Here is a 55,122-nt window from a genome sequence, read left to right as displayed (position 1 = left end):
CGTCATCGAGCATGCGCCGGATCTTGCCAAGGTGCCGAGCGAGCTCTTCTCGCACCACATCAACGCCATCCAGGCCATCGTGCACGGGAACACCAAGCTCGACAGCATCTCCGTCGGCAGCGAGCTTAGCCGCCGCCTGCGCAGGGTCGCCGACGACTATCTCGCCCACGTCAACCGTGATCGTCCCGAGCATCTCGAAGCGATTCTGGCGCCGAGCATCGTGCCAGGGGATTAACGTTGCCGCGTTGAAGGGTGCCGTAGGGTGGGCAAGGGCGCCCTTGCGCCGTGCCCACCATCTTGCCGCGTCCTCAACAGAAGCGGTGGGCAGGCTCCGCTTTGCCTACCCTACCGCATCTTCGCTACGCCGCGATCAGATCATCATAGACCGGCGCGATCGCCTCCTCCGCGACCAGCTCGTCGCAGAACAGGCGCGCTTCCTCGCGCGCAGATTCCGTCGCGAAGCGGCGCAGCAGGATGAGCAGCGGCTCGGCCGCGCCGCGATCGGTCTCGCAATGGGTGAGCACGCGCTCGACCATGCGCCTGCGCAGTCGCGCAGCGCCATCCTGGGTGTCGACAAAGCCGTTCTCGTGGCAGGCCTCGAGCGCGACCTGGAACGCCGCGAAGGTCGATTCCGGAAAGCCCGCGCGGCGCAGCAGCGCATGCAGGCTGGCTCCGCCGCGATCGTGCAGCAGCGCCGCGACGCGCGCCGGCGGCATCTCCGACAATTCCGCGAGCGCCGCATTGAACAGTTCGAGATTGCCCGACAACAGCGCGCGCAGGATCAGACCTGCGGTGAGCTGGCCGGTCGCGCGCAGGTGACACACAAGGCCTTGCATGTCCTCGCCGCGCGAGCGCGCCGCGATGTTGACGGTGGAGCGGTCGCGGGCCTCGGTCGCGATGCGCTCGGCGCGATCGGCACTTAGCCAGTTGCGGGCAATCACGAACTGCGCCAGCGTCGCGGAGAGCTTTGCGACCAGCGCGGCGCGCGTGGCGGCCGGCAGATCTTCGAGCACCAGCAACGCCTCGCGGATCGCGGCAAGATGGCCGTGACGCTCGACGATACGGTCCCAGGAGAAGGACGCGAGCTCGGCGTAGGGATTTTCGATCAGCTCGAGCGCTGCCGCCGCACAGCCGACTTCGGCGATCGCGGCGCAGACCGATGCTGGCAGCGCGATGCGGCGAGCGACGGCGCATTGCACCTCGCAATTGCCGGTCGCGACGATGTCGACGAGATCGGCATCGATCAGGAGCGGTGAATGTTCGAGCACGGGAAGCGCGACCGACGGCTGGTCGGTCGACAACGCCTGGACGATTGCCGCCGGCGCCTCCGTCGAGCGCGCGAAGGCCTCCGCCATGGCCTGGCGTACCAGCGGCGACGGATCGTCGAGCAGCATCAACAGCGCGCCTTCGGCGGCGACGCGATCGTCGTGAGAAAGGTCTGAAATCAACCAGGCACGGGCCAACGCCCGTGTTGCCTCTGCCCGCTCACCGGCGGACGCGGTCCTGATCCAATTGATAAACTGCCGAACGATCATTGTGCTTCCGGCCTACGCAACCAAACCAAACGGTGACACCCGTCACCCGCAAGACAAAATAAACCACGACGCTTAACAAAGCGTTCACCATAACCGGCTGGTTTTATTGACGTTTTGTTAAGGGCTGCAGATTTTGCAGCGCACTCAGCTCGAGAAGGTACCGCTGCGATCGCTAAAGAGGTCGAGCGGCTGCGGCGCGCGAACGTCGGGCGTCGAGTTCGTAACCGAGCTCTGCGAGGCGTTATTGCCCCACAATTTCTGCACAGTGGCCGAAACTGGCTGCGTGCTGTCGCCGGGCTGATAGATCGAGCGAAACACCGGCGTGATCGGCGAATTGTCCGACACCGTCGTCGCCGAGGTCGCGCTGGCCGGCGTCGCCACGCGCGTGTCCGGGAAGGTCTGAAGATAGGCGGCGCTGTTGATCAGCGACGTGGGCTGCACGCCGTTGGCGCTCGCGACCTGGGTCGTCGACGGCGTGTCGCCGTACATGGCGATCGCACTCCGCGTCGATTTCGAATTCGCGGCGCTGGCGTAGCGCGCATCCAGCACCGAATATACTTCCGAGACGCTGCGCGCCCGACCGTCCTTGGCATAGAAGATCGAACGGTTGGTCGCGGCGGCATTAGGGAACAGCCGCGCGCCGACGGCTTGCGGATTGTCCGCGGCGTTGGCGATCAGCTTTGCCGCGCCGCCGACGCCCATGAAATGCGCCATATAGAGCTCGCTATCGCTCGGACGGCGACCGAGCAGGCCCGTCAGCTTGAAGCTGTTCGACTGCGTCAGCACTGCGGCCATGCTCGATGCAGCATCGGGGTCGTCGCGCAGCTTCATGATGGAGCTCCGCATCGTCGGGTCGGTGACCGTGTAGCTGCCGGAAGAGGTCTTGGTGATGGCATCGGCATAGCTGCCGTAGCCGAGCTGGGTGCCCGCCTCCTTCACCGTGCCGAGCCAGGTCTGGTCGATGAACTGATAGAGCCCGTGCGCAGACGAGGTCGTCGCACCCGCGGCCGGATTGAAATCCGATTCCATCTTGGCTGTGGTCAGCATGTATTCGAAGCTGACGCCGGTGAGATCGGAGGCCTGCTTGATCGCGCCGGTCACGCGCGCCCGCGACGGATCGATCCCCGCCGTCGTCGTGGCACTAGAATTGTCGACCGACATATTGGGCAGCCCCGCTCCGCGCGGCGTTGATGACGCCGGCAATTCGGCACCATGTCGTCTCACGGTGGGACAGGTATGGTTAATGCCGGGTTAATTTCGCATCCTCGGTCCTCCCGGGTTCGGCTCTTCGGGCCGTCCCGGAATGACGGAGGCTACTTCTTATAGACCGCGTCGGGATCGAACAGCCGCTCAGCCTCGACGAAGACGAGCTTCGCGCTTCCACCGTCGGGCTCCACCTTGCGATAGAAGCACGACCTGCGGCCGGTGTGGCAGGCTGCGCCGACCTGCTCGACCCGGATCCAGACCGCGTCCTGATCGCAATCGGTGCGCATCTCGACGACACGCTGGGTTTGACCTGACGTCTCACCCTTTCGCCATAACGCATTGCGGGAGCGACTGAAGTACCAGGCTTCACCCGTCGCGATGGTCTTGCGAAGCGCCTCGTCATTCATGTGGGCGACCATCAATACGTCGCCGGTCGCGACATCCGTGGCCACGCAGGTGACGAGGCCGGCCGCGTCGAACTTGGGCTGGAAGCTCAGCCCTTCCTCGATGTCATGGGAATGAGTGGACACGAAAACCCTCGGCTCAATCGTCGGCGAGGGTCAGCGCGGTGAGCCTCGCACCAGAGACAGGAAGCGGGCCTGCTCCGCCGGATTGTCGCGGAACATGCCGGTGAAACGGCTGGTGAACGTCATCGCCCCATGCTTGGCGACACCGCGCACCGACATGCAGGTATGCTCGGCCTCGACCAGCACCGCAACGCCGCGAGGCTTCAGTATCTCGTCGATCGCGGCCGCGATCTGCGCCGTCAGATGCTCCTGGGTCTGTAGCCTGCGGGCGAAAATGTCGGTCAGCCGCGCGAGCTTGGAGAGGCCAACGACGCGCTCGACGGGCGTATAGGCGATGTGTGCCTTGCCGTAGAACGGCATCATGTGGTGCTCGCACTGCGAGGTGAACTCGATGTCACGCACCAGCACGAAGTCATCATACCCGGCGGTCTCGCCAAAGGTGCGGTCCAGCACCTCGGCCGGGCACTGGTGGTAGCCCTGATAGAGTTCGTCGAAGGCCTCGACCACGCGACGCGGCGTGTCGAGCAGGCCCTCGCGATCGGTATTCTCCCCGATATAGGCGAGCAGCGTCTTCACCGCCTGCTCGGCCTCGGCGCGTGCCGGGCGCGGTTGGTCCGCACGGACGGCGGCCGCAAGAAATTCAGCAGGATCAAGCTCAGCGGGGCGATCGACCTGCTTGTCGGAAGGCTTGTTGGGGCGGATGGGTTTGATCAAAGCGTCCATGTCAACTCCGTTCGACGGCCTTGCGGCCGGAGTGTCACCGGCAGACGGGGCGGTCGAGCCGCCGGACGCCTGAGAGAGAACAACCAATTTGGGCGATCAACCGCCCCCGCCTCTACGTCGGATGCGATGTGTTCGACCACCGCCGACAAGGCTACCGGGCTGTTTTTTCGCCAGTTCCAACCCTATATAAGACCGAGGACGGCGGCCGCCAAGGCCGATCCCGCCGGAAGCCGCCCGGAAGGTCTCGGACCCCATCACATGCTGAACGACATCTATAACAAGCGGATCATCGAACTGGCCGGGAATATCCCCCGTCTGGGCCGACTCTCCGATCCCGACGCCAGCGCCACCGCCCATTCCAAGCTGTGTGGCTCGACCGTGAAGGTCGATCTCAAGATGAGTGGCGACACCGTCACCGACTTCGCCCACGACGTGAAGGCTTGCGCGCTCGGACAGGCTTCTGCATGCATCATGGCAAGTCACGTGATCGGCTCGACTGCGAGCGAACTCCGTGAGTTACGCGAAACCGTTCGCAAGATGCTGAAAGAGAACGGCGCCCCGCCGGACGGAAAATGGGACGAAATCAAGTTCCTTGAGCCGGTCCGCGACTACAAGGCGCGTCACGCGTCGACACTGCTGACCTTCGACGCCGTGGTCGACGCCATCGGCCAGATCGAAGCGAAGACGAAACAGCCGGTTACGGCGCAGGACTAGGTCCCTGCGCACGTCATTTCGCGGGCGGCCCGAGCGCGGGACCCGGAATAGCCAGACCGATTGTCGGACTTTACTTCTGCACCGCCGGGCCAGGCGCCGACGCACCACCGCCGGTCGCTACCAGCGCTTCCGCCGTCTTGGTCGACTTGACCGACTGCTCCGGTTCCGTTGCAAAGCGGTCCTGCACCTTCGGCGCAGCGTCGGCCATCGCAGGGGCCGAGACATCGACGTGCGGCAGCACGTCGGAAGCGGCGTCCGTCGTCACCACATTGGTGAGCTTGAGCTCGGCCGGGTCCAATTCGTGCAGGTCTTCCCAGGGCGGCACACTCAGTGCGAGCGACAGCAAGTCACCGGCGCCGCCCATATCGAAGGTGTACTTTGCGAGCCGACCGATGTCGCGCTCGACGATCATCAGGTCCTGCGCGCTGTAGCTTGCAGCCCGCGCGTCGTCGGCGCGATCGCCCATCCAGATCTGATGCACCCGGACATGGGCTGCTTCCGGCACGTAGCGCGTCTTGCCAGCCAGCAGTAGGAACACGCACATGGACTCACAATAGGCCTCAGGTGCGACGGCCGGACGCGCGCCGCCCTGCCCGCTGCGATTCTGCACGCTGATGCCGACGGTGGTCAGAAGGCCGAGGTTACGGAAGCGTCGCCCGAGCGTGATCGCGTCGTTAACGGAACCACCGCTGGAGTCGAGCACCACGGTCGCCCCGCCAAGCTGGCGCCCGCGGGCAAAATCCTCAAAATCTTTCGGCGTATCGGCTGTGATGATGCCGACGGCGCTGACCCAGCCGCGGCAGTTCGGGTCGCATGCGACCCAATTGAATTTCATCGGCAACTTGCGCTCTTCAAGCGTACCGCCCGCATGTGCGGAAGAGCTGAAGGTCGCGATCGCGCCCGTTAGCGCAACGCAACATGCAGCGGTTCCCACAAGCAACCAGCCGCGAAGATCAAGCGACTTCAGAAGTCTCAACGTGGTTCCTTCCCCAAGCCTCAAAAGCGATCAGGCAAGCCCCAGGCAACGTTCGACTCTGTATGACACAGGCGTCACAAAAATGTATCCGGGGGAATACAGATCGTCCATAGCTACTTGCTGCACTGCCCCCTAAAAACATGCAAAATATGGCGGCGGGGCAACGACTTGCTGTTCCCTGCGCTGGAACCGCGCAACACCTCGCACAGCTTCGCAGCAAGGCGCACATGAAGCAATCAGCGTCAGAACCAGATCGCACCATCGTCGCATCGCTACTGCGGTTGCCGCGCATTGTCGGACGCGGACTCATCTGGGTGTACCGGCACACGCTTTCCCCGCTGGTCGGCTACAATTGCCGCCACTTGCCGACCTGCTCGGTCTATGGCGATGAGGCGATCGAGCGTTTCGGACTCTGGGCTGGTGGCTGGATGACGCTTGCACGGCTGTTGCGCTGCCACCCATTCGGGACGTCAGGCATCGACAACGTGCCGCTGACGGCCCCGCAAGGCGCGCGCTGGTATCTGCCCTGGCGCTATGGACGCTGGCGCGGCGTCAACGCACCCTGATTTCATTGCACCGCTTCCAAGCGTGCCGTGCAGCTCTGACTTGCAGGGAACGGCGGATACCAAGATCGCGTTGTTGTGATGCTCCCATCGGGAGGAAACAACAATGCGCTGGAAAATCAGCCCCCATGGTCACGACAGCAGGACCATCGACCTGCTCGCCATCGTCGCGCTGCTCACCCTCGTCCTCGGCTCCGGCTGGTACCTGGCAACAAGCATCACAACTCCGCCAAGCACGACGGCCTTCATCGTTCCAAGCCAGAGCGTGCACTGGTAGTCCGGGCTCAGAACTGATCAGTTTGATATACGATCTGACTGCTGAGGCATGTCGTTGAGTTTTTTGAGAATGGAATCGGTCGTCGCGCCACTCGCGCACATCCCAGTCGCGGTTTCTCCGAAGTCAACGAGGCTATGATATTTGGGCTTGGGAGCTTTCTGCAACGGCACCAACCAGACATCGAGGCCCCGTTTCTTCAACGCATTGAAATAGAGCTCCTGCGTCGAGAACGGAATATTGGTATCACGCGGGTCAGCAATCAGGAATATTCGCCGCCCAGGCTGATCCGGTATTTTGTCTATCGAGTCGTAGGGATCGAAAAATACTTCGGTCTTGAGCCGGTGAACAAACCCTCTCTTCTCAAGCCTGGCGCGATAGGCGGCCGCAGAAGAGGAAAGCACCGCACATTGGATATCGTTGCGCCGAGCGAGAAATTCGGCGGCCAGCGTTCCGCCGCCACTGTGTCCACCAAGCACCCATCGATCAATGTGGTAACGAGCCTTCAAGGCATCGATCTGAGCCTCGACGAGTTTCGCTTCCAGAGGCGTGTGCCTGATATCATAATGTTTGCCGGCACTGCCGTAGGTGCCGGGTCGCGCGAGAAAAATATAAGGCACGGCGTATCGATTGGACAATGTGGTGGACTGTTCAATCATCGAGGCTACCCCCAGCCCTTGCTGATGAGCGACTCCTTTCGGGCCTCCCATGACGTCGCCGGACATCCAGGCGGCGACAAGAAGGTTCGGCCCATGGGGAGTGAGGCCGGCGGCATAGTATCTCAAGCAGTAGCCTCGACCATCAACGCGAACCCAGACAGCAGTTTGGCGCCGCTCCATCTCTTCGCAGGCCGAAAGCGTGATTTGGATCCCGTTAACGACTCCGACCGGATCGAACATCTCGGCGTCAGATACAGATTGAGCCAAAACTGCGCCCGAAGCTATTGCCGAGATGGCGATGGCAAGCATGAAAGCTAGTGTTGCACCCGCAGCTGTTCTCAACATCCACTCCATTCACCGAGAAGGACTTGAGTGACAGATGGCGCGTGAAGATTCAACCGCGCCGTGAATCTTCAGGCTCTTGCTATATTTGAGTGAAACGTCGTAGGTAGAGACATGGTCGGCGACGGTCCGGGGAATGCAATGCGCGCAGCGGCGATCCGCTTAGTTGTCATCTCGACTATCTTGTCCCTATTTTTCTTCACGGTCGAATTCGCAATTGGAGCCGAACCAACCCCCGACTGTGGCAGGCCATCGGATACCCACGACGGATGGCGCATCGGTTCGCCGGAGCAACAGGGGTTTGACGCTGCCCTGCTTTGCGCGATGGAAAAAGGGGTGATTGATCGCAAGCTCTCCAACGTCGACTCGATTGTCGTCGTGCGCCATGGCGTGCTCGTTTACGAACGTTACTTTGACTACCCGAACCATCCCTCCTTCGACGCGACCATCAAGCATGTCGGCAATTCGATGACCAAGAGCGTGGTATCGCTTTTGGTTGGAATTGCAATGGATCGCGGCCTGATCAAGGACTTGGACGCTCCAATCTTTTCATATTTCCCCGAGTATGCGAATCTTCGTACGCCGGGAAAGGATCGCATCACGCTACGTAACCTTCTGACAATGTCGGCCGGACTAAGCTCGTCCGTCGCGCATCCGATATTGCGCCACGATCACGATCCCTACCGGCACGCGCTCGAACAGAACCTCGCGCGAGACCCCGGCATTTCCTTCGAATACAACGGTGCAGAAACAGAACTCATCGGCGCGGTCCTGCAAAAGGTTTCCGGGAAAACCGTCGATGTTCTGGCACGTGAGAATATCTTCGTGCCTCTCGGCATCAACGACGTCGACTGGCATGGGCGCCTCGGGAACGGCGTTCCGACGTCCAGCACAGGGCTCAGCCTGCGCCCGCGCGACTGGGCGAAAATCGGCCAACTCGTTCTGAACCGCGGAGCTTGGGAGGGGAAGCAGATCGTTCCCGCGTCTTGGGTTGCTCAATCGACGGCGGAGCAGATCAAGGCCCAAAAGCGTTTGTCATATGGTTTTCAGTGGTGGCTAGGTCGATCGCTGATCGAGGGCCGCGTCGTTGAGTGGACGGCGGCGATGGGGTTCAATGCGCAAAAGATTGTCATTATCCCTGAGCTCGACATGATTGTTGTATTCAATGCTTCCCTTGAGTCCGTCCGGATGATCGCGCCCGAAATTGAGCTACTCGACAAATACGTTTTGCCAGCGACTTTGAGGCATTGAGGAGACCGTGTCGCAGAGCACAGCCATGTCGCCTTCGAGTCACAACCCGCCGGTTAGGTTCGCGCCGAGGGGCTGCCGCTTCGCCATCGCAAAACCGACGTTTATGGTTGCGCCCTAGCGAAACCAGAAGAAGCGTCCGGGCGGCGGCGGGATCGGCTCGGGCGGACGCGGCCGCTTCGGACGGACCGGCTTTGGCGGTGGTTCGGCCGACGAGGTGGTTTCGACCGGCACTATCTCGCTTCCCGGCACCTTCACCGACAGCAGCAGGTTCGACTCATTCATGCGCCAGCGATAGCCGATGCCGAAATCGATCGGCTGGGCCCGCGAGAAGAGCTCGGCATAGCGTTCCTGATACCGGCCGGGAAATTCCGCAATCGGCCCGAGATAGCGCCCGAAAGGGAAGAACCGCCATTGCCGCGCATTGTAGTTCGCAAGCGGAATGCCGGAATCATCCTGGATGATGGTGGCGCTGTTGGCGAGCAGCCAGTCGCGCACGACCGTGAAGTTACCGGCATGCAGGAGATACGACGCGCTCTTGAGCAGGCTGTTGCCGGGTCCGAGCGTCTCGCAGAACTTCAGGAAGCCGGCCGCGCGCGCGCCGGAATTGGAAAGATCGGTCGAGAAGTAGTACAGCGTCCGCGCCTCGCCATCACTGCCGACAAAGGTGATGCGCACGCCGTGGGTAGCGTTCGGACCTGCGTTATCCCCTGCCGCATGCAGGCCGCCCTTGTCATCGATCGAGACCATCTCGACGTTGCGGATGGTCTTTCCCGAGCGCGCCAGGAAGACATAGAGGATCGGCAAGGTGCCGTTGACCTCGTTGGCGTGCAGGTCGACCTTCATGTGCTTGGTGATGAAGAAGCTGAAGCTGAGGATCGAGCCAAGCGAACGCTCGACATTGTAGAGCGCGGGCGCGATCGCGCCGCGCGGTACGCGCGTCAGGTCGGGAACGCTGCCGATCGGCTCGAGCGCACCAAGCACGTAGGTGCTTGCCTTGGAATAGAACGCGTCGGCGTAGAGGAAATCCGGCCCCGAGAACATGTAGAACATGGTCGGCCGGGGCGCGGCCAGATTGACCTCCGACCAGGCGCGGATCCTGGAAAGCTGCCGCTGCTCGAGTTGGGCGAAGGCGCCGTCGAAGAACTTGGCGTGGCGCTGCCAGGACGGATCCCTGGTCAGCGCCGCAAGCGGAGACTCCGCGGATGGCTGCATGCCCGCGAGGAAGCGCGCCGTGTCGTCGGCCGTGACAGTGCCGGCCGCACGTGCGGCGGCCACGACCGCGAACAACAAGGCGAAGGCGACGGCCGCAATTTTCATGGGTCGAAACATGTCTATTCGCGATGGTGTGAGGTTGCTGCGGCCTCCGGCCGCCTGCGGAAAATGGCGTAGATCAACAGGCCCGAGAACATGATCAGCATGCTCGACAGCGACTGAACTGGCCGCTCGGTCAACAGATAGTACATCATGAAGGCGGTCACGAGCAGGAAAACCACCGGCGTGACCGGGTACCCCCAGGCGCGATAGGGCCGCAGCAGGGCAGGATCCGTAAAGCGCAGCTTGATCACCCCTAGCACGGTGAAGAATGAGCAGAACAACAGCGCGAACTGGATGAAGTCGAGCACCGCCTCGAAGCTGCGCGTGAAGAGCAGAAGGTTGGCGACCGCGAGCTGAAACAGAATGGCATAGGCCGGTGCGCCGCTCGCCGATCTTCGGGAGAACACGCGGAGTGCCGGAATGTCCTCGCCCATCGTCATCATGACACGCGGACCGATCCACATCATCGCGCTGATGGAGGAGATCAGGCCGACGCAGATCATGGAGCCAACGATGCGGCCGCCGAGGTCGCCGAAGATAGCGGTGCCGGCAATGCTCGCGACCTCGAGTTGGCCGGCGAGCTTGTCGATCGGGGTTGCGTAGAGAAACACCGCGTTCAGCGCCACATAGAGCACCATCACGATCAGCGTGCCCGCCAGCAACGCGCGCGGCAGGCTTTGCTGCGGCATGTGCAGCTCGCCGATGATGTAGGTCGCCGCGTTCCAGCCGGAGAAGGAGTACATCACGAAGACGAGCCCGATCGCGAAAGGCGCGCTGGTGATGTGGCCGAAGTCGCCCGACGCAAGCATGAATGATACCGGCTGTCGCACCCCGATCGCAAAGCCCGCAACCAGGAAAGCCACGATCAGAATGACTTTCAGAATCGTCGAGACGAGCTGGAAGGTCGAGGAGTGCTTGACGCCTGTAAGCTGGACGATCGACACCAGCCACACCACGCCGATGGCAAGCGGGATCGGCGGCAACGTCGGAATGACCGATTTCGCATATTGGCCGAACGCCATCGCCGCGAGCGCAACCGGTGCGGCGAAGCCGACGGTCGCAGAAACCCAGCCGGCGAGAAAACCGAACGCGGGATGATAGGCGCGGCCGAGAAAATTGTACTCGCCGCTCGAGCGCGGGAACATCGCCCCGAGTTCGCTATACGAGAACACGCCACACAGCGCGACGATGCCACCGACCGTCCATAATAGCAGGATCGAGAAACCGGACGGGATGTCCTTGACCTGGAAGCCGAGGCTCGTGAACACCCCGACGCCAACCATATCGGCGACGACGATCGCGGTTGCCACGATGACGGAAACGCCGGACGCGCTTCCGAGACGCCGGCCCGTCCACGCCGCGCTTCCCGCATCTGATGCCGTCATCGCCGTCCTTAGCTGAGGGCTCGCGCCTCTCCCAAGCATCGCGCAGATTGGTCCAGTCAATTCAAGCAGGGTTAACAAGGGCTAAATGAGGCAAGCGAAAGCGGTATTTTGGCACCACACTCGCACCCTCTCGGGCAATAAACCTACTGCCGCGCCGCGGAAGGCCTACTCCCCCTCCCACAATCGCGACACGATTCCGTGGTCATTTTGAGCGTTCCGGATGTGGGGAGTTTTCTCCGGAAGCTTAACGTCACCTAAACGCCAATCGGCTCAATTAGCTAAGAGATTGCCGATTGCCTTGGGGTTAGTGGGTGGATGGTCGGGGTCGATCCGAGAGTCGAAACAGCAATGGGTGCTGACCGGGCGAGATCGCCCGGTCTGCATCGTCGTGCCTTTCGACTTGCCTGCCGGGTCGGCCTCGCCTCCGTCCTGGTGCCGCTCTCGCTGACACTGGTTCAATGCGGCCAAGCGCCCAACCCGGCGATGCTGGCGGCGAACTCCCAAACCAATACCCAGATCGTTGCCAAGACCAGCACGCAAGTCGCAAGCGGCGACACGTTCGAGGACCGCTTCCCGGCCCCGCAGTTCAAGGAGCGCTTCCCCTCGGCAAGCGAAAGCTTCCTGCAGCGGCAGATGTCGGACTTCTCGCCGAAGCGCGCGGTACAATCGGCCGAGCCCGCCCCCTACAAGGTCGCCTCGCTCGACCCGCAGGTGCCCTATCAACGTCCGCAGCGCGACGACCTGACCACGCTCGTCAGCATGAAATCGTCCGCGTTCCCCTATTTCGGCAACAATCCTGCCTCCGACGCGCCCTTCCTCAACATCTCCAAGGGCGATCGCCGCGGACACCGCAGCTATTCGGGACGCGTGTTCTGGCAGGACGAGACCTACAATGACAGCCGCGTGCTCGTGCACGTGCCCGAGCATTTCGACGTGCGCAAGCCCGGCGTGATCGTGGTGTTCTTCCACGGCAACGGCGCGACGCTGGAGCGCGACGTCCGCGACCGGCAATTGGTGCCGCAGCAGATCTCCGAATCCGGCGCCAACGCCGTGCTGCTTGCCCCGCAGATGGCGGTCGACGCCGCCGATTCCAGCGCCGGCAAGTTCTGGCAGCCCGGCGGGCTCAAGCGTTTCATGGAGGAATCGACCCAGCATCTCGCCCGCCTCTATGGCGATCCGAACAGCGCACGCGCCTTCGCCAACATGCCGATCGTGATCGTCGGCTATAGCGGCGGTTTCCTGCCGACAGCCTGGAGCCTCGAGGTCGGCGGCATCAGCGACCGCGTTCGCGGCGTCGTGCTGCTCGACGCGGTCTATGGCGAGCTCGACAAGTTCGCCTCCTGGATCGAGAGCCACCGCTCCGGCTTCTTCGTCAGCTCCTACACCCACTACACCGCGCGGCGCGACCACGAGCTGATGAGCATGCTCCGACAAAAGGGCATCAGCGTCTCGGAGGACATGGACGGCCCCTTGCGTCCCGGCAGCGTGGTGTTCGTCGAGACCGCCGACGGCATCAGGCATCGCGACTACGTGACGCGGGCCTGGACGCAAAATCCGCTCAAGGACGTGCTGGTCAAGATGTCGGCGACACCGTCGCTTGCTCTCACGCGCGTCGCTGCAAGCACTTCGTCGGCTTCAAGTCGCTAGCGTTTTCCGCGCGTAGCGCCATGCGGATGCGCTGCCGTCGACAATTCGCTTGCTGATCAAAATGTGATGTTGATGGCCCGAGCCTCCCGGAATGCCCGGGATTGTTTCCCCTGACGATGCCCATAACGTGGACTGGGGATTCTGTGAGGGACTGAAGTTGCGCGAGGGACTCTACAAGGCGAACTTTCACACCGTGCACGGCACCGGGTGCGGGGTCCTCTATGTGACCGACGGCAAGCTCCGCGGCGGCAATTCCGCTTTCGCCTTCGTGGGCACCTACACCGGCAAGGGCGAGAGCATCAAGGTCAAGATCTCGACCGAGCGCTACAACGACGATCCGACTTTCCGCCCGCTGTTCGGAACCGACAGGATCACGCTCAATGGCCGAGAAGACGGCGAGATGGCCGAGTTCGAGGGCAGCGCGCTGCAGCTTCCCGGTGTCGCCTTCCTGGCGGTGCTGACCCGGATCAGCGACTAGCTGCGGATCAGCACGCACTCCTAATCGGGCGGCAATTAGTCCGCAATTAATTCTTGGGCAGCTTCGGAATGCTTTCGGCAAAGCCGTTGAAACAAGCCAGGCGCTCGTCCTCTTCCTTGAGGAAGCGGCAGTCGGCAACGCCCTTGGCCTTTGCGGGCTTCGGCTTCGGCTGCGGCGGGATCACTCCGTCGTAGCAGTTGAGCCGGTCTTTGGTGCCGTCGTCGAGGTCGAGACAGGCCTGCAGCCTGACCGCGGTGGGCTGCGGCTTGCCCTTGGGCGCGGCCGCCTCGGATTTGCCCTTGGCCGCCGCCTCCTTGGTACCCTTGCTGGCCCCCTTGGGCTTGACCTGCACCAGCGGCTTGTCGCCAACCATCGGCGTGTCGGTTTGCGCAAAAGCGGCGGCCGAATACAGCACCGCGACAAGCGCCAGAATCATCCTCATGTCAGTCAGCTCTCGTTGGTCCCCAACCTTCGCCTTCTAGCGCCCTCCTGCGCGGTTTGCCAAGCGTCCGCTGGGGAGAAAAGCCGGATGTGACGGGCTTTGCACTATGCCGCGACCGTCGCCACGGCCCGCCGAGGCCGGGTCAGCCCGACAACGGCGAGCGCGAGGACGACGAAGCCGGCGGCCAAGAATCCGATGGTGTGCAGGAGATCGCGCGCGAACAACGCTCCGCCCGCTGCCGAGCCCACGGCCTGCCCGATATAGAGCACGGACGTATTGAGCGAGACGGTGGCCGGCGCCAACGACGGCGCCGCCGCGACCAGGCGCACCTGCTGCATCGAGTTGGTCGAGGCAAATCCCAGCCCCCAGACTGCGACCGAGAGGACCATCAACGCAAAATTGCCGGCGCCCAGTGCCCATCCGGCGACGCCCGCGAGCAACAGGCTCGTGAACAGAACCGAGGTCCTGTAGGGCCCCCAAGTATCGACGATGCGCGTGGCAATGAGGAGGCCGAGGAAGCCGCAGACACCGTAGACGCCGAAGGCCAGACCGATCGCATCGGGGCTGGCATCCGTCAGCTTCGTCAGCAGCGGCCCCATGAAGGTAAAGATCACGAACTGCCCGGACATCTGCAGCATGGTGATCGCAAGCAGCAGCACGATGGTGCGATTGCGCCCGACTTCGCCCCAGGTCTTCAGATCGACCGGCGTACCCTTCAAACCGGCCGGCAGGCGCCATAGCAACAGAACGAAGCTGAGGCAGCCGAGCCCGCCAATCGCGCCGTAGGCTCCCCGCCAACCGTAGCGGCTGGCGATGAAGGTGATCAGCGGCAAGCCGACGGCTGCGGCAATCGACCATCCGAGAAATACATAGGCGATCGTGCTACCGCGCTTTTCGACCGGCACGATGATCGCCGCAGTGCCTGCGGCCTGCGGCGTATAGAGCGCGCCGATCGCGAGCATCACCAGGCGAATGGCGAGCAGGCTCGTATAGTCGGGAGCGAGGGCCGAGCCGATATTGCCGGCGGCAAGCAGCGCGAGCGTTGCGGTGAGAAGCATGCGCCGCTCGATCCGGCTGGTCAGCCACGCCGTGAGCGGCGAGCCGATGCAAAGCGTGATGGCGCCAAAGGTGATCAGAAGGCCCGCGGTGCGGATGCTGATATCGAGGCCTGAGGACAATTCCGGGAGCATCCCAGCGGGCGCCAGCACCGAGCAGCCGGTGACGACGTTTCCAAGCATCAGGGCGGTCGGCGCGAAGCGGCGGTCGGCAGGATCAGATTTCATGCAGCTGCATGTAGGCAACATCGGGACGACATGGAAGGGCGGACCATGTCGATCGGACGTGCCTAGTGGCGACTCGCGCAGCAGCGGTCTCGGTGGCGCTGGCGAAATGCGACCCGGCTCCGGCGTGGCCCAGGCAGCACCGGAGGTCGGTCCGCCGACCATTGTCAGAAATGTGACGAGCACAATACCGGCGCCTTCCCTGAGGCAAGTCGATCCAACGAACGTCACGAAGCAACCAGCCCCAAAACCACAGTCCATCCCCAATACGCCCTATGAAACAACAACCTGTGGGCGCATGAAACGTCAATATCGCGTCTGGCGTCGGCCTTCAAAACGGGACGCTCACGGGCGATTTCCTCGTTTTGCCCGATTGCGCAGTCCGAATCGCCTGATATACCGCTCGTTCCCGCTTACCTGCGCTCGTTCGCAGGAGTGAGCTTCAGGAGAAACATTATGTCCGACGACCACAAGTCCGAATCAGGCTTCCAGTACAGCCTCAGCAATTTGAAGCCCGTGACCCCAGCCGCCAAGGTTACCCTCACCTTCCCCGACGGCGCCAAGCGCCAATTCGACAAGAGCACTACCGGCCTCGACATCGCCAAGGGCATCTCGCCGTCGCTCGCCAAGCGCACGGTTGCGATGGTGCTCGACGGCGCGCTCGCCGATCTCAATGATCCGATCGAGTCCGATGCCAAGATCGAGTTCGTCAACCGCGACGATCCCCGCGCGCTGGAGTTGATCCGGCATGACGCCGCACACGTGCTGGCGGAAGCAGTGCAAGCTCTGTGGCCGGGCACGCAAGTCACCATCGGCCCGGTGATCGAGAACGGCTTCTATTACGACTTCTTCCGCAACGAGCCGTTCACCCCGGAAGATTTTGCCGCGATCGAGAAGAAGATGCGCGAGATCATCGCGCGCGACAAACCGTTCACCAAGGAGGTCTGGGATCGCGAGAAGACCAAGCAGGTGTTCCGCGACAAGGGAGAGGCCTTCAAGGTCGAGCTGGTTGACGCCATTCCCGGCAATGAACCGATCAAGATCTATTTCCAGGGCGACTGGTTCGATCTGTGCCGCGGCCCGCACATGACCTCGACCGGCAAGATCGGGAACGCCTTCAAACTGATGAAGGTGGCGGGCGCCTATTGGCGCGGCGATTCCAACAACCCGATGCTGACCCGCATCTACGGCACCGCCTTCGCCAAGCAGGAGGACCTCGACGCTTATCTCAAGCAGATAGAGGAAGCCGAGAAGCGCGACCATCGCAAGCTCGGGCGCGAACTCGACCTCTTCCACTTCCAGGAAGAAGGTCCGGGCGTGGTGTTCTGGCACCCCAAGGGCTGGACGATCTTTCAGCAGCTCATTGCCTATATGAGGCGACGCCTGACCGGCGACTACAGCGAGGTCAACGCTCCGCAAATCCTCGACAAGGTCCTGTGGGAGACGTCCGGCCATTGGGGCTGGTACCGCGAGAACATGTTCGCGGCGCAATCCGCCGGCGACGAGGCCGAGGACAAGCGCTGGTTTGCGCTCAAGCCGATGAATTGCCCCGGTCACGTGCAGATCTTCAAGCACGGCCTGAAGAGCTATCGTGACCTGCCCATGCGGCTCGCCGAGTTCGGCGTGGTGCATCGCTACGAGCCGTCGGGCGCCATGCACGGTCTGATGCGCGTGCGCGGCTTCACCCAGGACGATGCGCATATCTTCTGCACCGAGGAGCAGCTCGCCGACGAGTGCCTCAAGATCAATGACCTGATCCTGTCGACCTATGCCGATTTCGGCTTCACCGGCGACCTCACCGTGAAGCTGTCGACCCGCCCCGACAAGCGCGTCGGCACCGATGCGATGTGGGATCATGCCGAGCGCGTGATGGCGACGGTGCTGCGCGAGATCCAGTCGCAGAACAATCACATCAAGACCGAGATCAATCCGGGCGAAGGCGCCTTCTATGGGCCGAAGTTCGAATACGTGCTGCGCGATGCGATCGGCCGCGACTGGCAGTGCGGTACCACGCAGGTCGACTTCAACCTGCCGGAACGGTTCGGCGCGTTCTATATCGACCATGACGGCGGCAAGAAGCCGCCGGTGATGGTGCACCGTGCGATCTGCGGTTCGATGGAGCGCTACATCGGCATCCTGATCGAGCACTATGCCGGCAACTTCCCGCTCTGGCTCTCGCCGGTGCAGGTGGTGGTCACGACCATCACCTCGGAGGCCGACGAATACGCCAAGCAGGTGGTGGAGCAGGCACGCCGCGCCGGCCTGCGGGTCGAGATCGACCTGCGCAACGAGAAGATCAACTACAAGGTCCGCGAGCACTCGCTGGCCAAGATCCCCGCGCTGCTCGTGGTCGGCAAGAAGGAGGCCGAGACGCATTCGGTTTCCGTCCGCCGGCTCGGCAGCGACGGGCAGAAGGTGATGCCGACGGCGGAGGCACTGGCCGCACTTCTCGATGAGGCAACCCCGCCGGACGTCCAGCGGGCGCGCAGCGCGGCCTGATCGTTGAAAACGGTCTAAACTCGCTTTCGGTTGCGGGCATGCATGCCTATCTCGGGTAGACATGCATGCCCGACGACCAGCCGAAGAGGAAACTTCCGTGCCCGACGCCATCGACCTCCTGAAGACCCGCCGCTCCGTCAAGCCGCGCGAGATGGCGGGGCCCGGCCCCTCGCCGTCCGAGCTCGACACGATCCTCACCATCGGCGCGCGGGTACCGGATCACGGCAAGCTCGCGCCCTGGCGCTTCATCGTCTTCGAGGGCGAGGCGCGCGAGCGTGCCGGCGAAGTGATCGCGCGCGTGTTCGCGCGCAAGAATCCGGGCGCACCGGCGGCCGAGATCGAGGTCGAAAGGAAGCGGCTCACTGACGCCCCGCTCGTCATCGGGATCGTCAGCTTTACCAAGCCGCATCCTAAGGTGCCGGCCTGGGAGCAGGAATTGTCGGCCGGCGCCAGCGCCATGAACATCGTCACGGCCGCGACTGCGCTTGGCTATGGCGCGTGCTGGCTGACCGGCTGGTTTGCCTTCGACCGCGACGTGCTGGAAGGGCTCGGGCTCAAGCCGGACGAGAAGCTCGCCGGCCTCGTGCACATCGGCAGGCCAACCAAGCCGAGCGAAGATCGCCCTCGCCCAGTACTCTCGGAGATCGTAACCCGGTTCTAGACGACGTCTCACAGTTGACGAACCGCTCATCTTCCGGCTTTGATCCCGTTGCGTCGGCTGGGCAGGATACCGAAGTGACGCTTGCTCACGCCCATGCTGCCGCCTGACGCAGCGCGGGCTCATGCGATGACCACCACGCGACGAACATTCCTTGCCGGGGCGGCGCTGCTCGCCGGCACCGCCATGCGCAGCCGCGCGAACGATATCCCCGCGCCCTCGCCCGACCAGCTCGAGCGCATCACAGCGTTCTTCGACAACGAGGTCACGGCCCGCCGGCTGCCGGGTGCGGTCATCCTGGTTCAGCAGCACGGCGAGCCGCTCTATCTGAAGACCTTTGGCGTATGCGACGTCCGGACCGGCCTGCCCACGACGCCGGACACGATCTTCGCCATCCACTCCATGACCAAGCCGATCACGAGCTTGGGGGCGATGATGCTGATCGACGCGGGTAAGCTCGCGCTCGCCGACCCGGTCTCGAAATACATTCCATCCTTCGCCGATACCAAGGTTGGATTGGAGGTCACCAATCGCGACGGCACGCTCGCCCTCGATTTGGTGCCGCCGATCCATCCGGTGACTATCCAGGACCTGATGCGTCACACCTCCGGCATCAGCTACGATTATATCGGCGGCAAATGGGTCGAGCAGGCCTATAACGATGCGATGATCTTCGCCGGCCAGTTCGACAACCGCGAATTCGCCGAGCGCATCGCGAGACTGCCGCTGGCGCGTCAACCCGGTACGCTCTGGCGCTACGGCCATTCCACCGACGTGCTCGGCCGCGTCATCGAGGTGATCTCGGGGCAGACGCTCTACGAATATCTCAAGCAGAACGTGCTCGATCCGCTCGGCATGACCAGCACCAAGTTCGTGCTGACGAAGCCCGGCGAGTTGAAGCGGATGGCGCGGCCGTTGCCGAACGACAGCATTCTGCTCGACGCCGAGCGCGAGCGTCTCGCCCATCCCGAATGGGAATCCGGCGGCGGCGGCCTGCTCTCGACCATCACCGACTACGGGCGGTTTGCGCAGATGCTGCTCAACGGCGGCGAGCTGGATGGCAAGCGTTATCTTAGCCCCACCGCCTTCAAGGACATGACGACGGACCACATCGGGCCGGGGTCGGGTGTCGATCGCGACTTTTTCTATTTCCCGGGCGACGGCTTCGGCTACGGCTACGGCCTTGCGGTGCGCACCGATCCGGGCGATGCGAGACCGCCACCGCCGGGCTCGATCGGCGAACTGAAGTGGGATTCGGGCAGCGGCACCTATTTCGGCGTCGATCCCAAGCTCGACATGATCTACGTCATGATGCAGCAGACCCAGAACGAGCGCGGCCGCATCACGCCAGCCTTCAAGGCGCTCGTCTACGATGCCTACCCTGCCGGGCTACGCCGCCCGTGAGGCGCGCTGTCCGAACGTCGTCAGCAACTGTTCGATCTCACCCGCGGGGCGCGCCGCGCTGAACAGGAATCCCTGAACCTCGTTGCAGCCTTCCGCGCGCAGCCAGTCGAGCTGGTCCTCGGTCTCGACGCCTTCCGCCGTCGTCGTGATGTTGAGGCTGCGGCCGAGCCCCGAGATCGCGCGCACGATCGCGACGCAGTCCGGGCGTTCCGCGAGATCCTTCACGAAGGAACGATCAATCTTGATCTTGTCGAAGGGAAAGCTGCGCAAATAGCTGAGGCTGGAATAGCCCGTGCCGAAATCGTCCATGGAGATGCCGACGCCGAGCCCGCGTAACTGATGCAGGGTGGCGAGGTTGGCGTCGGTCTCAGCCAGGAAGATCGACTCGGTGATCTCGAGCTCGAGCCGCTTCGGCGCCAGGCCCGACTGTGCCAGCGCCGAGATCACGATCTGGACCAGGTTGCGGCTGCGGAATTGCGCCGGCGATAGATTGACCGCGACTTTGATGTCGCGGGGCCATTTCACCGCCTCGCTGCACGCTTCGCGGAGCACCCACTCCCCGAGCTGGGTGATCAGGCCGATATCCTCGGCCACCGGGATAAACTCGGCTGGCGAGATCATGCCCTTGTCCGGATGACGCCAACGCAACAGGGATTCGAAGCCCGAGATGCTGTCGGAGGCGATCGAGACCAGCGGCTGATAGTGCAGTTCGAATTCGCCATTGGCAAACGCGCGCCTGAGGTCGAGCTCCATGTCGCGGCGCCGTTGCGCTTGCAGATCCATCTCCTTTTCGAAGAAGCGATGCACGCCGCCGCCGTCGGACTTGGCGCGATAGAGTGCCATGTCGCCATTGCGCATCAATTCTTCCGACGTCATGCCGTCGCCGGGTGACAGTGCGATGCCGATGCTGGCGCCGATCACCAGCTCCAGGCCGTCGATGTCATAGGGTGCGCTCAGCATCTCGATCAGGAGGCTCGCACAGGCGCTGGCCTCGTTCGGCGAAACGTCGGCGGCAAGGATCACGGCGAACTCGTCGCCGCCGAGGCGAGCGGCAAGATTGGCGCCGCGGATCGCGATCGCCAGGCGCTCCGCAACCTGTTTCAGCAGGCGGTCACCCACGGGATGGCCGAAGGAATCGTTGACAGTTTTGAACAGGTCGAGATCGATGCAGAGCACGCCGACCCTCTTGCCCCCGGCCTGGTCGAGCGCCTGTTTGAGCCGGTCCTGGAAATATTCCCGGTTCGCCAGATTGGTGAGCCCGTCGTGATGGGCCATGTAGGCGATGCGCGCCTCCGCCTTGCGCCGTTCGGTGATGTCGACCACCGCGACCAGATAGCCATCGCGGCCTTCGAACGTGACGCGGCGGCCGAAGGTCAGGACCTCGATCTCGCTGCCGTTGGCGCGCAGGTGCCGCCAGTTGCGCGACGAGTTATAGGTGTCGCCGACTCGCTCCAGCGCCTCGGAATGACTGTCCCATTCGTCCTGCGGCCAGATCTCCGGCAGGCTCATGCGCAGGAAGGCGTCCCGGTCGTAACCATAGTGCTGGACCGCTGCGTCGTTGACGCTCAGGAAGCGTTTCGTCTCGGCATCGAACACCCACATCGGCATCGGGTTGTTGTCGAACAGCAGACGGAACGACGCGTCGCGGCGCTTCAGCGCGGTGACATCGGAGATCGTGAGCGACACGACGTCGGCAAAGGCGGTGGCGCTGAGCCGGAGATAGCCGCCATCGCTCTCGATCTCACACTGCTCGCTGCGGCCGCCCGAGACTGCCGCGCGCAGAAGCTTCCCGACCTCCGGCGAGGCGAGCAGCGTGCCGCCCTCCCCGAGGCGGCGCCACAACAGGCTTCCACTCGCCACCTTCAGGAGCACCTCCGCGCTCTTGTTGTGATGGACGATCTGGAAGTCGAACGCCTTCGCATCGGCATCACGCAATGCGGCGAGCGACACCACCGCGTCGTCAGTCGCGGCGAAGATCGCATCGAGAAGGTTATATTGCGCGCCGCGCTCATTGACGTAGATACCAATCAGCGTGGCGCCCCAGCGGGAGGCAGTCGGCAGCGCCAACACGTCGTACGTCCTGACCATGCCGTCGCGCACGCAATGCGCGCGCGAATGATGCGGGCAGCCGTTGTGAAGCGCATTCGCCGCGACCTCCGCCAGCGCGGTGGCGCAATCGGGCGCCAGCGCTGCGACCGGAACGTCCCAGCGCTCGTCGCCGAGCCATTTCTGCACATAGCGTCCACTGCGCGACAGCTCTAGCGCACCATCATTCCGCAGCAGCGCGATGTGGTCGGCGAGCCGCCCGAGGCTGCCGAGCATCACGTCCTCGTAGCGCGGGAGCCGTTCACCCGGCCGCAACGCAGCGTGCCATTTGCGCTGAAGCACCGGGATGTCGTCGAACATTTCGGTGGCCGGTTTGCCCGGCGCCTTCTTCGCGGCACTCATCGTAGTCCCCAACGCGCTATCCCAGCGCATCCAAGGCAGGGGCACTTAATGGCGTGTAAAGAGCCCTTGTGCGCAGCGCCCGATCGGGGATTATGACAGTTTTAAGTCACATGATGGTTTAGCGCGCGTTAGGGACTGTGACAGCTTCTTCTCAACGCAAACGTGGAAATGACCGACAGCCGTCAGTCCTCGCTCGAGGCCGCCGACCGGTTGTTCAGATAGGCCTGGGACAAGAGGAAGAACAGCGCGCGTTCCCCCTGATACTTGGCCGCCGGACGGGTGCGCTCGAAGCCATCGGCAAACAGCTTGCCGGACTGGTCGCAAACCTGCCACCGCCAGCCAAACCGCTTGCGCCGCGTTAGGACCACTTCGAACATGCCGACGGGTGCGCCCCCTGCTGTTGCCGGCCACGCGCGACGAAGACAGATGGCCCGCGCATCCGGCCCCCTTGGACGGATGCCAGAGATATAACGCAGCAGGAGCGAAAAAGAACAAAATTGATTATCGGAATTACGTCGCAGGTGCGGTGTTTCCCCAAGCCTTGCGCCTGAAGACGGTTTGGTAGCGCTTTCGCACTCAAAGGGAACACAAGGCGGGATGATCAGCGAGCAGGGACTCACCGGTCATCCCGTGAGAGCCTCAGCGGTCGACTCGCGCCTGCAAATGTCGGATAGCGATCACCCTCGACGGTCACGCTGGCAAGAATGTCGGCGACGCCACGGCGATCGGCATCCGTCTGCGCGACGGCGCAGATCACGCCGCTTCCATTCGTGCGCTGGATGAGAAGCGCGGAACAATGTTACGAAAATCGCCGGATCGAGGGCCCGTGTATTCAGCGGGCGCAGGCGGGGCGAGACAGTATCGCGTTCTGGTTCAGGCTGGACGCGTCAGCGCGCGACGACTTCGACTTCGCCGTCGACACCGTTGACGACGTTGAAGCCGCGCTCGTAGACCTTGCCCTCGTTCTTGGCGATGGCGCGGTATTCGCCTTCGGAGAGCACGACGCGCGGGAACGCGCCGATCGATTCCTTGATCACGTCGCCGCCGGGGGTGAGAACCGACCAGGCGGTGTTGGCGAGCGCCTCGCCGCCCTTGTCGCTGACGAGCTTCAGCGTGATCACGGCGGCGCGGTGGGTAATGGTCACGTCGGTGAGCTTGCCGGCCTGCACGCGGATGTCGGAGCGCACCACCGAGTTGGCGTCGCCATAGTTGGAGATGATGTAGTAGGTGCCCTCCGGCAGCAGCACGACGTCGCCGGCGGCGACGTTCGGCACCAGCGAGGAGCGCTCGCCGCCTTCGAACTGGCTGCCTTTGTAGATCGCGAACGAGATCTGGTTCTGCGGAATGCGGCTGGTGCCGACGCGGCCCTCGATGCGCAGGCCGCCCGCAGGCAGCACGAAGGCCTCACGGTCGGTCTCCGCCTTCAGGCTGACCGTACGCACCGCGCTGACGAGGCCGAAGGCGACGTGCACGACGTAATTGCCGGGCGGCAACACGATGTTGGGCGTGGCGTTGCGGTCCTCGCGGATCAGCTTGAACGTGCCATTCTCGTCGGGGCGGTCGGCAAACACCCGCCACACCAGCCCGCTGGTGATCGGTGGCAGATCCTTGCCGTATTTCGCGGTCAGCGACAGCACGGCTTGGCCGGGCGCCGCCGCCCCCATGGGTGCGGCCGGCGGAACCGTCGAGACCGAGGGCGGGATGGTGGGAGAAGCAGGCTGCATCAGCGTCGGCGGCAGGCTCGGCGGCGCCGCGCCCGGGCCCGACGGGGGCGCGAGGCTGACGGCCGCACCGGGATCGGGCACGGCGGCCGGCGGTACCGGCGGCGGGCGATCAGAGAACAATTGCGCGTGAGCGGCGCCCTCGCCGAGGAAGCAGGCAAGCAAAACGGCCGGCAGCAGCCATCCGCCGCGCCGCCATCGTCTGATGCCGTCACCCCCGAAAATCATGCCTCCTGCTTTTCACCGAAAACGCGGCAAATTCAAGCCACTGGAACCCCGGGAAACACCTGTTTCTGGAACGGGCGGAACCTTAAAAGGTTAGTCTTGCGGCAACCGGCCATCGCCATACTCCTGCCCAGTGCCATCACCAAAGCGGCATAAACCATGCTTCGCTGTGCTTCTGGCAGGGCGCCAGCGCGGTGCCTAGTCTGGTCAGCGTCAGTCGGGTCGTAGGAGATCTTCGGTGCTGGATATGTTGAAGGGTCGCGGCGCGAACAGCTCCAACGGCGCGAACGGCGAAAAGGTGGGGCTCGGCAGCATTCGCCGACCGGTCATCGGCCTTGCGCTCGGCGGGGGTGCGGCGCGCGGCTTCGCCCACATCGGTATCCTGAGGACGTTGCTCGCCAACGGCATCGTGCCCAACGTCGTGGTCGGCACTTCAATAGGTGCGGTCATCGGCGGCGCCTACGCGGCCGGCCATCTCGACACGCTCGAAGACTGGGCGCGCAGCTTCCAGGGCGTACGCAACATCCTCTCCTATCTCGACATCCGCCTCAATGGCTCCGGCCTGATTGGCGGCGAGAAGCTCGCAACCCGCCTGGAGGCAGCGATCGGCCAGACCCTGATCGAGGATCTGCCGATCAAGTTCGCTACAGTCGCCACCGAAGTCCGCACCGGCCACGAGATCTGGCTGACGCGCGGCCGCATGGTCGAGGCGATGCGCGCTTCCTACGCGCTGCCGGGCATCTTCTCGCCCGTGCTGGTCGGCGATCGCTGGCTGGTTGATGGCGCGCTGGTCAACCCGGTGCCGGTCTCGGCGGCGCGGGCGCTGGGGGCGGAAATCGTCATCGCAGCAAATCTTTCCAGCGACATTTTTACCCATTCCACGACCATCTATTCGCATGGCGCGATGCCCGCTGCGGTCGAGCCGCTGGCAACCGAGGACACCACGGCAAAGGACGCCGCCAAGCGGCGCTTCCCGAGGTTTTTCTCGCCCGAGCGCACGGTGAAACGCGAGTTCTTCGGCGGCGGCGGACGGCCCGGCATCTCCTCGGTGATGGTCGATGCTTTCAACATCATGCAGGACCGCATCACCCGCGCGCGCCTCGCGGGCGATCCACCGGACATGCTGATCACGCCGCGGGTCGGCCAGATCGGATGGTTCGACTTTCACCGCGCAGACGATCTGATCGCGTTCGGCACGCGCGCCGCCGAGCGCGCGATCGACTCCATCCAGGAGGCGATCGACGTGCTGGTACCAGCAACGGAAGCCACCGCATCCAAGTCTGATCAAAACAAGACTGACCAGAACAAGACCAGCGAGAACGTCAGCGAATAAGGCTTAGGCCGTCTTGATGTAGTCGCGCAGGGCTTCCTGCTCGGTCTCGTATTCGCGCACGCGCCATTTGACGATGTCGCCGATCGAAATCAGGCCGACCACTTTGCCATTGTCGATGACCGGCAGATGTCGAAACTTGCCCGTGGTCATCATCTCCATGATCTCGGCGACCGTGTCGGTCTCCTTGCAGGTCACCACCTTGCGGGTCATGACGTTCGAGACCGGCTCCTCGAGCACGCCGGCGCCTCGCTCGCCCAGCACGCGCACGATGTCACGTTCCGAAAGGATGCCTTCCAGCCGGCTCTGATTCATCACGAGGACCGCGCCGATCTTCTTCTCGCCAAGTAGTTTGATTGCGGCCGACATCTTTGCGTCGGGCTCGACGCTCATGATCTGGTGGCCCTTGGTGTTGAGGATAGAACGTACCGTCATTGCCGCCTCCCTGAATCCCACCCAGCCCTCTAAGCGTGGGCCGGACTTGTTCGCGAGTCTTCAACTAACAGTCTCAATCCCGGTTTCGTTCTCAGGCGCTGCACGAAGCAGGGCCGCTACCGGCTTGTCGCATCACGACATTCTTCGCATGCGATGATGGATGAAATCGCCCCATCCCGCAAGCGCCGCTTCAAATGTGATCTGAAATGTCCTGTGATGACGCATCTGCAGCATCGGGGCGCACGCGCGGCACGGGGTCGAACAGCGAGAACAAGAGAAGCCCCGCGAAGAAGCCGCCGATATGCGCCTGCCAGGCCACGGTTGCGCCCTCGGTGCCGACCCCGATGGCCCCAATGCCGAAGATGATGTTGACGCCGAACCACACCGCGAGAAAGCCCATCACCCGCCCGTCCCGCAGCGCTCGCGACAGCGGCAGTGCCGGCACCTTTGCCGCCGTGTCAGCATCGCTGCGGCTGAAGGACAGGAAGCTGCCGCGCACGAAAGCAAAGCGGATCGCCGCGGCCATGGCGCCGGATACCGACGCCGATGCCCCGATCATCGGTACCACCGCATGTTCATGGGTGAGCAAGTGGGCAAGCGCGCCGGCCGCCGCCGTCATCGCCAGGAACAGGTAGAAGCGCACCGGCCCAAAGCGCCGCGCCAGCGCGCTGCCGAACGGCAACAGCCACAGCACATTGAAGCCGAGATGCGTGAGATTGGCGTGGAGCAGCGAATAGGTGACGAAGGTCCACACCTTCGCACCGGTGCCGCCGGGGATTGCGAGATTGAGCAGCGAGGAATCGTAGCGCTTCGGGATGAAGCCGAATACATCGATCGTCCAGTTCTCGAGTTCCGGCGGCAGCAGCACCCGCAGATGGATCACTGCCAGCAGCGCGATGTAGGCCGTCAGCGCGCCCGGCAACGTCAAAACCGGCTCGCGCCGCGCGGCCTGAAGTGCGGCCGGCTCATCCGGCGGAGAATTTGGCGGGGCGTCCAAGGGATTTTGGCTTTCAAAGCGCTAATAGGCGACAAGCGTGGAGATAGTCGCCTTTGCCCACCCCGTGCAAGTGCACAAAAGGAAAAGGGAGGGCCCTGGGAAAGCCCTCCCTGTCCGTGTCGGTCTTCCGGGACTTGGAGGAAAAAGGACTATCCCCACCCCTCCCCGCGGCCCGTGACCAAACTGTTTGACGCCTTGTGTACAGGCCCCGCCGAGAAACCTGGAAAAACGGCGAAGCTTGCGACCGCGGCGACCATAGCAGGCGCGCGAACAGGTTAAAGCCCATCGTTAATTTAACGTTAACGAAGCAAAGGCCCGCCCCTGGAGGCCAAAAACGCGCCTGCGGCATGGACGCTGCAAATCCGCTCCTGCACAACAAGGAGAGGACCCGAGGTGCACGGAAGCGGGACAAGTCTGTCCCATGACGTGCGGCCGAGGGGCGAGCGTAGAGCCATGAAACATCCGTCGAGCCGCGAATTCTTCGCCTACTGGGACGACAAGCGCGGCACCGCGCGGGCGCCTGATCGTGCCGATATCGATCCGGCCGCCGTCCGCGGCCTGCTCGGCGACATCTTTGTCCTGTCCTGCGAGCCGACGCTCGGCTTCCCCTTCCGCGTCGCCGGCACGCGCGTCTGCGCGCTCGCCGGACGCGACCTCAAGGACCAGAGCTTTGCCGCGCTGTTTACGCGCGAATGCCGCACCGAGATCGAGGAGATCACTTCCATCGTCGCCGAGGAGACGCTTGGCGCCATCGCCGGCCTCACCGCGACGCGGCAGGATGGCACGCGCGCGCATCTCGAGCTCTTGCTGCTGCCTTTCAACGCACGTCCACACACCCCGGTGAGCGTCACCGGCGTGCTCGCCCCGTTCGATGACGAATACGGCGCGCTCGGCGAATTCGCGCTCACCTCATGGCGCTATCTGCACCAGCCGGAGAAACTGCTGCCGCGCGCCATCCGCAAGCTGCAGATCGCGCGCGGATTGATGGTATATGAGGGGCTGAGATAGGCGCCCGCCCCGGGCGCGCGGGAAGCAACGTGCAATCACACTGGCGCCGCGCCGGCCCCTCCGATCTGCCGGCGATCATCGCGATCGCGGCGGCCCTCCATCCCAATCTGCCGGAACGCGCGGACGTGCTTGCGGAGAAGATGAGCTTGTTCCCCGAGGGCTGCCGGGTGCTCATCGCGGGCGACGACGTCTTTGGCTACGGTATCGCTCATCCTTGGACGCTCCACCAGATTCCGCCGCTCGACGACTTCCTGCAAGGACTGCCGCCCGCGCCGGACTGCCTCTACCTGCATGACGTCGCGGTGATGCCCGCCTCGCGCGGCAGTCGCATCGCGACATCGTACATCGAGACGCTCGCACGCCTGGCGCGCACGAACGGAATCGAACATCTCGCGCTCGTCTCCGTCTACGACACCTCTCCATTCTGGGGGCGCCACGATTTTCGCGTGATCGCGCCCGATGCGGCATTGCGCGTCAAGCTGGCATCCTATGGCGACAGCGCAAGATACATGGTCCGCGATCTCGATCAGCGTGGTTTGCGCAATGCCTAGTGCGGCCCAGCTTGCAGGTCTGGCCTCGCCACGGACGGTTCACGTTACCGTGTAGCCCCTCGAACCGGTCTTCATCCGACCCCGTCCAACGGCTGAGCGGGCCGTTCCGGGCCTCGCCGAACCGAGGACTGGAGGATTCCTATGTTTTCGAAATCCCGATTGACAGCAATTGCATTGATCAGTTTCGCTGCGACGACCGCGATGGCCACGACCAACGCCAACGCATTCCACGAGCGCGTCTCGACCTGCGACGTCTTCTTTCTTGCGGGGTGTGGCGCAATTCTTCCGACCGCCCCCCTGGAAAGCCGGCGAAGCGACCGTCTGCCGACACCTCCACGCGACACGTCCCCGACTTACATGAAGCAGACCGATCCCCGCTACAGCTCCGCGATGAATAATGCCGGTGGAGGTGGAGGTGGAGGTGGTGGTGGTGGCGGCGGCGGTGGTGGTGGCGGCGGCCGCTGAGCTCACCTGACGTGACCGACCACGACGCCGCCGGCGTGCCCCGGCGGCGTTGTCCTCGCTTCGCTCGTGATGAGATGGAAGCTGCGCGTCGCCCCTTCCTGTAAGCTGCAACCGGATATTTGCAGGAACGCGCGCGTGACCTCCTCCATCAAACGGCACTGCGGCGACTGCACGCTCTGCTGCAAGGTGATGGCGATCGAGGCGGCAGCGCGACGACGAAACAGGTAACGGGTGCTGTCGTGGACGCGATCCTTAGCTCGAACGTGTGAGTTGTCGCGCTGCCGGTCTTCCCCCGGGACTGCAACCAACGAGACTGTGAGCCGTTTACTTCGCGCAATTCCTCGACCCACGGAGGTTCTCATGGTCAAGAAGGCGCTTTTCGCGCTCGGTGTTGCTGCGATCCTTGCTCTCGCACCGGGCGCTGCTTCCGCACAGCGCGGCTTTCATGGCGGCGGATTTGCAGGCGGAGGATGGCGCGGTGGCGGCTGGGGCGGCGGATGGCGTGGAGGCGGCTGGGGTTGGCGCGGACCGGCTGTCGGCCTTGGCGTCGGCTTAGGGCTCGCCAGTGCGGCAGCTTGGGGACCTGGCTGGGGCTGGGGTGGTGCTCCGGGTCCGGGTTGGGGCTATGGCGGGTGGGATGGGTGTACGAGATTTCGTCGGGTCTGGACCGGCTGGGGATGGCGCGTCGTCCCGGTGAACGTCTGCTGGTGAGATGCCGTGTTGTCGGCGGTGGCGCCAGAGGGCTCACCGCCGATCCGCGGGTTTTCAACCACGCCGGTCTGCGTGGCGTTTAGACGCTGCCGCGCAGCGCGGCATTGTGGATTGCGGGAGCACGTTAATCTTTTCTTAACCATGCGCGTCCAGCCTCGTCCACGGTGGGGATCGGTCATCCTTTTGGGCGGGGGCTCGATGGAGGAGACGAGATGCGCGGGCAAGAGATACAGCCCGAGGCCAACCTGCTATCGGCTTTTGCGCTGATGATCGTCGGCGCCTTGGCTATGGGCCTGCCGATGGCTCTGGTCATCATTTGGCTCTGTTCCTGACAAGGAACCAACGACTGTGATGTCGGCCTTCGACAGGCTTCGCGCATTCACGGTTCGGCCGGACATTTCAGCTAAAGGAAGCCCCCGGAGCTGGAATTCTCCGGGGGCGTTTCGGATGTGTGAGGTTGGGTACGTCCGCCAGCCCTCACCACGATCCTAGACTTGACCATGACCGCACTTGATCTTGTGCAGGATACGGCAGCGATGCGTCATTGTTGTGAAGTCGGTTGCGATGAATCCGCGCCGACACAGCCGCCTGGCGACCGTCACGTCCTTTGTCTCCCCCGAAAGGCTTTCAATTTTCGCCCGTCAGATGTTTCAGCATCGCGTCGCAGGCCGCCATCGCCTGATCGAATGTCTTGAACGGCGAGCCGAAGACCCTGATCGCGCCACGGCTCGGGGCAACCGGCCGCCATGACGCGACATAGCCGGCGCTTCCGTGAAAACCGGTCCCGGTGGGACTTTCGAAACTGATCACGAACGAAAAGCCGTCGCTGCTCGCGCTCCATATCTCCATGTGCTCGACGGCACGGTGGAACTGCAGGGACATGGCAGTGCAGCCAATCAGTCCCCGGACGAACTGACCCAGCGCTCGACGTTCAATCGCAAGTCGTCACGCTCTTTGGCCAACGGCAGCTTCTCCGCAGCCGCAAACAACTTCGCGATCTCGGGAGGCAAATCCTGTGGTTTCTCCACCATCACTCAGCCTTGCCGGTGTTGAGTGCTCATTTCAAAGCACAACCCCCACGTGCGGCAAGTGTACTTTGTGCCATCGGCCCTTGGTACGGACGATAACAAAGGCGATGATCGCGTTGCTCAACGTGTGGCGGATGGCCGGGGATCAGGATCGCAGCCCCGATACATCCCATGCAGCTGTTTGCCTTCGAGGAAAACTGTACGTGGAGTCAGACCTCCGCGACTATCGAGCCACTGCTGAATTGGCGAGGGATACATCGAATACAGCATCCGGGTCGCTCCGCGATCCGTAAAGATGCGCCCATTCCTGCCGAAGTCCCATGCAGCATGAAAGGCAAGTCTCGCTCTGGAAGTCACGCAGATGTTGTCCGGAGCAATCGTTGCAAGGACGATTGTGCAGGCGGAGGCGCAAAGGCCGTCGATGACGACCGATTGACGCGAGGCGCGTAATTTCTCGTATCTTTCGATGTAGTGGCCAATCTGTCCGCCTCGATCATTCGTAATGCGAACCACGGCATGGCTCGGTCCCGTGCCAGTGAGTAAGAGCATTCCCGCGACGACCCCTGCCGGAACTCTCATGCTGCTCGCTCGACGAATGTGATGCCGATCCGCTGGCAAGATGATGGTGCGACAATTTGGGATGCTTTCGGTTCTGAGAATGTTGACCTAAGTCAACGAACCTGCACGGCGGCAACCCAGGGTTCCGACCCTGATTTGAGCAGCCATACGCGTAGGCTGGGTTGGCCCAAGGCATAACCCACCTCGTCTTCCGTGCGCTAACCAAAACGATGGGTTACGCTTCGCTAACCCCACCCTACGGCGCCTCGCTCGCAGCACGCCACGAATGGACCTTGTCGCGTCAGCAGTTCGATCCCAAGTCGTTACTGCACGAAATCAACGCGACACGGGTGACACATGGCCGACAAGATATCGCTCGCCGACAAGCTCGCGACCTTCGGGGATTTCTGGTCGCCGCGCACCGTCGCCACCTTCAACGACTGCGACGTGATGGTGGTGAAGGTGAAGGGAGAATTCACCTGGCACAAGCACGATGACACCGATGATTTCTTTCTCGTCCTGAAGGGCAGCCTCGACATCGAATTGCGTGATCGCACGGTCACGCTCAAGCCGGGTGAGCTCTACATCGTCCCCCAGGGGGTCGAACATCGGCCCATGGCGCGTGAAGAGGTTCATCTTCTGTTGATTGAGCCGACCGGCACGCCGAACACCGGTGACAAGGCGACTGCGGCTCCACGCAAGCTCGCCTGAACGGCAGATTGCTCCATCTGACGCTAATCCCGAAAGGTCGCCAGCTTGCTGAAGCCGCCAAGTAGCCTTGCTTTGGCCTGCGCAACATAGTCCCGCGCCGCACGGCTCAAGGCGCGGACGACCCGCCAAGCCTCGGTTGCTTGCAACCACGCCCTCACCTCGGCGAACTTCCCATAGGCCCAGGCAAAAGCCGGAATCCTCATCAGCTTGTCACGCGTGAGGTGGAACAGGCGCTCGACCAGAACGAGCTTGAGCAGTTCGCCGATGATGAACGCCACCGCGCCGCTGACAAACTGCCCCGTTGCGGCGAGGTAGGCTGCGATGGGCTTGATCGGCTCGAGGATGATCACAGGCACGGAAAACAGGGCGAGCGACGGATAAGGCGGCAGCGATCTGATCCAGGCCCGCAACCGCTTGAATTCCAGGTGCCGCCCAAGCCAGCGCGATATGGGCCTCGCCACGGCCATGAAAACCGCGTCCACCAGGAAGTAGACGGCAGCAAGGATGTAAGTGACGGGTTCCAGGATACGCTTCACAGTCATTCTCCCGCCAAGTGAAAGTCGGAACTTGGACCTAAGTTTCACCCCGGCGTGGACATCTCGCGGATTCCTGATGGAACTTTCAGGGCGGCGAAGCCTTTCTCCGCGTCTCCGCTCTTCTTATTCCACCAACTCCGGCCACGGCACGATGGTCGATTTCACCGTTTTCATCGCCATCGCGTCCGCCACCGCCTGCGCGACGCCCTGTTCCGTGAACGGATAGATCGTCTGCATCTTCAGCCATGGATATTTGCCCGCCGTGCGGTAGAGCATGTCGACGCCGAGCGGCAGATCGTTGCCGGTAAAGCCCCAGGAGCCCAGCACGTTGAGGTCCTTGGTGCAGATGCGATGCCAGGAGGTCTCGATCGATCCGGCATCCGTGAACTGGCCCATCTCGACATAGGTTCCGCCATCGCGCAGCATTTCGACGCCTTCGGGGCCGGCCGAGGGGTGGCCAGAACAGTCCATCACGAGATCGGCACCGAAACCGCCGACGATGTCGCGCACGGCCTTGATGCGATCTTGCGGCATCTTCAGCTCCTCGATGTTCACCGTCGTCTCCGCGCCGAACTCGCGCGCCAGCTTGAGCCGCGGCTCTTCCGGCGCGCCGACGCAGACTACGCGTCCCGCTCCCATCTCCCGCGCAGCCGCGACCGCCAGAATGCCGATAGGACCCGCCCCCTGGATCACGACCGTGTCGCCCCAGGTGAAGCCACCGGCGCGACTCGCGCGGTTGAAGGCGCGGATGCAGGACGTCAGCGGCTCGGACAGCGCGCCGAGCCGCAGCGACATGTCGTCGGGCAGCTTGTAGATCTTGGTGCCCGGCAGCATGTCGAGATCGACATAGACATATTCGGCCCAGCCGCCCCACAGATGCGGCGCCTTGTCGAAGCCGAGATAGCGGCCGTAATAGACCGGCGTCAGGCACTTGTTGGCCGTCGCCGGATAATGGATGCAGTAGTAGCAATGGCCGCAGGGCATCAGCGGCGGGATCATCACTTTCGATCCGACGCGGAGCGGCTTGCTCATGAAATCTTCGGTGAACTCCTCGCCGCATTCGACGATGACGCCGCCGAGCTCATGTCCGAGCGTGAACGGCCAGGGCAATGGTTTGGGCCAATGCCCCTTGAGAATGTGCAGGTCGGTGCCGCAGACGCCGCAGGCGCCGACCTTGATCAGCGCCGCTTTCCTCCCGACCTTCGGCCACGGCACGGTGCGGATGACAGGTTCACTGCCCGGCCCGGCGTGTGTGCATACGCGGATTGACTCCATGGCTATTTCCTCACTGCCCGTCTTGTGTTGAATGTCGCAGGCTGCGATGGAGCCTATGTGAGGTTCAACGCGATGCCAACCGCGGCGCCAGCGGAGCTGGCGCATGGAGCGGAATGCGGGGCCGCCTGCTCCCGGATTTCGCTCCGCTCCATCCGGGCTGCAAGGCCGCTCGACGAAGGTGTCAGACTGTAATCCCCGCCAAATTCTTACCCAGGTCATCGATTGAATATTCACAACCCCACGAAACCGGCGGCTGCACCGAGTTCGTTCGCAGCAATGCAGTCGCGCCCCTATCGGGCGCAGTTCGTGGCTTACGTGCTGGCCATGATGGCCGACAACATCGAGCACGTGATCAGTTATTGGGTGGTGTTCCAGAAATTTCACTCCCCGGCGCTGGCTGGCTTTGCGGTGCTGTCGCACTGGTTGCCGTTCCTGCTGTTCTCCGTCGCGACCGGCAGCCTCGCCGACCGCTTCGATCCGCGCCGCATCATCCAGTGCGGGATGCTGCTGTTCATCGTTGCCTCCACCGGATGGGGCATCTTCTTCATCACCGATACGATCCAGATGTGGCACGCGATGCTGCTGCTGGTCATCCATGGCTGCGCGGGCGTCCTGTGGCAGACGCCGAACCAGCTCCTGCTCTACGACCTCGTTGGACCTGCCGATCTGCCGAGCGCGGTGCGGCTGAATGCGATGGCGCGCTATCTCGGCATCCTGGTCGGCCCTGCCGTGGGCGCCGTCATCATGCTGACGCTGGGCGCCTCGCACGGCATCATCTTCAATACGTTGTTCTACCTGCCCATGCTGCTCTGGCTGTTCTGGGCGCCCGCGCGGGACAAAAGCGTCGCAGCGGGGCGCTTCGCCGTCCGCGGCTTGGCCGACATCGTGCTGACGATCCGCTCCATCGGCACGCAGCCGGTGCTGACTGCGATGACATGGCTGGCCGGGCTCACATCCTTCATGATCGGCAACGCCTACCACGCGCAGATGCCGGGCTTTGCCGGCGATCTCGGCCATGGCGATCCCGGCGTGTCCTACAGCGTGCTTCTGGCGGCCGACGCCGCTGGCGCGCTGCTCGCCGGCATCGCGCTGGAATCGTGGGGACGGCTCAAGGGCACGCCGCGGACCGCGATCTCGTTGGCTATGCTGTGGAGCATCTCGCTGCTCGCCTTCGCGTCCGTGCGGATCTATCCGCTGGCGATCGTGCTGCTGTTTGCCGCGGGCTTCTTCGAGCTGTCGTTCAACACCATGGCGCAGGCGCTGGTGCAGCTCAACGCGCCGGCCGATATCCGCGGACGCGTCGTCGGCCTGTTCAATATGGCCGGGCTCGGAATGCGGGCCTTCAGCGGCATCACCGTCGGCCTGTTCGGCGCGGCGATCGGCATTCACTGGTCGCTCGCCCTGTCGGCCGCCGTCCTGCTGGCGCTGCTGCTCGTCCTTTATTGGCGCGCGACGCAGAAGGGTTAGACCGTCCCAGCTCGAGGGACCCCCTGTCCGTTGACACGCCTCTCTCGCCGGCCCACGCTGACTGCAAAAGTCTCAACGGGGTGAGACGTTGCGCAATCGCTGGGGCATTCTTGCAATCCTGTTCACGGTGCGCCTCACCATGGCGTTCCAGTTCCAGAGCGTGGCTGCGGTCGCACCGCTCCTGGAACAGACCTTTGGCATCGGAATTGCCGACATCGGCCTCCTGATCGGCCTCTACTTCACGCCAGGCATCGTGCTGGCGCTGCCCGGCGGCGCGGTCGGCGCGCGGTTCGGCGACAAGAGCACCGCGCTCGTGGCCCTTGCCCTGATGATGACCGGCAGCTTCGCGATGGCGCTCGCGGGCGACTGGAGTTCGCAGATCGCAGGCCGGCTGATCGCCGGTGTCGGCGGCGTGCTGCTGAGCGTGCAGCTCACCAAGATGACCACGGACTGGTTTGCGGGCAAAGAGATCGCAACCGCCATGGGCATTGTCATCAATTCCTGGCCAACGGGAATCGCGCTCTCGCTCCTGACATTGCCCGCGATTGGCACGGCGGGCGGCACCGGCGCGGTGTTCATGACCGTCTGCGCCGTGCTCGCCATAGGTATCGTCCTGATGCTGCTCTACCGGCCCCCGCCCGAGAGCGGGACGGCAGCGACGACATCGGCACATCTCGATCGGCGGACGGTGACCGCGGTGATGATCGCCGGCGCGATCTGGGGCCTGTTCAATGTCGGCTTTGCCATGATCCTGTCGTTTGGCCCGTCGCTGCTGGTCGAGCGAGGGTGGACCGTGGCGGCGGCAGGCTCTGTGATCAGCCTCGCTTTGTGGATCTCGGCCGTCTCCGTCCCGCTCGGAGGTGTTCTGGCCGACCGGACCGGGCGGCCGCTCATCCTGCTCGTCGGCGGCAGCCTCGCCCTTGCGCTGCTGCTGGTGCTTTTGACCCGATCCGGTGCCGTGATCGCGACCGTTATCGCGATTGGTCTCGCCTCTGGCCAGCCGGCCGGACCGATCATGAGCCTGCCGGCGCGCGTGCTCGCACCGCGGACGCGCGCGATCGGGATGGGACTGTTCCTCACCGTGTTCTATTCCGCAATGATGCTCGGACCAGTGGTCGCCGGACGGCTCGCCGGCTGGGCCGGAAGCGCGGCGGCGGCCCTCGATCTTGGCGCCGCCGCGTTGCTCGCCTGCCCACCTCTATTATGGCTTTTCGAGCGCGTCGCCGCCCAGCGCGCGCAGCCCACCTGACCTATTCTGAACGTCTCGCCCATCCCGCTAACGGCGCGTTAACCCTGTGCGCCTTAGGGTCGTTGGGACTCCGCCCGGGGGTCGGGTAGTGAAAATGGCGTTGGCGAACAAAAAATTTCTTCCTGCCGCCGAAGAGCGTCGGCGTTTCCAGCGGGTGAAAGTACATCTGCTCGGCCGCTATATGCTGCCGGACCGCCGTGAATTCCCCTGCCAGGTGATCAACATGTCACCGGGCGGCCTCGCTTTGCTCGCCCCAGGCATCGGCAATGTCGGCGACCGTGTGGTCGCCTATCTCGACCATATCGGCCGCGTCGAGGGCAAGATCACCCGGATCATCGACAACGGCTTCGCCATGACGATCGGGGCAACGCCCCGCAAGCGCGACAAGCTCGCGGCCCAGCTTACCTGGCTTGCCAACCGCGACATCCTCAATCTGCCGGAGGATCGCCGCCACGACCGTATCGTACCTCGCAACCCGATCGCGGTGCTCACGCTCGAGGACGGCACCAAGATGACCTGCCGTATCATCGACCTGTCGCTGTCCGGCGCCGCCATTGCCGCAGAGAACCGGCCTCCGCTGAAATCGCAGGTCATGCTCGGCCGCGTCCAGGGCCGCGTGGTCAGAAATCTCGAGGATGGCTTCGCGCTGGAGTTCGTTCACGAGCAGCCGGTCGAGACTCTCGAAGAGAGCGTTACCGCGCGGTAAAGCGCAATCGCCTGAAAAATCCAGCAATCGAACCGAAAAGGCGGCCTCCGCAACGCGGACGCCGCCTTTTTTACATCTCGCGCGCGAGCGCGTGCCGGTTAATGCGGGCGACAGCGCAGCGCAAAAACGCTGAGTTCTCCGGACCTAGCGCGTTAATGTCTACAATTTTATTCAATTCCAGTATTCTCAAATTTTAGTCGAATTCTGCTCAAGTCTAAATCGAATTCAGCGCTCGTTTTACTTGCATTCGTCTCGATTTGACTTGGCCCATTTAGCGGCAACGCAAAAGCTTCGTGCGAATTGTGGTCCCAACAAGAAACGGGGGCCACGATGTTCGACTTCAGGGGACAGGGGAAAGAGCTGGCGGTTGCCGCCATGCTCTTCGGGATCAGCGCAACGGCGCAGGCCGGCGAAGGCCGCCTGCTCTATGCGAGCCTCGGCGACAATACGCGTGCGCCGATCGGCTGGGTCGAGTTCTGTGCCGACAATGCTGCCCAATGCCAGGGCGGTCCGTCGCAGCCGCGCGACATCGTGATGTCGCAGACGGCATGGCGCGATCTGCTGAAGGTCAATCGCTGGGTCAACGAGACCGTGAAGCCTTTGACCGACATGGAGCACTGGGGCGTGATCGAGAAGTGGTCGTTGCCGACCGACGGCTACGGCGACTGCGAGGACTATGTGCTGTTGAAGCGCAAGATGCTGATCGATGCCGGATGGCCGCGCGAGGCCCTGCTGATCACCGTGGTGCGCGACAAGAAGGGTGAAGGACACGCGGTGCTGACGGTCAAGACCGACAAGGGCGAGTTCATTCTCGACAATCAGAACGAGAATGTCGTCGCCTGGACCGAGACCGGCTACCGCTTCGTCAAGCGCCAGTCGCAGAGCGATCCCAACGTCTGGGTTTCGCTCGGCGATACCAAGCCGGCGGTTTCTACCGCCAGCGCCAAGGATCAATAGTTAGCAAGGAACGAGTTACGCGACCCGGTCACATCCCCACCCCTCCCCGTCCCAGACCGGTTCGCGCGCGGCCAGCCATCCCCCAATGGCTGGCCGCAATCTTTTTGGGCCAGCGATAACTGCTTCCCGCAACTCCATCCCTCATAGAGACAGCTTGGCATTCGATTCGAATGGCCACAAACTGGCTTTGCCGATCAGCCGCATTTGTGAACTTTCGATGGTCCAGACAGAAGCGCCCGGTGCGCAGCGCACCCGAAAAATGGGAGCGCGCCAGATCTACGAAGCGCTCAGGGAGCAGATCCTGGCACGCGTGTACGGCGCCGATGGGCTGCTGCCCTCGTCCCGCGCGCTTGCCGGAGAGCTCGGCGTATCGCGCTCGACCGTGACGGTTGCCTACGAGCAACTCGCGGCGGAGGGCTTCATCGACGTCCGGCATGGCGCAAGGCCGCGCGTTGCGAGAGCTGTTGCCGAAACCCGGACCGTGGACGCCAGGTCGCCGTCGTCGCGAAAGGCGCGACTGTCGAGCTACGGCGAGCGATTGAGACAATTCACGCCGCGCCCCAGGGACCAAGCTCGCAAGCTCATCGCGAACTTTCGCTACGGTGATCTCTCACCGACGGACTTTCCGGTGCTGGCGTGGAAGAGAGCCATGGCCGCAGCGATCACGCAGCGGCCGGAAAAACTGACCTACGACGATCCTTGCTGCTCGCGGCGGCTGCGGACGGCACTGCAAGGCTATCTCTGGCGGTCGCGGGCGGTGCGATGCGAGGTTGATCAGATCATCGTCGTGAACGGCTCGCAGCAGGGGCTAGATCTGTGCGCGCGGCTTCTGCTCGATGGCGGCGACCGGTTCATCATGGAAGATCCCGGCTACCTGATGGCACGTCATGTCTTCTCGGTCACCGGGGCGCTCGCAGTCTCAATTCCGGTGGACGCGGACGGGCTGGATACCGAGCAGCTTGCGAAGATCGAAGCACGGCTGGCTTACGTGACGCCGTCGCATCAGTTTCCGCTTGGCGGCGTCATGCCAATCGGGCGCCGGCACCAATTGCTCGCCTGGGCAAGAAAGTTCGACGCCTACATGATCGAGGACGACTACGACAGCGAGTACCGTTACGACACCAAACCTGTCCCCCCGCTGCACGCTCTCGAAGGCAGCGAGAACGTCATCTATCTCGGGACGGTCTCCAAGACGCTCTCCCCCACGCTGCGGATCGGCTATCTCGTCGTACCGCAAGGACTCCAGTCCGTTTTCGTCGCAGCCAAGCAGCTCATGGACAGGCACACACCGCTGGCCGAGCAGGACGCACTCGCGACGATGCTCGATACCGGCGCATATGACCGCCATGTCAGGCGCGTCCGGCGACGCAATGGCGAGCGCCGGCACATTCTCCTCGATGCCCTGCGTCGCAGATTTGGCGAGCGAATCCAGATCGACGGCGCCGCGGCCGGCTTGCACGTCGTGGTCTGGTTTCGCGATCTCCCCCGCACGTCCGAAGCGGCGCTGATTGAAGCCGCTCTCGCCAAAGGGATCGGCATCTACCCCGTTTCGCCGCTATTCGATCAACGGCAGCAGGCGCGCCGGCCTGGACCGAATGTCGTCGGGCTCGTCATGGGCTACGCCGCGCTGGAGGCCCGCCAGATCGAGCGCGGCTGCCAGCTCCTGGCTGTCGTGGTGGATCAACTGCGCTCGACGCGTCGCTAAGCGCAGGTCGCGACAACTGGATTACCAAAATCTTCGATAACTGGTAGTTTCCAGCCTACCAGCTCGAGGGGTATCTCCGGGCCGAGACCGGAGAACCGCCATGTATGTGCCCCCTGCCTTCAGGATGACGATATCGAGAGCATCCGCGCAACCATCCGCTCCGCCCGCCTCGCCAATCTGGTCACGGCGACTGCTGAAGGGCCGGTCGCGACACCCCTACCGCTCTTCCTGGATGAGACCGAAGGCGAGCGCGGCGTGCTGTACGGACACCTGGCGAAGGCCAATCCGCAATGGCGTGCCGCGCCCACCGGTGAGGCTCTCGCGATCTTCATGGGTCCGGAAGCCTATGTGACGCCTTCCTGGTACGTCACCAAGCAGGAAACCGGAAAGGTGGTGCCGACATGGAATTATATCGCAGTCCACGCCTATGGCCCGGTTGAGTTCTTCGAGGAGAGCGAACGTCTGCTCGAGGTGGTCACGCGGCTGACCAACCTGCATGAGGCGTCGCGCGCCAAGCCCTGGGCTGTCGGCGAAGCACCTGCCGATTTCATCGCCGCGCAGCTGCGCGGGATCGTCGGTGTGCGCATCCCCGTGAGCCGGTTCGAAGGCAAACGCAAGATGAGCCAGAACCGTCCCGCCGCCGACCGCACCGGCGTTGCTGCCGGCCTCGCGACAAGCGAGAATCTGCGGGATCGGGAAGTGTCCTCCCTTATTCCGGTTGAGACCTAGGGCGCGCGTGGCGGCGAAAGCCGCCACGCTTTCGGGTATGTGACGCCGCCTGGGAACCGAAACCTTTTTAACATAGGTGAATTGAGAATGGGGGCTCGCGAGCGGTGTGAGGCGAGCCATGCAGTTCCTGTCGCCGGGTGACGTGTTTCTGATGTCGGTGATCACCGGCCTCGTTTTCCTCGTCGAGGTCGGATTTTTCATTCTATTCGGCATCATTTGACGTCAGCGCGAAAACTGTTCCGAAGAACGGAACAGCCGACCTCCGAGATCGTTCAATTGCGGCTGGAGGATCTCCACCATGCGCGTAATCGATCGCGTGTCGCTTCGCAGTCCGACTGAGCTTCGCAGCCGCATCGTAGACGAGCACATCGCCCAATCGTTTGCGCAGTTACGCATCTCGTTGGACCTCCTGAAGCACAAAGTGCCGAGGACATGGGGATGGATCGACTATCGTGCCTATGTAATGCAGCCTGGCGGACATATTGCCGGCCGCATTGATCTTACATGCGCCGACGACGCAACCGCGAAACTGAAAGCGGAGATGCTGGCAGGTCACGAGGTGATAGAGCTATGGCAGGGTTTTCGTCGCGTCGCTCGCTTTGAGCCGACGCATTTTGCGCCCGAGCTTGAAGAGACATGAAAAATCCCTCGCCCGGAATGCGCAGGGCCCTGCGTCAGGCTCAGCTCTACGGGCATCTCATTGTCCGAAACGACAGGCTGTATCACCCAGGAGGCAATCATCCGATTTGCTCCGTTCAGACCGCGCGGGAGATGGTCAGGTCCGGGTGGATGAGGAAGCGAAACGGCGAATACGAGATCACACAAGACGGACAGCTCGCCGTCGATAGTGAAAGCTTGCATTGACGCCGGTCCTCGGGCCTGGGCCCACCGACCGCTGGAGGCTCGCGATCCGCGCCTCAGGCGCCAAGCACGTCGGAAAGCCGCGGTTCGTCAGCGGCCGGCTCTTTCAGAAACAGCTCGGCCTCGATCTCCGTGAGATGTGACAGCATCAGCTCGCGCGCCTGCGACTTGTCCTGCCTGCGGATCGCGGAGACGATCTCGGCATGATGGCTGGTGCCGCAGGCGGGCGTGTCGTGGCGGCGATAGAGCAGGATGATCAGCGAGGAGCGCGCGATCAGCTCCTTGAGAAAACCGGCATAGATGCTGTGACCGGACATCTCGGCGACCAGCCGGTGAAACTCGCCGGACAGCCGGATCGAGGCCCTGGCGTCGCCGCGGGTTTCCGCCGCATGCTCTTCGGCGAGATGTTGTTGCAGGCGCTCAAGCCAATCCGGCGATACCGCGTCGATGGCGTGATCGACGATCGATGGCTCGATCAGCCGCCGCGCCTGGAACACCTCGCGCGCATCGGCCGGCGTCGGCCGCGCAACGAATGCGCCGCGATTCTTCTCGATGCTGACGATCCCCTCATGCGCGAGCCGGTGCAGCGCGGTGCGGACCAGGGTGCGACTCGCGCCGTAGATCTCACCGATTTCGTCTTCGCCGAGCTTGGTGCCCGGCAGCAGCCGATGCTCGAGGATCGCTGTCGTGACGCCCTCCCGGATACGGCTGACGCGGTCGCTGCCATTGTCTGCTGCGAGCGATGTGTCAGACTTCGGTTGAGCTTTGGCGGCCATAGACTTTGGCTTGTTGTATGTGGGCTCGTTGATTTGGGGCTCGATCGTCAAATCAGGCTGCAAAGGTTAGTCGACCAGCCGTATCCAATGACAGGCGAAACTTTATACAATCCCTGACCATTTTGTGTGCACGATGCACCGTAGCGGCCACCGCCGCACCGCTCGGATTTGCGGTCTCCGGGCTAACGATCTGACATTGCTAGGCAGTTCCAAAAAAATGCCGCGGACTTCCGCTTGGCACGGGCCTTGCCGAGGGAAGGAGTAAATCGCCCTATCCCTGGGAGCCCCATGGCCCTTCCCGCCGCCCTCGAACTGGTCTCGGTCACCAAGCGCTATGACACGACGCTGGCGGTCGACAGCGTCAACCTCAAGATTCCGGCCGGCACCTATTGCTGCCTGCTCGGTCCCTCCGGCTGCGGCAAGACCTCGACGCTGCGCATGATCGCCGGCCACGAGGCGGTCAGCGAGGGTGACATCATCCTCGGCCCCCACAACGTCACCGACCTGCCGCCGGCCAAGCGCGGCACGGCGATGATGTTCCAGTCCTATGCGCTGTTTCCGCATCTCACCGTGCTCGACAACGTTGCCTTCGCGCTGAAGATGCGCGGCATCGATCGCGCGACGCGTCACAAGCGCGCCGGCGAGCTGCTCGAACTGGTGGCAATGACGCCCTATGCCGCGCGCCTGCCGGCGCAGCTCTCGGGCGGCCAGCAGCAGCGCGTGGCGCTTGCCCGCGCCCTGATCACCGAGCCTCAGATCCTGCTGCTCGACGAGCCGCTCTCTGCGCTCGATCCGTTCCTGCGCGTCAGGATGCGCGGCGAGTTGAAGCGGCTTCAGCGCGAGCTGGGCATCAGCTTCATCCAGGTCACGCACGGCCAGGAAGAGGCGATGGCGCTCGCCGACCACATTGTGGTCATGAACCAGGGACGCATCGAGCAGCAGGGCAGCGCCCGCGACATCTTCCACCATCCGCGCACCGAGTTCGTCGCGCGCTTCATCGGCGGACACAACGTGCTCTCGGATGCCGGCCAGATGATCGCGGTTCGCGCCGATCAGCTCGGCATCAAGCCGATCGCGGACGGCGCTTTCGGCGCGCCAGCGCTTTTGACCGAGACCGAGTACCAGGGCTCCTATGTCGCCGTCTCGCTCACGCTCGACGACGGCACCGCCCTGTTCTCCCATGTTCCCGAGTCCACCTTCGACGCCCACCCCTTCCGTCCAGGCGATCGCGTGCTGGCCACCTGGGATCCCGCCAAGGCGCAGCGTCTGCAATAGCGCCATCCAGTCCAGAAAATGCGCAACACAGAGGAGTGACCGACATGACAGAGACGACGAGGAAGACCGGCGTCAGCCGCCGCACATTGTTGAAGGGGACCGCGGGCCTCGCAGGTTTCGCCGCCGGCTCCGGCGCCATCACTGGCTTCCCCTACGTGATGTCGGCCGAGCCGAAAGTGCTGCGCTATCTCGGCACCGCCGTGAACGAGGGCGATGACATCTCCAAGCAGTGCCTGAAGGACACCGGCATCAAGATCGAATACATCACCGCGACGACCGATGACGTCACCAAGCGCGTGATGACCCAGCCGAACTCCTTCGACGTGCTCGACACCGAATATTTCTCGCTGAAGAAGCTCGTGCCCTCCGGCAACATCCTTGCCCTCGACGCCAAGAAGATCAAGGAATTCGACAACATCACTCCCGTCTTCACCAAGGGCGAGACGCCCGGCGGCAAGAAGATCGGCAATCAGGGCACCGCGCCATGGAAGGTGCTCTATCTCGAAGGCAAGGACTCCAAGACCTTCGCCAAGTCGGCGACCGAATTCGTGACGCTGATCCCCACCGTCTACAACGCCGACACGCTCGGCATCCGTCCCGATCTCATCAAGCGCCCGATCAGCTCGTGGGCCGAGCTGCTCAATCCCGAGTTCAAGGGCAAGGCCTCGATCCTCAACATCCCCTCGATTGGCATCATGGATGCGGCGATGGTCGTGGAAGCCACCGGCAAGTACAAATATGCCGACAAGGGCAACATGACCAAGGAAGAGATCGATCTCACCATGAAGGTGATGACCGAAGCCAAGAAGGCCGGTCAGTTCCGCGCCTTCTGGAAGGACTTCAACGAGAGCGTCAACCTGATGGCGTCGGGTGAGACCGTCATCCAGTCGATGTGGTCGCCGGCCGTGACCAAGGTCCGCTCCATGGGCATCGCCTGCACCTTCCAGCCGCTGAAGGAAGGCTACCGCTCGTGGGCCTCGGGCTTCTGCGTCTCCAAGGGCGTGTCGGGCGCGAAGCTCGACTGGGCCTACGAGTTCGTCAACTGGTTCCTGTCCGGCTACGCCGGCGCGTACCTCAACCGCCAAGGCTACTACTCCGCGGTGCTCTCGACCGCGAAGGCGCACATGGAGCCCTACGAGTGGGCCTACTGGATGGAAGGCAAGCCCGCCGAGAAGGACATCAAGGCGCCCGACGGCTCGCTTCTCGAGAAGGCCGGTGCCGTGCGCGACGGCGGTTCGTACGAGGACCGTATGGGCGGCGTCGCCTGCTGGAACGCGGTCATGGACGAGAACGACTACATGGTCCGCAAGTGGAACGAGTTCATCGCAGCGTGATGGACACGTCCGACGAGCACTTGCAACAGGCATCCCCGGGCCTCGCCCGGGGATCGGGACAGGCGCGCCAGAAAGCGGCGCGTCTGTCGCCTTCCTTCATCTCCTGGCTGCAGGCCGGGCCGATGATGCTCGTCTTCCTCGCCTTCTTCCTGATCCCGCTGGTGTTCGTCGTCATCGTCTCCTTCTGGGACTACAACGAATACCAGTTGCTGCCCGCCTTCTCCGGCCGCGGCTACACCGACACGTTCGAAGGCTGCATCGGGCAGCTCCCCGATCTCTGCACGATCGGCAAGACCTATGTGAAGACTTTGAAGCTGTGCTTCATGGTCTGGGCGATCACGCTGTTCGTCGGCTTCTGGGTCGCCTACTTCCTCGCCTTCCATATCAAGTCCAAAACCTGGCAGATGGGCCTGTCGCTGCTCTGCACGATCCCGTTCTGGACCTCGAACGTGATCCGCATGATCGCCTGGATTCCACTGCTCGGCCGCAACGGCCTCGTCAATTCCGGGTTGCTCAAGATCGGCGTGATCGACCAGCCGGTCGAATGGCTGCTCTATTCCGAATTCTCCGTGGTGCTCGCGCTCGTGCACCTCTTCACCTTCTTCATGGTGGTGCCGATCTTCAACTCGATGGTGCGCATCGACAAGTCACTGATCGAGGCCGCCTATGACGCCGGCGCCACCGGCTTCCAGACCCTCGTCAACGTCATCATCCCCCTTGCAAAACCCGGCATCGTGATCGGCTCGATCTTCGTCATCACCATCGTGATGGGCGACTTCATCACCATCGGCGTGATGGGCGGCCAGCAGATCGCCGCCGCCGGCAAGATCATCGAGACCCGGCTCAACGCGCTGCAATTCCCCGCGGCTGCTGCAAACGCCGTGATCCTGCTCGCGATCACCTTCCTGATCATCACCATGATGTCGCGCATCGTCGACATCCGGAAGGAGCTGTGATGAAGGAAGGACGCCCGCGCTCCTTCTACGTGCTCGCGATCTTCTTCGCGGCCTATGTGTTGTTTCTCTATGGCCCGATGATCGCGATCTACGTACTATCGTTCCAGGGCCCGCAGGGCGGCCTCACCTTCCCGATGAACGGGGTATCCACCTTCTGGCTGGCAAAGCTGTTCGAGGGTACCGGCATCGTCGATCTCGGGGCCGCCTTCCGCCGCTCGCTCCTACTCGGGCTGGTCGTGATGGCGGTCACCGTCGTGCTGTCGGTCGCCGCGGGCATGGCGTTCCGCCGCAGGTTCAAGGCGCAGAGCATCCTGTTCTATTCGGCGATCGCGAGCCTCATCGTTCCCTCCATCATCACCTCGCTCGGCATCTCCCTGGAATTCCGCATCATCGACGATCTCATCAAGGCGCATTGGAACGAGAATTTCGAGACCTCGATGGGCCTGCTCACCTCGGGCCTAGGTGCGCATCTGACCTGGACGCTGCCGTTCGGCCTGCTCATCATGTTCGCGATCTTCAACCGTTTCGACCCCAGGCTCGAGGAAGCCGCGCGCGATCTCGGCGCGACGCCCTGGCAGACCTTCCGCCACGTCGTGCTGCCGATCATCCTGCCCTCGGTGATCGGCATCGGGCTGTTCGGCTTCACATTGTCCTGGGACGAGCTCGCCCGCTCCAGCCAGGCGATCGGATCGGTGAACACGCTGCCGCTGGATCTCCAGGGCCTCACCACCACGGTGACGAAGCCCGACATCTATGCGCTCGGCACCATCATCTCCGCGGTCTCCTTTGCGGTGATCACGCTCGCGCTCGGCACCATCCACATGCTGAACAAGCGGCAGGCCGCAAAGGGATCGGATGCCGGCAAGGGACTGGTCTGACCTGATGCGGCTCCACGTCGTCAATCCCAACACCACGGCCGCGATGACGGCAAAGATCGCCACAGCCGCCCGCGCTGTCGCCTTGCCGGACACATTGATCGATGCCCGTCAGCCCGCGATGGGCCCGGTCTCGATCGAGGGCTTCTACGACGAGGCCTTCGCCGTGCCCGGCATGCTCGGCTGCATCCGCGAGGCCGACCGCGATGGCGCGGACGCCCACATCATCGCGTGTTTCGACGACACCGGCCTCGATGCGGCGCGTGCGATCGCCAAGGCACCGGTGATCGGCATCGGTGAAGCCGCGTTCCACATGGCGAGCCTGATCGCGGCGCGCTTCTCGGTGGTGACGACGCTCGGTGTCTCCATCGTGCCGATCGAGCATAATTTGCGTAAATACGGCCTCGCCGAGCGCTGCGCCCGCGTCCGTGCCGCCGAGGTCCCCGTGCTCGCGCTTGAGGCGCGCAATGCCGATGCGCTCGGCAAGATCTCCGGCGAGATCACGGCCGCGATCCGCGAGGACCGCACGGAGGCCATCGTCCTCGGCTGCGCCGGCATGGCCGACCTCGCCGGCGAGCTAGCGACCAAGCATGGCCTCCCGGTCGTCGACGGCGTCGCCGCAGCCGTCCCCCTCGCCGAGGCGCTCGTCCGGCTGGGACTGCAAACGTCGCGGCTGGGGCCCTATGCGGCGCCGCGGGCGAAGACGTATTCGGGACCGCTGAGCGGCTTTCAGCCCTGAATCCCGCGGCCCTAGCGGCCATATTCGGCCGCAACGGCCCTTTTTTGCCCCCGCAGCCTCTTTTTGGTCCTATTTCTTGCCGAAATGTAATGTTTTCGGGACGCCCCGGCGGCCGTTGCCGCTGGTCTTCGCCACTTCAGTTCATTTTTTTGGGCTTTGTCAGCGATGATTGATCTCGCACCGCGCGACGCGCGAACCAGCGCCTTGACCCGTCTCGGCAGCCAGCCGATCGCGCTCACGGCTGCGACCTTGCTCCTGCTCGTCACCGGGGTCACCTCGATCGCGATCTGGCGCGTCTATAGCGGCACCGCCCCGGAGTCCGACCGGGTGGTCACCACCCGGCTGCTGCAGGCCCGCACCGCACAGGCCTCCGAGCAACTCGTGGAGAAGACCAAGGGGCTGGAGGCGACCCAGCAGGAATCGATCGACCAGCTCCAGGTGGTGCAGGACCAGCTTCTGACGGTCAAACGTCTGCTTGCCTCGCAACAGGCCGACACCAAGCGCCTGTCGGAGCAGGTCGCGACCCTGACCGAATCCGTCGACGGGCTCAAACAGTCCTTCGCCAGCGCGCAGGCCACGGAGACCGAAACGCCGGCAGTTGGCCGCCGGAAAGCGGCGCGGCGCCATGCCAGCCTGCGCAAGCGGGGCAGATCGCGAAGCTGATTTGGCCGGCGGCGATTTGTTCCGGCCTGGTGCGCCAAAATTTTGCGTCATGTGAACTAGATCACATTCCCCCGTATGATTCCGCGTCATGCTGCGGGCTACCGGATGGCGTGAGCCAATTTCAATATCCGGGGCTGGCAAGGTCGTTGGCGGTATATTGCGTCAACGGCCTTGTTTTTTACGGCTGCTTTTCAAGCACTTAAGGGATTGGCCCATCCCTGCCGGCTCAGCAGCCGCGGCAGATGCTTTTCACCGTCTTGTCGATCTTCTTGTTCTCGGCATTGACCACCGAGTCGACTGACTTGTCTCCACTACCGGATCCCATGCCGACGGTCCCGCCGGAGGACTGTGCGGTGCCGAGGCTGTTCGTGCCGGGCGGCGGAGCAACCCCACTCGTCGCCCCGGTACCGCCCGGACCGTTGGCGGACGTCGCGCTGCTGCTTCCGCCCGTACCTCCGCTGCTTTGTGCGAACGAGGTCGTCGGCATTGCAAGGACCGCGAGACCAAGCATCGATACGAACATCGCTGCCGAAACTGTTGCAGGCAATCTCATCATCGGAAACTCTCCCTTTCGGGCACCAACGAAGGGCGCTCGGGCGCGTTCCGGAACATTTCCGTCACGCACGATTTGAAAAAGGAGGCGGCGACGATCATGCGCAAGCTGATCGCATTCGACGAGGACACGTTCGGCAAGCTCAAGCAGCTTGCGCGCGACCGCATGGAGACGCTTCAGGATCTGGCGGACGAGGCCTTCGCAGACCTCCTGGAAAAGCACGGCATACCGGCCGACCTGAAGGACGCGCTGCGCAAGAGTGCCAAGCTCGATCAGGCAAATGCCAAGCGAACCGCGCGTCCAAGATCCGGAAAGGCAAAGTCATGACGGCTGATCGCGATCCCTTCGCCGAAGGCGAGCGCGCCGCGCGCGAGAACATCCCGCGCGAGGCCAATCCCTATCAGGATGGCAGCGACGAACATGCGCTGTGGGCCGCTGGCCATGAAAAGATCGCCGGATCCCGCGAGGCCCGGGAGTCCGAAGGGAGCTGACGCGTGACGTCAGCCGATCCGCTTCAAGCCTTTCTTAAAGCGCGGGCCGTTGGCGACGTAGAACTTCGCGGCGCTGCCCATCCTCGCGACTTGCGCGTCGTCGAGCGCGCGGATCACGCGCGCCGGCGAGCCGATGATCAGCGAGCGTTCGGGAAATTCCTTGCCTTCGGTGATGACGGAGCCGGCGCCGACGATGCTGTTGCGGCCGATCTTCGCGCCGTTCATCACGATCGCGCCCATGCCGACCAGCGCGCCGTCCTCGACGGTGCAGCCGTGCAGGATCACGTTGTGGCCGACGGTGCAGTTTTTGCCAATATGGAGCGGAAAACCGAGATCGGTGTGGCAGGTCGAGCCGTCCTGCACGTTGGAGCCCTCGCCGATCTCGATCCACTCATTGTCGCCGCGCAGCACCGCGCCGAACCAGACGCTGGCGCCTGGCTTGAGGCGCACCCGGCCGATCACGGTTGCGGTATCGGCGATGAAGTAGTTGCCATCGGCGGGAAGGTCGGGCGCCTGCCCGTCAAGCTCGTAGATCGCCATGAAGGTCTCCTGTCAGGAAACCTTGGCATAGCGGAGCTGCGACGTTCAAGCAAAGGGCCGCGAGGCGTGCGCTCAGGCCAGCACGCCGGCGGCGCGCAGCGTCATCAGGAAGAACGTGCCGCTCATCATGCTCCAGAAGCCCGCGATGACGGTTGCCATCATCACGAATTCCATGCGGCGGCTTTCCAGCCGCGCCCCGCGCAGCGTGTTGCGCATGATGATGAAGGGCGCCGCGAACACCAGGAACGGCACGGCCGCAAAGGTCTTCGGCGCCACACCCTCCTGCAACAGCCCGAAGCCGGCAGGCCGCTGCGAAAGGGCCTGGTATCCGTTCACGAGCGCGCCCGCGAGCGCGAACCCGATGCAGATGGCGAAGAAGGAATTCAAGGTCTCAGGAGTCATCGGAAGTTCCGCCCATACGCAACGCTGGCCCCTTCCTGTGACAAAAAGTGCCGCTTAACGCTACATTAGTCTTAAGGAAAGGTTAACGGAGTGCCCCGCCGGCGTCATCCCCCCAATGGGGTCGGCAGGCTGCGCGGAACCGTCGCCGCGTGGCATATTCGCCCTTGATTCGTCGGCCACCGGCCGACTTTTGCGGCGATCTCATTGATGAGCGTGTTCTCGGCAACTTCCTCTCGCGGCCGTCAGGGCCGGACGATGGCGCACCTCGCCCCGCTCGTGCTCGGCGGCATGTTCGCGGCAGGCGCGGTGGCCGTGGTGGCCTATCTCCTGTGGCCAACCTGGGGCCCGGTGATCGGCGCGAGTGCGCCGGACAGGCTGCCGGTCAGCGTCGGCGGCACGCTGTTCAACGTGCCGACGGCTGCGATCCGGATGAAGATCCAGCGGCATTCCGGGCCACAGGAGCGCATCGACATCGATTTCCTCTACCCCTCGCTTGAAGTGCCGGGCGCGCCAAGGCATGTCACCGCCGATGCTGCGGAGACGACAATGCAGCCGATCGACCGCATCTTCCTGTCGATCGCGGCGCATCACGATGCGCTCGCGCCGGAGTTGCTGGTCAGCACCATCTATCCGCGTTATCTCGATCAGGCTGCGACCTCGCCGGACGACGGGCTGACGATGCGGATGTTCCGCACTGACACCCCCTATGGCAGCGAGGATCTCTACTCCGCCGCAAGCCCCGCATTGACCGCGCGCTGCACACGCGATGCGGCGACCCCCGGCATGTGCCTTTCGGAGCGCCGCGTCGACGGCGCCGACCTCACCTTCCGATTTCCCCGAAGCTGGCTGTCGCAGTGGCGCGACGTGGCCGAGGCGATGGACAAGTTGACGGCGCAGTTGCGCGGACCGAAGGGCTGAGCGCGGCCGCCCTGCCCTGCCGTGAGGCCAGCTTGCAGGACGGGACGGAGCCCCCGTCAAAAATGTCGAAAACAACCCCATGCAAAGTAGCCACGCAGACATAACGAATTTCGTATTTTGCGAATAAAACTTGACGCGTCGGGCAAATCAGGGGCAAGATAGCATCCTGAGCGAACATCAAGCCGGCCGCGCCGATCGTGTCACGTCTGCCCCTGCTAGAGCAGATCGAATGCCGTCACGGTGCGTATCTTGCCGAGATATTCGAGTTCCTCGACCGGCTTCCGGCCGAGGGCAACCTAGTACGAACCCGTGGTCGTGAGCAGGCAGTCATCGGATGGCACTGACGCCATCTGCTTCAGTTATCGGGTAGCTCTCGCCATCAGACAAACCGGGACACCGCTGATCGCAGCATGCTCGAACGTCTCCCAGCCAAGACGAGCATAGAGAGCTTCGTTCTTAGGCGTGAAAAGATAGATCTTGTCGAACCCGAGCCGATCGGCCTCCGAGATCGCGGCCAATGCGAGCTTTGAGGCGATGCCTCTGCCGCGTTGCGCCGGCGGCACAAACACCGACGATAGCCAGGGCGTGAGATGCTTGTGGATTAACGTTGTCGCCACGATGTTGGCCGAGCCAACGAGATCGCCCGCGTTTGAGATCGCCACCAGGGAGATTGGCAGGCGCGCTTTGTCGCTGGCGCTTCTCAGCCGTTCGGCACGTTGCTCCTCGGTACCGTTGGGGCTCAGATAGCCAAACTCCGCCTGCTGCCATGCCGCAACGGTCGGAATGTGATGGTTGTGGTCGAGCAAATGACGGATCTCGATGCTCATCTCGTGACCACTCCCCCTCGGTTCGATCGTACCGGCGGCACTATTCGGCATGCTCGCTGAACGACGCGATCGCTTGCCGGCTTCGGTTGACCACCAAGCGCGTCACGTCCGGCCGGGAATAGTGGCCTGCCTGATCGAAGTTTTGCCGCTCGCGTCGCACCAACCGCTGATCCAGTGTTGCAACAATGACCTCCTCGACGTCTGTCACAGGCCTGACGATCCACTCACCGTCTGGTCCGGCGATGCAGGACCCACCGTTCGCCAGCACATCCGGGCACTTTTCAAGCATTGCTCTTGCAGGACTGTCCGTCGGCACGTCACTTTTCCGCATCAAGCCGGAGACCGCTAACACATAGCTCCTGCCTTCACGGGCAAGAAAGCGTGTGGTGCCTTCCGTGTTACGCAAGTTACCGGGCCAGAGAGCCACATGCAGATCTTCACCCTGAGCATAAAGTGCCGCGCGCGAGAGAGGCATCCAGTTTTCGTAACAGTTGAGGCTGCCGACATTGAAAGGGCCTACGCGATGGACTTGCAGCCCGTTGCCATCGCCGGGCGCCCAGCTCAAGCGCTCTTCGTATGTCGGCATCAACTTGCGATGTATTGATGCGATCTTCCCATCGCTCCCGATGTGAACGCGTGAGCAGTACACGCTGTGGCCGCCACGATCGGCCGGACGCTCGATAATCCCGAGTGTCACCGCGAGGCCAAGTTCTTCGGCAGCCTTGGTCACGGGCTCGAGGTGACCGGACTCAATCTGGACGGCTTGATCGAGGTAATGCGCGTGAATTTCCTTCTGAAGGTCCGATTCAAACCGTGCGCCGTCGGTGTGCTCAATCCAGAAGGGATAACCGGGCGCAAGCGCCTCACCAAACGCAACGAAGCTGCATCCTCGCTTCGCTGCTTTCACACAATACTCGACGACTTTTTCAAGGGTTGGCGCGCGTTCGAGCCAGATCGGTGCAATCTGGGCCAAGCCAACAGTCAAATGATCGCGGTCAACGGCGGACATCGTAGAACTCTGTTTTGCCTTTTTGCTTTCCCCGCCTAGTAGTCGACGCTATATCAATTAATCCAATTAATCCTACTTATTGGATAGAATCTTGTTTCCTAATATTACCGTCGTCCAGGCCCGCTGCTTCTGCAGTGTCGCGGAGAAAGGCAATTTCACTGTTGCGGCCGATCACCTGTGCCTGTCGCAGTCGGCGGTTAGCCAAGCGGTGGCCGCACTGGAGAGGACCCTGGGTGCGCAGCTTCTCGTGCGGCGGCGGGATGGGATTACGCTCACCAGCGCGGGGGTCGCGGCATTGGCCGAGGCTCGCGCGGTCCTGGCCGCGGTCGAGCGCCTTGCGGGCAGCGTCCGCCACTCGGCCGCACTGAGCGGCAGCTTGCGCATCGGCGTCGTCCAGAGTGCTGCGATACGCCTATTGCCACGCTGGCTTCGTCAGCTTCGTGACGCCCATCCCGATATTTCGGTGACGCTCTACGAAGGCACCGATCCTGAAGTTACCGCATGGATCCAAGCGGGGATCGTTGAAATCGGCTTCACCAGCCGCACGCACGCGGAGCTGGCAGCGATGCCCGTCTTCAGGGATGACTATGTCGTGGTGGTGCGTCAGGGGCATGCCTTCGCAGCAAAGAGATCAATTGCCCTCAAAGATTTGGATGGGCAACGCATGCTGCTATCCGGAGGCGGATGCGAGACGCTTGTTCAGGAACTCTTGGCGGCCGCCTCAAGCAATCCGGAGATTGTCTGCCTCGTGCGCGACAATGCAACGTTGACCAGCATGGTCAGCGAGGGGCTGGGCCTCACCATCATGCCCGAACTGGCGTTGCCCTTGGACCGGCACGACTTCGTCACAATCAAATTGCGCCCGAGCATGCAACGTACACTTCATGCCGTCACAAGGAAGCCCGACGAGCTCGGACCTGTACCTTTGGCATTTCTGAACCTGATTAAGAACGCGGAAGATCAGAAACGAACACCCAAAAGCGCGTAGCATGGGTGCCGCGCAGCGATACCCATCAAGCACGCTGCGCTAACCTCGTCAGACTTGGAGTCTATCCCGAAGACCGGCGCCGGCGAATTCTTCGGTCACGACGATGCATTCGATGAACGTTCCGCCGGATGTCGAGATGATGGGTATCGCTTCGCGCCACCCATCCTACGAACTGCAGCGCAGCGGCCCCACTTTGCTGGGGGAGCTAGGTAGGGCCGCCAGTTCTCCCGTGACTAAGGCTGGAGGGCATCAGACCGGGAGACAAGGAAGCTTTACGCCTTCTAGTCGCGACAAACATTAACACTTGATGTGTCCTAGGCCGCGTACTCATAAACCGTCGGCGATGTCCGCTTTCCTCCGATAGCGACCGCCCTTGTGCAACCGCAGCAAATGACGCGATGGGCCATTTGCAGACTTCCGCACTTCGCATCGCCATGTCGGGTATGAGCTCGATATCCGAGTTGTTCCAACACGTTCGAACGGAATACTTCGTTGGTCTGGAATTGCCCTGGCGCGCTTTAACGAGGCCAGGCTACATCAGGTTAACTGGCGCTGGGCACTCCTCGCCAGAGGCAGCGCCGACCCGGTTGCTGTTCAAGCCCGCGATGTCGCTCCAGGACAGCCCGACATCATGCAAGTCGCGGTCGGTCCATCGCGCTAATTCGCGGCGCTGCCGAACCCGGTCGCGCCAAGTGTGCAGGGTGTCGCTGACTTGCTTCACGAGATCCCAACCATGATGATTTGTCATCGTTTCGCGCATGAGAGCGGACATTTTTGGCTCTGAATTTTGCAGCGTGCTATTTCGCAGAGCACAGCACTCGGAAAATCCAACTCGGACGAGCTGACAGGCGCGCTCTTCGTCGCGTAAGAAAGCGACGAACCGTCCGACACCCTGGTCTTCTGCCTCCGGGCACCACACGAGCTCGGTCTGCACATCTCCTCTTCATCGTCCCTTCTTTGATCGGCCAAGCCAGATCACGACCGCACCTGCGAGCAACACGGCAGCCGATATCACCAGCGAGGCATGTGCGCCTGCAATGAACCCATTGTCCCCTCCGACCAGCGAGCCGAACAGGGCAACACCAAGCACGCTGCCTGTTTGTCGCGTCGCATTCAGCACGCCTGCGGCGATGCCGGATCGCGACTTCTCGACACTGCCGAGCAGTGTCGAGGTCAAAGGCGGCACGAGCAGGCCGAGGCCGCCGCCGAGGACGACGAGTTGCACG

General features: G+C 63.1%; 59 protein-coding genes and 1 pseudogene (2 of these 60 only partly in view). 33 read left to right on the top strand and 27 right to left on the bottom strand.

The genetic code is table 11. From position 1 onward, the window contains the following. Positions 1 to 235: the final stretch of an Hpt domain-containing protein gene (locus Q3C01_RS12130; protein WP_458145551.1), read on the top strand. 344 nt of this gene lie to the left of the window's left edge; 235 of the gene's 579 nt are visible here — the last part of the coding sequence; its start codon lies beyond the left edge, outside the window; its stop codon occupies positions 233 to 235. A gap of 124 nt (positions 236 to 359) precedes the next feature. On the opposite strand, the gene Q3C01_RS12125 is transcribed toward Q3C01_RS12130, so the two are convergent. From Q3C01_RS12125 to folE, 4 genes are all read right to left on the bottom strand, one after another. Continuing rightward, a complete protein-coding gene (locus Q3C01_RS12125; protein ID WP_458145550.1) occupies positions 360 to 1,535 on the bottom strand; it encodes a DUF2336 domain-containing protein in 1,176 nt (391 codons plus the stop codon). Positions 1,536 to 1,679: 144 nt separating this feature from the next. Further along, a complete protein-coding gene (locus Q3C01_RS12120) occupies positions 1,680 to 2,696 on the bottom strand; it encodes a lytic transglycosylase domain-containing protein (RefSeq protein ID WP_458145549.1) in 1,017 nt (338 codons plus the stop codon). Positions 2,697 to 2,848: 152 nt separating this feature from the next. Beyond that, on the bottom strand, positions 2,849 to 3,271 hold the full coding sequence (gene hisI / locus Q3C01_RS12115) for a phosphoribosyl-AMP cyclohydrolase (protein WP_458145548.1): 423 nt from the start codon (positions 3,269 to 3,271) through the stop codon (positions 2,849 to 2,851). Positions 3,272 to 3,301: 30 nt separating this feature from the next. Then, positions 3,302 to 3,991 (bottom strand): GTP cyclohydrolase I FolE, encoded by a 690-nt coding sequence (folE, locus tag Q3C01_RS12110; RefSeq protein WP_458145547.1) that lies wholly within the window; start codon positions 3,989 to 3,991, stop codon positions 3,302 to 3,304. 258 nt (positions 3,992 to 4,249) lie between these two features. Between folE and Q3C01_RS12105 the strand changes: the two genes are divergently transcribed. Beyond that, on the top strand, positions 4,250 to 4,705 hold the full coding sequence (locus Q3C01_RS12105; protein WP_458145546.1) for an iron-sulfur cluster assembly scaffold protein: 456 nt from the start codon (positions 4,250 to 4,252) through the stop codon (positions 4,703 to 4,705). 70 nt (positions 4,706 to 4,775) lie between these two features. Here Q3C01_RS12105 and Q3C01_RS12100 read toward each other — a convergent pair whose 3' ends face one another. Continuing rightward, positions 4,776 to 5,681 carry a COG3904 family protein gene (locus Q3C01_RS12100; RefSeq protein WP_458145545.1) on the bottom strand — a complete coding sequence of 302 codons (906 nt, stop codon included), beginning with the start codon at positions 5,679 to 5,681 and terminating at the stop codon, positions 4,776 to 4,778. 227 nt (positions 5,682 to 5,908) lie between these two features. Here Q3C01_RS12100 and yidD point away from each other — a divergent pair, with 227 nt between their 5' ends. Together yidD and Q3C01_RS12090 are read left to right on the top strand one after the other, a co-directional pair. Continuing rightward, positions 5,909 to 6,247, top strand: coding sequence for a membrane protein insertion efficiency factor YidD (gene yidD, locus Q3C01_RS12095; protein WP_458145544.1), 339 nt, complete (start codon positions 5,909 to 5,911; stop codon positions 6,245 to 6,247). Between the two features lie 103 nt (positions 6,248 to 6,350). Next, positions 6,351 to 6,521, top strand: a complete 171-nt coding sequence (locus Q3C01_RS12090; protein ID WP_458145543.1) for a hypothetical protein — start codon at positions 6,351 to 6,353, stop codon at positions 6,519 to 6,521. Positions 6,522 to 6,538: 17 nt separating this feature from the next. Here the strand turns inward: Q3C01_RS12090 and Q3C01_RS12085 are convergent, their stop codons facing one another. Beyond that, entirely contained in the window at positions 6,539 to 7,519 is a 981-nt protein-coding gene (locus tag Q3C01_RS12085; protein WP_458145542.1) for an alpha/beta hydrolase family protein, read from the bottom strand. 114 nt (positions 7,520 to 7,633) lie between these two features. On the opposite strand from Q3C01_RS12085, the gene Q3C01_RS12080 reads away from it, so the two are divergent. After that, positions 7,634 to 8,770 carry a serine hydrolase domain-containing protein gene (locus tag Q3C01_RS12080; protein WP_458145541.1) on the top strand — a complete coding sequence of 379 codons (1,137 nt, stop codon included), beginning with the start codon at positions 7,634 to 7,636 and terminating at the stop codon, positions 8,768 to 8,770. Between the two features lie 114 nt (positions 8,771 to 8,884). Here Q3C01_RS12080 and Q3C01_RS12075 read toward each other — a convergent pair whose 3' ends face one another. Then, positions 8,885 to 10,099: a hypothetical protein gene (locus Q3C01_RS12075; protein WP_458145540.1), complete on the bottom strand. Its 1,215-nt coding sequence runs from the start codon at positions 10,097 to 10,099 to the stop codon at positions 8,885 to 8,887. A 2-nt stretch (positions 10,100 to 10,101) separates the two neighbouring features. Continuing rightward, positions 10,102 to 11,469, bottom strand: coding sequence for an APC family permease (locus tag Q3C01_RS12070; protein WP_458145539.1), 1,368 nt, complete (start codon positions 11,467 to 11,469; stop codon positions 10,102 to 10,104). 348 nt (positions 11,470 to 11,817) lie between these two features. On the opposite strand from Q3C01_RS12070, the gene Q3C01_RS12065 reads away from it, so the two are divergent. Together Q3C01_RS12065 and Q3C01_RS12060 are read left to right on the top strand one after the other, a co-directional pair. Continuing rightward, entirely contained in the window at positions 11,818 to 13,116 is a 1,299-nt protein-coding gene (locus Q3C01_RS12065) for an alpha/beta hydrolase (protein ID WP_458145538.1), read from the top strand. Between the two features lie 91 nt (positions 13,117 to 13,207). Beyond that, the gene (locus tag Q3C01_RS12060) at positions 13,208 to 13,594 is read left to right on the top strand and encodes a hypothetical protein (RefSeq protein WP_458145537.1); all 387 of its coding nucleotides are present in this window, start codon (positions 13,208 to 13,210) and stop codon (positions 13,592 to 13,594) included. 46 nt (positions 13,595 to 13,640) lie between these two features. On the opposite strand, the gene Q3C01_RS12055 is transcribed toward Q3C01_RS12060, so the two are convergent. Together Q3C01_RS12055 and Q3C01_RS12050 are read right to left on the bottom strand one after the other, a co-directional pair. Continuing rightward, entirely contained in the window at positions 13,641 to 14,036 is a 396-nt protein-coding gene (locus tag Q3C01_RS12055) for a hypothetical protein (protein ID WP_458145536.1), read from the bottom strand. 104 nt (positions 14,037 to 14,140) lie between these two features. After that, positions 14,141 to 15,319, bottom strand: a complete 1,179-nt coding sequence (locus tag Q3C01_RS12050) for an MFS transporter (RefSeq protein WP_458145535.1) — start codon at positions 15,317 to 15,319, stop codon at positions 14,141 to 14,143. Between the two features lie 453 nt (positions 15,320 to 15,772). On the opposite strand from Q3C01_RS12050, the gene thrS reads away from it, so the two are divergent. From thrS to Q3C01_RS12035, 3 genes are all read left to right on the top strand, one after another. Beyond that, positions 15,773 to 17,815, top strand: coding sequence for a threonine--tRNA ligase (thrS, locus tag Q3C01_RS12045; RefSeq protein ID WP_458145534.1), 2,043 nt, complete (start codon positions 15,773 to 15,775; stop codon positions 17,813 to 17,815). A gap of 97 nt (positions 17,816 to 17,912) precedes the next feature. After that, positions 17,913 to 18,476 carry a nitroreductase family protein gene (locus tag Q3C01_RS12040; RefSeq protein WP_458145533.1) on the top strand — a complete coding sequence of 188 codons (564 nt, stop codon included), beginning with the start codon at positions 17,913 to 17,915 and terminating at the stop codon, positions 18,474 to 18,476. 126 nt (positions 18,477 to 18,602) lie between these two features. Next, a complete protein-coding gene (locus Q3C01_RS12035; RefSeq protein ID WP_458145611.1) occupies positions 18,603 to 19,877 on the top strand; it encodes a serine hydrolase domain-containing protein in 1,275 nt (424 codons plus the stop codon). On the opposite strand, the gene Q3C01_RS12030 is transcribed toward Q3C01_RS12035, so the two are convergent. The 3 genes from Q3C01_RS12030 to Q3C01_RS12020 form a co-directional block, all read right to left on the bottom strand. Continuing rightward, positions 19,863 to 22,325: a putative bifunctional diguanylate cyclase/phosphodiesterase gene (locus Q3C01_RS12030; RefSeq protein ID WP_458145532.1), complete on the bottom strand. Its 2,463-nt coding sequence runs from the start codon at positions 22,323 to 22,325 to the stop codon at positions 19,863 to 19,865. The two genes, Q3C01_RS12035 and Q3C01_RS12030, sit on opposite strands and share 15 nt — an antisense overlap. A gap of 182 nt (positions 22,326 to 22,507) precedes the next feature. After that, positions 22,508 to 22,702 (bottom strand): hypothetical protein, encoded by a 195-nt coding sequence (locus tag Q3C01_RS12025; protein WP_027525651.1) that lies wholly within the window; start codon positions 22,700 to 22,702, stop codon positions 22,508 to 22,510. A gap of 510 nt (positions 22,703 to 23,212) precedes the next feature. After that, positions 23,213 to 24,274 (bottom strand): hypothetical protein, encoded by a 1,062-nt coding sequence (locus Q3C01_RS12020; protein WP_458145531.1) that lies wholly within the window; start codon positions 24,272 to 24,274, stop codon positions 23,213 to 23,215. A gap of 235 nt (positions 24,275 to 24,509) precedes the next feature. Between Q3C01_RS12020 and Q3C01_RS12015 the strand changes: the two genes are divergently transcribed. After that, entirely contained in the window at positions 24,510 to 25,604 is a 1,095-nt protein-coding gene (locus Q3C01_RS12015) for a patatin-like phospholipase family protein (RefSeq protein ID WP_458145530.1), read from the top strand. 3 nt (positions 25,605 to 25,607) lie between these two features. Here the strand turns inward: Q3C01_RS12015 and Q3C01_RS12010 are convergent, their stop codons facing one another. After that, on the bottom strand, positions 25,608 to 26,036 hold the full coding sequence (locus Q3C01_RS12010) for a CBS domain-containing protein (protein WP_458145529.1): 429 nt from the start codon (positions 26,034 to 26,036) through the stop codon (positions 25,608 to 25,610). Between the two features lie 190 nt (positions 26,037 to 26,226). Further along, positions 26,227 to 27,033 (bottom strand): rhomboid family intramembrane serine protease, encoded by an 807-nt coding sequence (locus Q3C01_RS12005; RefSeq protein ID WP_458145528.1) that lies wholly within the window; start codon positions 27,031 to 27,033, stop codon positions 26,227 to 26,229. Positions 27,034 to 27,486: 453 nt separating this feature from the next. Between Q3C01_RS12005 and Q3C01_RS12000 the strand changes: the two genes are divergently transcribed. From Q3C01_RS12000 to Q3C01_RS11990, 3 genes are all read left to right on the top strand, one after another. Continuing rightward, positions 27,487 to 28,041 (top strand): PAS domain-containing protein, encoded by a 555-nt coding sequence (locus Q3C01_RS12000; RefSeq protein ID WP_458145527.1) that lies wholly within the window; start codon positions 27,487 to 27,489, stop codon positions 28,039 to 28,041. A 29-nt stretch (positions 28,042 to 28,070) separates the two neighbouring features. Beyond that, entirely contained in the window at positions 28,071 to 28,592 is a 522-nt protein-coding gene (locus Q3C01_RS11995; protein WP_458145526.1) for a GNAT family N-acetyltransferase, read from the top strand. Between the two features lie 141 nt (positions 28,593 to 28,733). Further along, positions 28,734 to 29,057, top strand: coding sequence for a hypothetical protein (locus Q3C01_RS11990; protein ID WP_458145525.1), 324 nt, complete (start codon positions 28,734 to 28,736; stop codon positions 29,055 to 29,057). Between the two features lie 2 nt (positions 29,058 to 29,059). On the opposite strand, the gene Q3C01_RS11985 is transcribed toward Q3C01_RS11990, so the two are convergent. Then, a complete protein-coding gene (locus tag Q3C01_RS11985) occupies positions 29,060 to 29,407 on the bottom strand; it encodes a hypothetical protein (protein WP_458145524.1) in 348 nt (115 codons plus the stop codon). A gap of 10 nt (positions 29,408 to 29,417) precedes the next feature. On the opposite strand from Q3C01_RS11985, the gene Q3C01_RS11980 reads away from it, so the two are divergent. Then, positions 29,418 to 29,768 carry a hypothetical protein gene (locus Q3C01_RS11980; RefSeq protein WP_458145523.1) on the top strand — a complete coding sequence of 117 codons (351 nt, stop codon included), beginning with the start codon at positions 29,418 to 29,420 and terminating at the stop codon, positions 29,766 to 29,768. Positions 29,769 to 30,395: 627 nt separating this feature from the next. Here the strand turns inward: Q3C01_RS11980 and Q3C01_RS11975 are convergent. Next, positions 30,396 to 30,650 carry a hypothetical protein gene (locus tag Q3C01_RS11975; protein ID WP_458145522.1) on the bottom strand — a complete coding sequence of 85 codons (255 nt, stop codon included), beginning with the start codon at positions 30,648 to 30,650 and terminating at the stop codon, positions 30,396 to 30,398. Between the two features lie 1,061 nt (positions 30,651 to 31,711). Here Q3C01_RS11975 and Q3C01_RS11970 point away from each other — a divergent pair. Continuing rightward, positions 31,712 to 32,065, top strand: a complete 354-nt coding sequence (locus Q3C01_RS11970; protein WP_458145521.1) for a cupin domain-containing protein — start codon at positions 31,712 to 31,714, stop codon at positions 32,063 to 32,065. A gap of 23 nt (positions 32,066 to 32,088) precedes the next feature. On the opposite strand, the gene Q3C01_RS11965 is transcribed toward Q3C01_RS11970, so the two are convergent. Together Q3C01_RS11965 and Q3C01_RS11960 are read right to left on the bottom strand one after the other, a co-directional pair. Continuing rightward, complete coding sequence (locus Q3C01_RS11965; protein ID WP_458145520.1) at positions 32,089 to 32,601, bottom strand: hypothetical protein; 513 nt, start codon at positions 32,599 to 32,601, stop codon at positions 32,089 to 32,091. 123 nt (positions 32,602 to 32,724) lie between these two features. After that, positions 32,725 to 33,876, bottom strand: coding sequence for a zinc-binding dehydrogenase (locus Q3C01_RS11960; protein WP_458145519.1), 1,152 nt, complete (start codon positions 33,874 to 33,876; stop codon positions 32,725 to 32,727). A gap of 228 nt (positions 33,877 to 34,104) precedes the next feature. On the opposite strand from Q3C01_RS11960, the gene Q3C01_RS11955 reads away from it, so the two are divergent. From Q3C01_RS11955 to Q3C01_RS11925, 7 genes and pseudogenes are all read left to right on the top strand, one after another. Then, positions 34,105 to 35,343, top strand: a complete 1,239-nt coding sequence (locus Q3C01_RS11955; RefSeq protein WP_458145610.1) for an MFS transporter — start codon at positions 34,105 to 34,107, stop codon at positions 35,341 to 35,343. Positions 35,344 to 35,431: 88 nt separating this feature from the next. Next, positions 35,432 to 36,592 (top strand): MFS transporter, encoded by a 1,161-nt coding sequence (locus Q3C01_RS11950; protein WP_458145518.1) that lies wholly within the window; start codon positions 35,432 to 35,434, stop codon positions 36,590 to 36,592. 94 nt (positions 36,593 to 36,686) lie between these two features. Next, a complete protein-coding gene (locus Q3C01_RS11945) occupies positions 36,687 to 37,298 on the top strand; it encodes a PilZ domain-containing protein (protein WP_027527896.1) in 612 nt (203 codons plus the stop codon). A 330-nt stretch (positions 37,299 to 37,628) separates the two neighbouring features. Beyond that, positions 37,629 to 38,255: a transglutaminase-like cysteine peptidase gene (locus tag Q3C01_RS11940; RefSeq protein WP_458145517.1), complete on the top strand. Its 627-nt coding sequence runs from the start codon at positions 37,629 to 37,631 to the stop codon at positions 38,253 to 38,255. A 217-nt stretch (positions 38,256 to 38,472) separates the two neighbouring features. Continuing rightward, positions 38,473 to 39,960 (top strand): MocR-like pyridoxine biosynthesis transcription factor PdxR, encoded by a 1,488-nt coding sequence (pdxR, locus tag Q3C01_RS11935; protein WP_458145516.1) that lies wholly within the window; start codon positions 38,473 to 38,475, stop codon positions 39,958 to 39,960. 100 nt (positions 39,961 to 40,060) lie between these two features. After that, positions 40,061 to 40,689, top strand: a pseudogene (locus Q3C01_RS11930) (FMN-binding negative transcriptional regulator). A gap of 298 nt (positions 40,690 to 40,987) precedes the next feature. Then, a complete protein-coding gene (locus Q3C01_RS11925) occupies positions 40,988 to 41,329 on the top strand; it encodes a hypothetical protein (protein ID WP_458145515.1) in 342 nt (113 codons plus the stop codon). Between the two features lie 277 nt (positions 41,330 to 41,606). On the opposite strand, the gene Q3C01_RS11920 is transcribed toward Q3C01_RS11925, so the two are convergent. Continuing rightward, entirely contained in the window at positions 41,607 to 42,326 is a 720-nt protein-coding gene (locus Q3C01_RS11920; protein WP_458145514.1) for a GntR family transcriptional regulator, read from the bottom strand. A gap of 288 nt (positions 42,327 to 42,614) precedes the next feature. Here Q3C01_RS11920 and Q3C01_RS11915 point away from each other — a divergent pair, with 288 nt between their 5' ends. The 6 genes from Q3C01_RS11915 to Q3C01_RS11890 all read left to right on the top strand — a co-directional run bounded on the left by Q3C01_RS11915 (position 42,615) and on the right by Q3C01_RS11890 (position 48,168). Then, a complete protein-coding gene (locus tag Q3C01_RS11915) occupies positions 42,615 to 43,601 on the top strand; it encodes an ABC transporter ATP-binding protein (RefSeq protein ID WP_458145513.1) in 987 nt (328 codons plus the stop codon). Positions 43,602 to 43,645: 44 nt separating this feature from the next. Beyond that, positions 43,646 to 44,935 carry an ABC transporter substrate-binding protein gene (locus Q3C01_RS11910; protein ID WP_458145512.1) on the top strand — a complete coding sequence of 430 codons (1,290 nt, stop codon included), beginning with the start codon at positions 43,646 to 43,648 and terminating at the stop codon, positions 44,933 to 44,935. Then, positions 44,935 to 45,891, top strand: a complete 957-nt coding sequence (locus Q3C01_RS11905) for an ABC transporter permease (protein ID WP_458145609.1) — start codon at positions 44,935 to 44,937, stop codon at positions 45,889 to 45,891. The genes Q3C01_RS11910 and Q3C01_RS11905 overlap by 1 nt, the downstream gene beginning before the upstream one ends. Then, positions 45,891 to 46,769 (top strand): ABC transporter permease, encoded by an 879-nt coding sequence (locus Q3C01_RS11900; RefSeq protein WP_458145511.1) that lies wholly within the window; start codon positions 45,891 to 45,893, stop codon positions 46,767 to 46,769. Before Q3C01_RS11905 ends, Q3C01_RS11900 begins: the two co-directional genes overlap by 1 nt. A 4-nt stretch (positions 46,770 to 46,773) precedes the next feature. After that, a complete protein-coding gene (locus Q3C01_RS11895; protein WP_458145510.1) occupies positions 46,774 to 47,505 on the top strand; it encodes an aspartate/glutamate racemase family protein in 732 nt (243 codons plus the stop codon). Positions 47,506 to 47,670: 165 nt separating this feature from the next. Next, positions 47,671 to 48,168 carry a hypothetical protein gene (locus tag Q3C01_RS11890; RefSeq protein WP_458145509.1) on the top strand — a complete coding sequence of 166 codons (498 nt, stop codon included), beginning with the start codon at positions 47,671 to 47,673 and terminating at the stop codon, positions 48,166 to 48,168. Between the two features lie 226 nt (positions 48,169 to 48,394). On the opposite strand, the gene Q3C01_RS11885 is transcribed toward Q3C01_RS11890, so the two are convergent. Next, entirely contained in the window at positions 48,395 to 48,724 is a 330-nt protein-coding gene (locus Q3C01_RS11885; protein ID WP_458145508.1) for a hypothetical protein, read from the bottom strand. Positions 48,725 to 48,820: 96 nt separating this feature from the next. Here Q3C01_RS11885 and Q3C01_RS11880 point away from each other — a divergent pair, with 96 nt between their 5' ends. Both Q3C01_RS11880 and Q3C01_RS11875 read left to right on the top strand, forming a co-directional pair. Next, positions 48,821 to 49,048, top strand: coding sequence for a hypothetical protein (locus Q3C01_RS11880; protein WP_458145507.1), 228 nt, complete (start codon positions 48,821 to 48,823; stop codon positions 49,046 to 49,048). Then, positions 49,045 to 49,212: a hypothetical protein gene (locus Q3C01_RS11875; protein WP_458145506.1), complete on the top strand. Its 168-nt coding sequence runs from the start codon at positions 49,045 to 49,047 to the stop codon at positions 49,210 to 49,212. The genes Q3C01_RS11880 and Q3C01_RS11875 overlap by 4 nt, the downstream gene beginning before the upstream one ends. Positions 49,213 to 49,221: 9 nt before the next feature. On the opposite strand, the gene Q3C01_RS11870 is transcribed toward Q3C01_RS11875, so the two are convergent. Next, entirely contained in the window at positions 49,222 to 49,752 is a 531-nt protein-coding gene (locus Q3C01_RS11870; RefSeq protein ID WP_458145505.1) for a gamma carbonic anhydrase family protein, read from the bottom strand. A gap of 72 nt (positions 49,753 to 49,824) precedes the next feature. Beyond that, positions 49,825 to 50,154, bottom strand: a complete 330-nt coding sequence (locus Q3C01_RS11865; RefSeq protein ID WP_458145504.1) for a DUF6949 family protein — start codon at positions 50,152 to 50,154, stop codon at positions 49,825 to 49,827. 207 nt (positions 50,155 to 50,361) lie between these two features. On the opposite strand from Q3C01_RS11865, the gene Q3C01_RS11860 reads away from it, so the two are divergent. Further along, entirely contained in the window at positions 50,362 to 51,072 is a 711-nt protein-coding gene (locus Q3C01_RS11860; RefSeq protein WP_458145503.1) for a hypothetical protein, read from the top strand. Between the two features lie 359 nt (positions 51,073 to 51,431). Here Q3C01_RS11860 and Q3C01_RS11855 read toward each other — a convergent pair whose 3' ends face one another. Continuing rightward, positions 51,432 to 51,899 (bottom strand): GNAT family N-acetyltransferase, encoded by a 468-nt coding sequence (locus Q3C01_RS11855; RefSeq protein WP_458145502.1) that lies wholly within the window; start codon positions 51,897 to 51,899, stop codon positions 51,432 to 51,434. A 40-nt stretch (positions 51,900 to 51,939) separates the two neighbouring features. Then, positions 51,940 to 52,908: a carbon-nitrogen hydrolase family protein gene (locus tag Q3C01_RS11850; RefSeq protein WP_458145501.1), complete on the bottom strand. Its 969-nt coding sequence runs from the start codon at positions 52,906 to 52,908 to the stop codon at positions 51,940 to 51,942. A gap of 91 nt (positions 52,909 to 52,999) precedes the next feature. On the opposite strand from Q3C01_RS11850, the gene Q3C01_RS11845 reads away from it, so the two are divergent. Continuing rightward, entirely contained in the window at positions 53,000 to 53,896 is an 897-nt protein-coding gene (locus Q3C01_RS11845; RefSeq protein ID WP_458145500.1) for a LysR family transcriptional regulator, read from the top strand. A 532-nt stretch (positions 53,897 to 54,428) separates the two neighbouring features. On the opposite strand, the gene Q3C01_RS11840 is transcribed toward Q3C01_RS11845, so the two are convergent. Then, entirely contained in the window at positions 54,429 to 54,830 is a 402-nt protein-coding gene (locus tag Q3C01_RS11840) for a DUF1127 domain-containing protein (protein WP_458145499.1), read from the bottom strand. A 9-nt stretch (positions 54,831 to 54,839) separates the two neighbouring features. Further along, positions 54,840 to 55,122 carry the 3' portion of an MFS transporter gene (locus Q3C01_RS11835; RefSeq protein WP_458145498.1) on the bottom strand. The gene runs 1,133 nt beyond the window's last position, so 283 of the gene's 1,416 nt are visible here — the last part of the coding sequence; the start codon falls outside the window, past its right edge — the gene reads right to left on this strand; the stop codon is at positions 54,840 to 54,842.

The sequence above is a fragment of the Bradyrhizobium sp. UFLA05-109 genome, from assembly GCF_054185165.1.
Note: the sequence above shows the minus strand (reverse complement) of the source record. Positions and strands in the feature narration are given on the sequence as shown.

Excerpts from the sequence above, each read along its gene's own strand:
- Q3C01_RS12120 (WP_458145549.1), bottom strand. The coding sequence starts at position 2,696 with ATGTCGGTCGACAATTCTAGTGCCACGACGACGGCGGGGATCGATCCG.
- Q3C01_RS11940 (WP_458145517.1), top strand. The coding sequence starts at position 37,629 with ATGTTCGACTTCAGGGGACAGGGGAAAGAGCTGGCGGTTGCCGCCATG.
- Q3C01_RS11870 (WP_458145505.1), bottom strand. The coding sequence starts at position 49,752 with ATGGCGATCTACGAGCTTGACGGGCAGGCGCCCGACCTTCCCGCCGAT.
- Q3C01_RS11905 (WP_458145609.1), top strand. The coding sequence starts at position 44,935 with ATGGACACGTCCGACGAGCACTTGCAACAGGCATCCCCGGGCCTCGCC.
- Q3C01_RS11880 (WP_458145507.1), top strand. The coding sequence starts at position 48,821 with ATGCGCAAGCTGATCGCATTCGACGAGGACACGTTCGGCAAGCTCAAG.
- Q3C01_RS11895 (WP_458145510.1), top strand. The coding sequence starts at position 46,774 with ATGCGGCTCCACGTCGTCAATCCCAACACCACGGCCGCGATGACGGCA.
- Q3C01_RS11970 (WP_458145521.1), top strand. The coding sequence starts at position 31,712 with ATGGCCGACAAGATATCGCTCGCCGACAAGCTCGCGACCTTCGGGGAT.
- Q3C01_RS11920 (WP_458145514.1), bottom strand. The coding sequence starts at position 42,326 with ATGGCCGCCAAAGCTCAACCGAAGTCTGACACATCGCTCGCAGCAGAC.
- Q3C01_RS11945 (WP_027527896.1), top strand. The coding sequence starts at position 36,687 with ATGGCGTTGGCGAACAAAAAATTTCTTCCTGCCGCCGAAGAGCGTCGG.
- Q3C01_RS12105 (WP_458145546.1), top strand. The coding sequence starts at position 4,250 with ATGCTGAACGACATCTATAACAAGCGGATCATCGAACTGGCCGGGAAT.
- folE (WP_458145547.1), bottom strand. The coding sequence starts at position 3,991 with ATGGACGCTTTGATCAAACCCATCCGCCCCAACAAGCCTTCCGACAAG.
- Q3C01_RS11925 (WP_458145515.1), top strand. The coding sequence starts at position 40,988 with ATGCGCGTAATCGATCGCGTGTCGCTTCGCAGTCCGACTGAGCTTCGC.
- Q3C01_RS11855 (WP_458145502.1), bottom strand. The coding sequence starts at position 51,899 with ATGAGCATCGAGATCCGTCATTTGCTCGACCACAACCATCACATTCCG.
- thrS (WP_458145534.1), top strand. The coding sequence starts at position 15,773 with ATGTCCGACGACCACAAGTCCGAATCAGGCTTCCAGTACAGCCTCAGC.
- Q3C01_RS11960 (WP_458145519.1), bottom strand. The coding sequence starts at position 33,876 with ATGGAGTCAATCCGCGTATGCACACACGCCGGGCCGGGCAGTGAACCT.
- Q3C01_RS12030 (WP_458145532.1), bottom strand. The coding sequence starts at position 22,325 with ATGAGTGCCGCGAAGAAGGCGCCGGGCAAACCGGCCACCGAAATGTTC.
- Q3C01_RS11910 (WP_458145512.1), top strand. The coding sequence starts at position 43,646 with ATGACAGAGACGACGAGGAAGACCGGCGTCAGCCGCCGCACATTGTTG.
- Q3C01_RS11975 (WP_458145522.1), bottom strand. The coding sequence starts at position 30,650 with ATGTCCCTGCAGTTCCACCGTGCCGTCGAGCACATGGAGATATGGAGC.
- Q3C01_RS12065 (WP_458145538.1), top strand. The coding sequence starts at position 11,818 with ATGGGTGCTGACCGGGCGAGATCGCCCGGTCTGCATCGTCGTGCCTTT.
- Q3C01_RS12055 (WP_458145536.1), bottom strand. The coding sequence starts at position 14,036 with ATGAGGATGATTCTGGCGCTTGTCGCGGTGCTGTATTCGGCCGCCGCT.
- Q3C01_RS11890 (WP_458145509.1), top strand. The coding sequence starts at position 47,671 with ATGATTGATCTCGCACCGCGCGACGCGCGAACCAGCGCCTTGACCCGT.
- Q3C01_RS11980 (WP_458145523.1), top strand. The coding sequence starts at position 29,418 with ATGGTCAAGAAGGCGCTTTTCGCGCTCGGTGTTGCTGCGATCCTTGCT.
- pdxR (WP_458145516.1), top strand. The coding sequence starts at position 38,473 with ATGGTCCAGACAGAAGCGCCCGGTGCGCAGCGCACCCGAAAAATGGGA.
- Q3C01_RS12060 (WP_458145537.1), top strand. The coding sequence starts at position 13,208 with ATGCCCGGGATTGTTTCCCCTGACGATGCCCATAACGTGGACTGGGGA.
- Q3C01_RS12000 (WP_458145527.1), top strand. The coding sequence starts at position 27,487 with ATGAAACATCCGTCGAGCCGCGAATTCTTCGCCTACTGGGACGACAAG.
- Q3C01_RS12125 (WP_458145550.1), bottom strand. The coding sequence starts at position 1,535 with ATGATCGTTCGGCAGTTTATCAATTGGATCAGGACCGCGTCCGCCGGT.
- Q3C01_RS12010 (WP_458145529.1), bottom strand. The coding sequence starts at position 26,036 with ATGACGGTACGTTCTATCCTCAACACCAAGGGCCACCAGATCATGAGC.
- Q3C01_RS12090 (WP_458145543.1), top strand. The coding sequence starts at position 6,351 with ATGCGCTGGAAAATCAGCCCCCATGGTCACGACAGCAGGACCATCGAC.
- yidD (WP_458145544.1), top strand. The coding sequence starts at position 5,909 with ATGAAGCAATCAGCGTCAGAACCAGATCGCACCATCGTCGCATCGCTA.
- Q3C01_RS11900 (WP_458145511.1), top strand. The coding sequence starts at position 45,891 with ATGAAGGAAGGACGCCCGCGCTCCTTCTACGTGCTCGCGATCTTCTTC.
- Q3C01_RS12080 (WP_458145541.1), top strand. The coding sequence starts at position 7,634 with ATGGTCGGCGACGGTCCGGGGAATGCAATGCGCGCAGCGGCGATCCGC.
- Q3C01_RS11885 (WP_458145508.1), bottom strand. The coding sequence starts at position 48,724 with ATGATGAGATTGCCTGCAACAGTTTCGGCAGCGATGTTCGTATCGATG.
- Q3C01_RS11875 (WP_458145506.1), top strand. The coding sequence starts at position 49,045 with ATGACGGCTGATCGCGATCCCTTCGCCGAAGGCGAGCGCGCCGCGCGC.
- Q3C01_RS11990 (WP_458145525.1), top strand. The coding sequence starts at position 28,734 with ATGTTTTCGAAATCCCGATTGACAGCAATTGCATTGATCAGTTTCGCT.
- Q3C01_RS11915 (WP_458145513.1), top strand. The coding sequence starts at position 42,615 with ATGGCCCTTCCCGCCGCCCTCGAACTGGTCTCGGTCACCAAGCGCTAT.
- Q3C01_RS12050 (WP_458145535.1), bottom strand. The coding sequence starts at position 15,319 with ATGAAATCTGATCCTGCCGACCGCCGCTTCGCGCCGACCGCCCTGATG.
- Q3C01_RS12035 (WP_458145611.1), top strand. The coding sequence starts at position 18,603 with ATGACCACCACGCGACGAACATTCCTTGCCGGGGCGGCGCTGCTCGCC.
- Q3C01_RS12020 (WP_458145531.1), bottom strand. The coding sequence starts at position 24,274 with ATGATTTTCGGGGGTGACGGCATCAGACGATGGCGGCGCGGCGGATGG.
- Q3C01_RS12025 (WP_027525651.1), bottom strand. The coding sequence starts at position 22,702 with ATGTTCGAAGTGGTCCTAACGCGGCGCAAGCGGTTTGGCTGGCGGTGG.
- Q3C01_RS11860 (WP_458145503.1), top strand. The coding sequence starts at position 50,362 with ATGAGCGTGTTCTCGGCAACTTCCTCTCGCGGCCGTCAGGGCCGGACG.
- Q3C01_RS12070 (WP_458145539.1), bottom strand. The coding sequence starts at position 11,469 with ATGACGGCATCAGATGCGGGAAGCGCGGCGTGGACGGGCCGGCGTCTC.
- Q3C01_RS12075 (WP_458145540.1), bottom strand. The coding sequence starts at position 10,099 with ATGTTTCGACCCATGAAAATTGCGGCCGTCGCCTTCGCCTTGTTGTTC.
- Q3C01_RS11850 (WP_458145501.1), bottom strand. The coding sequence starts at position 52,908 with ATGTCCGCCGTTGACCGCGATCATTTGACTGTTGGCTTGGCCCAGATT.
- Q3C01_RS11865 (WP_458145504.1), bottom strand. The coding sequence starts at position 50,154 with ATGACTCCTGAGACCTTGAATTCCTTCTTCGCCATCTGCATCGGGTTC.